This window comes from Glaciecola sp. MF2-115, from assembly GCF_047250385.1.
Lineage (GTDB): Bacteria > Pseudomonadota > Gammaproteobacteria > Enterobacterales > Alteromonadaceae > Glaciecola.
On record NZ_JBLBVM010000038.1, the window covers coordinates 1 to 57,671 of the forward strand.

General features: G+C 41.2%; 51 protein-coding genes (1 of these 51 running past the window's edge). 23 read left to right on the plus strand and 28 right to left on the minus strand.

Features of this window, described 5'->3' with window-relative positions; translation table 11 throughout:
• Positions 1-454: 454 nt before the first annotated feature.
• The 4 genes from ACKLNX_RS03005 to ACKLNX_RS03020 form a co-directional block, all read right to left on the minus strand.
• Positions 455-1,480 carry an MBL fold metallo-hydrolase gene (locus tag ACKLNX_RS03005; RefSeq protein ID WP_412971165.1) on the minus strand — a complete coding sequence of 342 codons (1,026 nt, stop codon included), beginning with the start codon at positions 1,478-1,480 and terminating at the stop codon, positions 455-457.
• A 154-nt stretch (positions 1,481-1,634) separates the two neighbouring features.
• Positions 1,635-2,177 (minus strand): hypothetical protein, encoded by a 543-nt coding sequence (locus ACKLNX_RS03010; protein WP_412971166.1) that lies wholly within the window; start codon positions 2,175-2,177, stop codon positions 1,635-1,637.
• Positions 2,155-3,750 (minus strand): Na/Pi cotransporter family protein, encoded by a 1,596-nt coding sequence (locus ACKLNX_RS03015; RefSeq protein WP_412971167.1) that lies wholly within the window; start codon positions 3,748-3,750, stop codon positions 2,155-2,157. The genes ACKLNX_RS03010 and ACKLNX_RS03015 overlap by 23 nt, the downstream gene beginning before the upstream one ends.
• A 281-nt stretch (positions 3,751-4,031) precedes the next feature.
• Positions 4,032-7,481 carry a PAS-domain containing protein gene (locus tag ACKLNX_RS03020; RefSeq protein ID WP_412971168.1) on the minus strand — a complete coding sequence of 1,150 codons (3,450 nt, stop codon included), beginning with the start codon at positions 7,479-7,481 and terminating at the stop codon, positions 4,032-4,034.
• Positions 7,482-7,736: 255 nt separating this feature from the next.
• On the opposite strand from ACKLNX_RS03020, the gene ACKLNX_RS03025 reads away from it, so the two are divergent.
• The 5 genes from ACKLNX_RS03025 to ACKLNX_RS03045 all read left to right on the plus strand — a co-directional run bounded on the left by ACKLNX_RS03025 (position 7,737) and on the right by ACKLNX_RS03045 (position 13,777).
• Positions 7,737-8,003: a DUF4212 domain-containing protein gene (locus tag ACKLNX_RS03025; RefSeq protein WP_411693224.1), complete on the plus strand. Its 267-nt coding sequence runs from the start codon at positions 7,737-7,739 to the stop codon at positions 8,001-8,003.
• A gap of 3 nt (positions 8,004-8,006) precedes the next feature.
• The gene (locus tag ACKLNX_RS03030) at positions 8,007-9,719 is read left to right on the plus strand and encodes a sodium:solute symporter family protein (RefSeq protein WP_411693223.1); all 1,713 of its coding nucleotides are present in this window, start codon (positions 8,007-8,009) and stop codon (positions 9,717-9,719) included.
• A gap of 253 nt (positions 9,720-9,972) precedes the next feature.
• A complete protein-coding gene (locus ACKLNX_RS03035) occupies positions 9,973-11,805 on the plus strand; it encodes a DUF294 nucleotidyltransferase-like domain-containing protein (RefSeq protein ID WP_412971169.1) in 1,833 nt (610 codons plus the stop codon).
• Positions 11,805-12,479 (plus strand): 3'-5' exonuclease, encoded by a 675-nt coding sequence (locus ACKLNX_RS03040; protein ID WP_412971170.1) that lies wholly within the window; start codon positions 11,805-11,807, stop codon positions 12,477-12,479. The genes ACKLNX_RS03035 and ACKLNX_RS03040 overlap by 1 nt, the downstream gene beginning before the upstream one ends.
• Positions 12,480-12,574: 95 nt before the next feature.
• Complete coding sequence (locus ACKLNX_RS03045) at positions 12,575-13,777, plus strand: tetratricopeptide repeat protein (RefSeq protein WP_412971171.1); 1,203 nt, start codon at positions 12,575-12,577, stop codon at positions 13,775-13,777.
• A 147-nt stretch (positions 13,778-13,924) separates the two neighbouring features.
• Here the strand turns inward: ACKLNX_RS03045 and ACKLNX_RS03050 are convergent, their stop codons facing one another.
• The 3 genes from ACKLNX_RS03050 to udk form a co-directional block, all read right to left on the minus strand.
• Positions 13,925-14,764, minus strand: coding sequence for a 2OG-Fe(II) oxygenase family protein (locus tag ACKLNX_RS03050; RefSeq protein WP_411693219.1), 840 nt, complete (start codon positions 14,762-14,764; stop codon positions 13,925-13,927).
• 27 nt (positions 14,765-14,791) lie between these two features.
• Positions 14,792-16,009: a NupC/NupG family nucleoside CNT transporter gene (locus ACKLNX_RS03055; RefSeq protein WP_412971172.1), complete on the minus strand. Its 1,218-nt coding sequence runs from the start codon at positions 16,007-16,009 to the stop codon at positions 14,792-14,794.
• Between the two features lie 169 nt (positions 16,010-16,178).
• Positions 16,179-16,811: a uridine kinase gene (udk, locus tag ACKLNX_RS03060; RefSeq protein ID WP_411693217.1), complete on the minus strand. Its 633-nt coding sequence runs from the start codon at positions 16,809-16,811 to the stop codon at positions 16,179-16,181.
• A gap of 309 nt (positions 16,812-17,120) precedes the next feature.
• Here udk and ACKLNX_RS03065 point away from each other — a divergent pair, with 309 nt between their 5' ends.
• Positions 17,121-20,291, plus strand: a complete 3,171-nt coding sequence (locus ACKLNX_RS03065; protein ID WP_412971173.1) for a carboxypeptidase regulatory-like domain-containing protein — start codon at positions 17,121-17,123, stop codon at positions 20,289-20,291.
• A gap of 179 nt (positions 20,292-20,470) precedes the next feature.
• Here ACKLNX_RS03065 and nspC read toward each other — a convergent pair whose 3' ends face one another.
• On the minus strand, positions 20,471-21,610 hold the full coding sequence (gene nspC / locus ACKLNX_RS03070; RefSeq protein WP_412971174.1) for a carboxynorspermidine decarboxylase: 1,140 nt from the start codon (positions 21,608-21,610) through the stop codon (positions 20,471-20,473).
• A gap of 105 nt (positions 21,611-21,715) precedes the next feature.
• On the opposite strand from nspC, the gene ACKLNX_RS03075 reads away from it, so the two are divergent.
• On the plus strand, positions 21,716-21,886 hold the full coding sequence (locus ACKLNX_RS03075) for a hypothetical protein (RefSeq protein WP_412971175.1): 171 nt from the start codon (positions 21,716-21,718) through the stop codon (positions 21,884-21,886).
• Between the two features lie 289 nt (positions 21,887-22,175).
• Here the strand turns inward: ACKLNX_RS03075 and ACKLNX_RS03080 are convergent, their stop codons facing one another.
• A complete protein-coding gene (locus tag ACKLNX_RS03080; RefSeq protein WP_412971176.1) occupies positions 22,176-23,378 on the minus strand; it encodes a saccharopine dehydrogenase family protein in 1,203 nt (400 codons plus the stop codon).
• Positions 23,379-23,501: 123 nt separating this feature from the next.
• A complete protein-coding gene (locus ACKLNX_RS03085) occupies positions 23,502-24,539 on the minus strand; it encodes a 1-aminocyclopropane-1-carboxylate deaminase/D-cysteine desulfhydrase (protein ID WP_412971177.1) in 1,038 nt (345 codons plus the stop codon).
• Positions 24,540-24,644: 105 nt separating this feature from the next.
• Between ACKLNX_RS03085 and ACKLNX_RS03090 the strand changes: the two genes are divergently transcribed.
• The 3 genes from ACKLNX_RS03090 to ACKLNX_RS03100 all read left to right on the plus strand — a co-directional run bounded on the left by ACKLNX_RS03090 (position 24,645) and on the right by ACKLNX_RS03100 (position 26,478).
• Positions 24,645-25,265 carry a chalcone isomerase family protein gene (locus tag ACKLNX_RS03090; protein ID WP_412971178.1) on the plus strand — a complete coding sequence of 207 codons (621 nt, stop codon included), beginning with the start codon at positions 24,645-24,647 and terminating at the stop codon, positions 25,263-25,265.
• Positions 25,266-25,340: 75 nt separating this feature from the next.
• The gene (locus ACKLNX_RS03095; protein ID WP_411693210.1) at positions 25,341-25,898 is read left to right on the plus strand and encodes a DUF3833 family protein; all 558 of its coding nucleotides are present in this window, start codon (positions 25,341-25,343) and stop codon (positions 25,896-25,898) included.
• Positions 25,899-26,091: 193 nt separating this feature from the next.
• Positions 26,092-26,478, plus strand: coding sequence for an MAPEG family protein (locus ACKLNX_RS03100; RefSeq protein ID WP_412971213.1), 387 nt, complete (start codon positions 26,092-26,094; stop codon positions 26,476-26,478).
• A gap of 11 nt (positions 26,479-26,489) precedes the next feature.
• On the opposite strand, the gene aceK is transcribed toward ACKLNX_RS03100, so the two are convergent.
• A complete protein-coding gene (gene aceK / locus ACKLNX_RS03105; RefSeq protein ID WP_412971179.1) occupies positions 26,490-28,232 on the minus strand; it encodes a bifunctional isocitrate dehydrogenase kinase/phosphatase in 1,743 nt (580 codons plus the stop codon).
• A gap of 291 nt (positions 28,233-28,523) precedes the next feature.
• Between aceK and ACKLNX_RS03110 the strand changes: the two genes are divergently transcribed.
• Together ACKLNX_RS03110 and ACKLNX_RS03115 are read left to right on the plus strand one after the other, a co-directional pair.
• Entirely contained in the window at positions 28,524-29,057 is a 534-nt protein-coding gene (locus ACKLNX_RS03110) for a DUF2937 family protein (protein WP_412971180.1), read from the plus strand.
• A gap of 252 nt (positions 29,058-29,309) precedes the next feature.
• Positions 29,310-30,572 carry a DEAD/DEAH box helicase gene (locus ACKLNX_RS03115; protein ID WP_412971181.1) on the plus strand — a complete coding sequence of 421 codons (1,263 nt, stop codon included), beginning with the start codon at positions 29,310-29,312 and terminating at the stop codon, positions 30,570-30,572.
• Between the two features lie 161 nt (positions 30,573-30,733).
• Here ACKLNX_RS03115 and ACKLNX_RS03120 read toward each other — a convergent pair whose 3' ends face one another.
• The gene (locus tag ACKLNX_RS03120; RefSeq protein ID WP_412971182.1) at positions 30,734-31,888 is read right to left on the minus strand and encodes a flavohemoglobin expression-modulating QEGLA motif protein; all 1,155 of its coding nucleotides are present in this window, start codon (positions 31,886-31,888) and stop codon (positions 30,734-30,736) included.
• Positions 31,889-32,146: 258 nt separating this feature from the next.
• Here ACKLNX_RS03120 and ACKLNX_RS03125 point away from each other — a divergent pair, with 258 nt between their 5' ends.
• From ACKLNX_RS03125 to ung, 5 genes are all read left to right on the plus strand, one after another.
• Positions 32,147-32,365 carry a hypothetical protein gene (locus tag ACKLNX_RS03125; protein ID WP_412971183.1) on the plus strand — a complete coding sequence of 73 codons (219 nt, stop codon included), beginning with the start codon at positions 32,147-32,149 and terminating at the stop codon, positions 32,363-32,365.
• Between the two features lie 91 nt (positions 32,366-32,456).
• Positions 32,457-34,922 (plus strand): bifunctional aspartate kinase/homoserine dehydrogenase I, encoded by a 2,466-nt coding sequence (gene thrA / locus ACKLNX_RS03130; RefSeq protein WP_412971184.1) that lies wholly within the window; start codon positions 32,457-32,459, stop codon positions 34,920-34,922.
• The gene (gene thrB / locus ACKLNX_RS03135) at positions 34,922-35,896 is read left to right on the plus strand and encodes a homoserine kinase (RefSeq protein WP_412971185.1); all 975 of its coding nucleotides are present in this window, start codon (positions 34,922-34,924) and stop codon (positions 35,894-35,896) included. Before thrA ends, thrB begins: the two co-directional genes overlap by 1 nt.
• A gap of 95 nt (positions 35,897-35,991) precedes the next feature.
• A complete protein-coding gene (gene thrC / locus ACKLNX_RS03140; protein ID WP_412971186.1) occupies positions 35,992-37,275 on the plus strand; it encodes a threonine synthase in 1,284 nt (427 codons plus the stop codon).
• Positions 37,276-37,347: 72 nt separating this feature from the next.
• Positions 37,348-38,085: a uracil-DNA glycosylase gene (gene ung / locus ACKLNX_RS03145; RefSeq protein ID WP_412971187.1), complete on the plus strand. Its 738-nt coding sequence runs from the start codon at positions 37,348-37,350 to the stop codon at positions 38,083-38,085.
• Between the two features lie 203 nt (positions 38,086-38,288).
• Here ung and ACKLNX_RS03150 read toward each other — a convergent pair whose 3' ends face one another.
• From ACKLNX_RS03150 to tal, 4 genes are all read right to left on the minus strand, one after another.
• Positions 38,289-39,281, minus strand: coding sequence for a fatty acid desaturase (locus ACKLNX_RS03150; RefSeq protein WP_412971188.1), 993 nt, complete (start codon positions 39,279-39,281; stop codon positions 38,289-38,291).
• A 248-nt stretch (positions 39,282-39,529) separates the two neighbouring features.
• Entirely contained in the window at positions 39,530-39,706 is a 177-nt protein-coding gene (locus ACKLNX_RS03155; RefSeq protein ID WP_411693169.1) for a DUF3545 family protein, read from the minus strand.
• Positions 39,707-39,890: 184 nt separating this feature from the next.
• Complete coding sequence (gene pgi, locus ACKLNX_RS03160) at positions 39,891-41,531, minus strand: glucose-6-phosphate isomerase (protein ID WP_412971189.1); 1,641 nt, start codon at positions 41,529-41,531, stop codon at positions 39,891-39,893.
• 48 nt (positions 41,532-41,579) lie between these two features.
• Complete coding sequence (gene tal, locus ACKLNX_RS03165) at positions 41,580-42,533, minus strand: transaldolase (protein ID WP_412971190.1); 954 nt, start codon at positions 42,531-42,533, stop codon at positions 41,580-41,582.
• A 155-nt stretch (positions 42,534-42,688) separates the two neighbouring features.
• Here tal and yaaA point away from each other — a divergent pair, with 155 nt between their 5' ends.
• Entirely contained in the window at positions 42,689-43,477 is a 789-nt protein-coding gene (gene yaaA, locus ACKLNX_RS03170; RefSeq protein ID WP_412971191.1) for a peroxide stress protein YaaA, read from the plus strand.
• 2 nt (positions 43,478-43,479) lie between these two features.
• On the opposite strand, the gene ACKLNX_RS03175 is transcribed toward yaaA, so the two are convergent.
• From ACKLNX_RS03175 to ACKLNX_RS03190, 4 genes are read right to left on the minus strand one after another with little or no spacing between them, the layout of a single operon-like run.
• Positions 43,480-43,941, minus strand: a complete 462-nt coding sequence (locus tag ACKLNX_RS03175) for a DUF4426 domain-containing protein (RefSeq protein WP_412971192.1) — start codon at positions 43,939-43,941, stop codon at positions 43,480-43,482.
• A 19-nt stretch (positions 43,942-43,960) separates the two neighbouring features.
• The gene (locus ACKLNX_RS03180; RefSeq protein WP_412971193.1) at positions 43,961-44,503 is read right to left on the minus strand and encodes a YggT family protein; all 543 of its coding nucleotides are present in this window, start codon (positions 44,501-44,503) and stop codon (positions 43,961-43,963) included.
• A gap of 17 nt (positions 44,504-44,520) precedes the next feature.
• Positions 44,521-45,342, minus strand: coding sequence for a pyrroline-5-carboxylate reductase (proC, locus tag ACKLNX_RS03185; RefSeq protein ID WP_412971194.1), 822 nt, complete (start codon positions 45,340-45,342; stop codon positions 44,521-44,523).
• Between the two features lie 36 nt (positions 45,343-45,378).
• Positions 45,379-46,068: a YggS family pyridoxal phosphate-dependent enzyme gene (locus ACKLNX_RS03190; RefSeq protein ID WP_412971195.1), complete on the minus strand. Its 690-nt coding sequence runs from the start codon at positions 46,066-46,068 to the stop codon at positions 45,379-45,381.
• 102 nt (positions 46,069-46,170) lie between these two features.
• On the opposite strand from ACKLNX_RS03190, the gene ACKLNX_RS03195 reads away from it, so the two are divergent.
• Positions 46,171-47,214 carry a type IV pilus twitching motility protein PilT gene (locus tag ACKLNX_RS03195; RefSeq protein WP_412971196.1) on the plus strand — a complete coding sequence of 348 codons (1,044 nt, stop codon included), beginning with the start codon at positions 46,171-46,173 and terminating at the stop codon, positions 47,212-47,214.
• 22 nt (positions 47,215-47,236) lie between these two features.
• On the plus strand, positions 47,237-48,349 hold the full coding sequence (locus ACKLNX_RS03200) for a PilT/PilU family type 4a pilus ATPase (RefSeq protein ID WP_411693413.1): 1,113 nt from the start codon (positions 47,237-47,239) through the stop codon (positions 48,347-48,349).
• 107 nt (positions 48,350-48,456) lie between these two features.
• Here the strand turns inward: ACKLNX_RS03200 and ACKLNX_RS03205 are convergent, their stop codons facing one another.
• The 5 genes from ACKLNX_RS03205 to ACKLNX_RS03225 form a co-directional block, all read right to left on the minus strand.
• Positions 48,457-49,359 carry a response regulator gene (locus ACKLNX_RS03205; protein WP_411693160.1) on the minus strand — a complete coding sequence of 301 codons (903 nt, stop codon included), beginning with the start codon at positions 49,357-49,359 and terminating at the stop codon, positions 48,457-48,459.
• Positions 49,360-49,612: 253 nt separating this feature from the next.
• The gene (ruvX, locus tag ACKLNX_RS03210; protein ID WP_411693159.1) at positions 49,613-50,032 is read right to left on the minus strand and encodes a Holliday junction resolvase RuvX; all 420 of its coding nucleotides are present in this window, start codon (positions 50,030-50,032) and stop codon (positions 49,613-49,615) included.
• Positions 50,033-50,599, minus strand: coding sequence for a YqgE/AlgH family protein (locus tag ACKLNX_RS03215; protein ID WP_411693158.1), 567 nt, complete (start codon positions 50,597-50,599; stop codon positions 50,033-50,035). It abuts the gene before it with no gap.
• Positions 50,600-50,616: 17 nt separating this feature from the next.
• The gene (gene gshB / locus ACKLNX_RS03220) at positions 50,617-51,564 is read right to left on the minus strand and encodes a glutathione synthase (protein WP_412971197.1); all 948 of its coding nucleotides are present in this window, start codon (positions 51,562-51,564) and stop codon (positions 50,617-50,619) included.
• Between the two features lie 59 nt (positions 51,565-51,623).
• Positions 51,624-52,352: a 16S rRNA (uracil(1498)-N(3))-methyltransferase gene (locus ACKLNX_RS03225; protein WP_412971198.1), complete on the minus strand. Its 729-nt coding sequence runs from the start codon at positions 52,350-52,352 to the stop codon at positions 51,624-51,626.
• A 226-nt stretch (positions 52,353-52,578) separates the two neighbouring features.
• Between ACKLNX_RS03225 and ACKLNX_RS03230 the strand changes: the two genes are divergently transcribed.
• Entirely contained in the window at positions 52,579-52,821 is a 243-nt protein-coding gene (locus ACKLNX_RS03230) for a hypothetical protein (protein ID WP_412971199.1), read from the plus strand.
• A gap of 135 nt (positions 52,822-52,956) precedes the next feature.
• Here the strand turns inward: ACKLNX_RS03230 and ACKLNX_RS03235 are convergent, their stop codons facing one another.
• Positions 52,957-53,148 (minus strand): hypothetical protein, encoded by a 192-nt coding sequence (locus ACKLNX_RS03235; RefSeq protein ID WP_412971200.1) that lies wholly within the window; start codon positions 53,146-53,148, stop codon positions 52,957-52,959.
• Between the two features lie 525 nt (positions 53,149-53,673).
• Between ACKLNX_RS03235 and ACKLNX_RS03240 the strand changes: the two genes are divergently transcribed.
• Complete coding sequence (locus ACKLNX_RS03240) at positions 53,674-54,495, plus strand: mechanosensitive ion channel family protein (RefSeq protein ID WP_412971201.1); 822 nt, start codon at positions 53,674-53,676, stop codon at positions 54,493-54,495.
• Positions 54,496-54,554: 59 nt separating this feature from the next.
• On the opposite strand, the gene ACKLNX_RS03245 is transcribed toward ACKLNX_RS03240, so the two are convergent.
• Positions 54,555-55,367 (minus strand): M48 family metallopeptidase, encoded by an 813-nt coding sequence (locus tag ACKLNX_RS03245; RefSeq protein WP_411693153.1) that lies wholly within the window; start codon positions 55,365-55,367, stop codon positions 54,555-54,557.
• Between the two features lie 87 nt (positions 55,368-55,454).
• Entirely contained in the window at positions 55,455-56,606 is a 1,152-nt protein-coding gene (gene metK / locus ACKLNX_RS03250; RefSeq protein WP_412971202.1) for a methionine adenosyltransferase, read from the minus strand.
• 538 nt (positions 56,607-57,144) lie between these two features.
• On the opposite strand from metK, the gene tkt reads away from it, so the two are divergent.
• On the plus strand, positions 57,145-57,671 hold the 5' portion of the coding sequence (tkt, locus tag ACKLNX_RS03255; RefSeq protein ID WP_412971203.1) for a transketolase. The gene runs 1,468 nt beyond the window's last position; the window shows 527 of its 1,995 coding nt (coding positions 1-527); its start codon is at positions 57,145-57,147; its stop codon lies beyond the right edge, outside the window.

The window sequence follows — 57,671 nt, forward strand, 5'->3', positions numbered from 1 at the left end:
TCGATAACAACAGATTTTATGTTATTGAAATAACTTCTTTTTTTGAATTATCTATGCTGTTTTGGGGGTTCCCACTTTCGTGGGAATGACGTGTTGGGTGTAACAAATTTCAGTGAGTGTAATCCGTCGGTTCTCTGCCTCATAGGTGCCGTTCAAAAGTGGAAGGTCTATTGACTCCTATTTCGTTCATGTAGCAGACCTACCAACTTTTGCACAAAACAGCACCATTACCAATTCCGCTCAATAGTTAATTCCAACCGTAGAATGCAAAAAGCCTTTTTTTGTTTTGACTTTTATATATTGTTTTATAGGCATCGTTTATCAAGATTACACAGTCATTTCCATTTTCTGGGAAATAGACGATGCTAATGGTCACTCTAGCTTTAACCTCATGTCTACAAGCATTGCAGGCTCTTGAATTAATTGGCTGCTTGTTTGTACGTCGTTAATGTAGTTAGATCCGTTGAAATATGAATTGCCCGTCAGCATTCACATGGCGTGAAAACTCACCCGAATAATACAGATAATTTAAGTGTGAAAACGCTTCAGCGATAGCGAAAAACATATTGTGAGGATTGAGTTTGCGTCTAAATAATATCGGCAAGCAGTCCTTAATCGTTTTTCCCTCCCGACAATATTCACGCAAATTATCGAGGTGGGCATGGTGATGCTTTATCAATTCATCTACGCGAGTGTGAAGACCAATGAACGGCTGTTTATGGGAGGGTAAGACCAATGTGTTTGCAGGCAAATCCAAAAACTGCGGCAGAGTACTCAAGTATTGTGCCAATGAGTTTGCGTTTGGTTCTGTACTATAAACACCAATATTTGGCGATATGATAGGTAGCACATGGTCACCTGATATCAGTATTTCTGTTTGTTTGTTAAATAAACAAACATGCTCAGGAGAGTGGCCTCGACCAATGATGACTTGCCATTTTTCATGCCCAATTGAGATAGAGTTTCCGGCTTCTAAGCGTTCATACTTTAATGGTATAGGGCGAATAAACTGCCCCATTCCTTTCCCTTCTTTGCGTGCTTGCTTGGCTTTCGCGACATATTCTGCTGACATCCCGCAACGAACAAGATATTCATCATCTTGCCAATCTGACGCTCCCTGACTGCCAGCCGATAGAGCACGACATACAAAGTATTCTGAGTGGCTCATGAAAAAAGGGGCTCTAAATCTATCTACTAAAAATCCTGCCATACCAATATGATCGGGATGCATATGGGTCACAATCACTTTGGTGATGGGTTTATTGAGCTTATTGAGAATCGTTTCCCATAATGCTTCAACTTTACTTGTACCAATGCCTGTATCGATAAGCGCGTAACCGTTTTCACCATCTTTGATGAGGTACAAATTAATATGATCTAAGTCGAATGGTAATGGCATGCGCAACCACAAGATGCCAGGCGCAACTTCTTGTACGTTGCCTGCGTCTGGTATAGGAACATCGATATATGAGATTGGCATTGCAGCTCCTTAGAATAAATTTTTTGTTGATACCATTAAAAACAATTATCGAAAGTAATACCAAGCATGATTATGAATTATTAAGTATTAGCGATTCGAATACGTAATTAACAGTTAGCAGTTTGCAAAAGCAGTGGAAGAGAGTCGAGATTTTTTATACAAGACCGTTATATAAACAGATCGCACCGGACGCAGCATCGACATCACCGACTAGCCATATTTGTTCAAAAGAGTGGTTTTCTGGAATGACTAGAGACTCATGCATTAGGGCCAATTGCGATGCTTGCCACCCAGGGTGAACGTTGCGAATGACTAACCATACTCGATTACTATCATACGTTTTATGGGATTTATTTTCTAAGATACGATTTAATGCTGCAATTAACCTATCTTGTGTAGATGAAGTCAGTCTTAGTTTAATGAGTTCGTCTCGAGTGTGTTGGTTTAATGATTTACCCAAGATAGACATCGCTTCCTGTTCCGTTCCATATAGGTGGGCAATCTCTAAATCCAATTCACTACCGTTTAATAAACATGACACGTCGGGTTTTGCTGGTAGGTTATGAGAGACGAAAGTGAAACTTGTGGAATATGCTTGCGAATACCAGGCTATAAAAACCTCGGTTGCTTGTTTCTCCCATAATAACTTTTCATCTAAAGGCGGTTCATTAATGTCATTTGTCGGTGGAATGTTCAATTTGACTCGCTAAGTTTGCAAAGTTGGTTAGTTTATCTTTCAGTCTTTGAGAGTATGTAACAAAATTAGTGAGTAAGCCAACATCCGTTCTTTTCCTATCTCTCATTAATTTTAGTAAAGTTTGGTTAGTGTAGTTCAAGCCGTGTTGCAGTTCTTTACCGCTTGCTTTTAAGATATCGTTATTGGCGTCTCTCTCTACATTAGATATCGCGTCAAAGTAGTCTAAGGTTTGGCTGGACAGCTTTCGGGTTAGCACCAATACATCACTTTTCAAGTCAATATATTGCTCTGTCATGACGAGTTTGCCGGTAAATATATCGCTAATTGAATCTTGAATTTGAAATAGGTAGTCGTACTGATTGAACAAATGAATAATTTGCTTTGATTCACTGTCCTTGGTAATAGATATCACCGCATTGGAAAAAAATTGTAGATACTCTTTTCGGATGAAGTTCGTATATTGAAGGCGTTTCTCTGCTGTGTCATACACTCCTTGGTAATTAGTTTCTAAGCTAAGCGTTACCGTATTATAGTTTTCTTGTAAAAACCTAAGCAGAGGTTCCTTTCCTTCTTGTAACTTCGTTTTTACGGTTTTAAAGTCATCATCTGCTTCAAAGACTGGTAAGGGTAAGCGCTCAAAATCCATATTTCCCTCACCCAGTAAATAGTCAACAAATCGGGTAAATGGATTGATCGCAGCAGTAAATATTAGGCTAGCAACAAGGTTGAAAACTAAATGGATATTGGCAAGAGCAATTGCTGGTTGAACGTTGAATGTGGCGAGCTTATGGCCAAAGAGCAGCAGGAATGGAGTGAAAATTATTACACCGCCAATGTTAAATAAGAAATGACTTAGAGCTGCCTTTTTCGCAGCAATGTCCATATTAAACACAGCAATAAATGCAGTCACTGTTGTGCCAATATTAGCTCCCATTATAAGTGGAACGGCATTCTCAAGACCAAGAAGGCCCTGTTGTGTAAATATAATGGCTAAACCAGTTGTTACAGAGCTTGATTGAACTATCGCAGTAAATAAACAGCCAATTAATATGGCGTAAAGTGGGTTTTGTGGTTTCGTTAAAAGTTCGATTAAGTATTCATTTTGTTGCAGCGGTTCAAGAGATGTGGAGATGAGATTGAGTGAGAAGAAAACAAAGCCAAAGTAGAATATTGCCTTTCCAAAAATAGATGCTCTGTTGTGCATGAAGCTTAAAAAGAAGCCGAAGATAATAAAAAATGGCGCAAAGTTAGTTAGCTTGAAAGCAACAAGTTGTGCGGTAATTGTAGTACCTATATTACTACCAAATATTATACCAACACTGTTTTTGAAAGATAAAACGCCAGCGTTTACTAGCCCAATAGTAATAACGGAGGTGGCTGAACTAGATTGAATAACCATAGTGACGACGGCGCCAATGATAACGCCCACAATTGGCAGTCGGGTGGCTTTGGCAAGAGATTTACGAAAGTACTCCCCAGATATGCGTTCGATTTCACGGGAGAAATTTTCTAAACCGAACACGAATAGAATGACGGCGGTAAGCCCTGCCATCAATATCTGTAGTATTTCCATATGCTTATTCACAAGAAGAACATGCGTGAAATAATACGGGCATTAGAAACTTAAATGAATGATGCAAATCAAGCTTTGTAGATAAAACGCTTAACAAAAACTTACACAACAAAAGGCTACTTAACAAAAAGCTGCTTAACAGAAAGCTGCGTAACAGAAAGCCACTTAACATAAGGCACGCATCAAAGGTCAGTGAATGAGAACCACACCAGGAACGCTACAATACGGACTAAGTATAAGTTAGAAAACAAAACTCTACAGCACGATACTTAAATAGAACCTTAGTCCGTCTTCACATTCGCAGCTCGAATAAACTTCGTCATACTTTGGATCAAGGTTCTTAGCTTAGCTGGCTTCAATGGTTTACTGAGATAGTTCACCCCTTGTTCTTTGCATGTCTTAATCAAATCATCACCTCGTTTTGCTGTTACTAAGCAGGCCGGTATCACCATATTTAATTCAGTTCTAATAGCTTCGATAATTTCTAAGCCATCAGGGCCTTTACCGAGTTGGTAGTCAACCAGGGCTATTTGAGGCTCAAACGATTGAGCTACAAGTAAGGCTTGCTCGTAGTCTTTTGCAGTCTCCACTTCGATGCCCCATTTATGCAAAAGGGTTTGCATCGCATCTAAATTTTCTTGCTGGTCATCAACGCATAGAATTCGCAAACCACTGAACACGGATCTTGCCTTTGAAACTACAACTCCAGCTGTCTCAGGCGCCTCATGCAAGTCAAACATAATAGAGAAACAACTGCCTTTACCTTCTTTCGAAACAACTTTTACAGAACATTGTAATTGTTGAGATAGACGTTTCACGACACCTAATCCCAAACCGATGCCTTGCTCGTTGCTGTTCTCAACCCTATAAAAATCACTGAAAATGGCCGCCTGTTGAAGAGCCGGAATGCCAATGCCTGTGTCACGCACTTCAATTAAGACTTTGCTTTTTTGCTTTCTAGCACTGAGCAGTACTTTTCCTGTCTGAGTATATTTAACCGCATTAGACACTAGATTCTGTACAATACGGTAAACATAAGTGCGGTCAGCGCTAATCCATAAATCCTGAATGCGATGATTAAAAACCAAGCCTTTTTCCTTAGCCTTCATACCCATTTCATTGATGATTGGTGTGAGTACCTCGACCACATTTAGCGTCTCGATGAAGGGTTTTAACTCACCTTGGTCAAGGCGTGAAATATCAAGGATCGTGCCGATTAATGCTTCACTGGACACCACGGAATCGTTTAGTTTATTGATAATTTTACTGGTTTCATCATCGAGTTTTGTTTCTTGCAGTGCTGAGAGGTAAAGCTTAGCGGCATTCAGCGGCTGCAGTACGTCATGACTCGCTAGGGCTAAAAAGCGTGACTTACTGGCATTCGCAGTTTCAGCCTCTTGACGAGCTCTAATTAGCTCCTTTTCAGCACCGTTACGGCGTTCAATTTCAAGCCTGAGTTCAGCATTAATTGAATGTACTTCTTCCGTCCTTTTGCGCACACGTTGCTCAAGCGATATATTGGTTTCTTCTAAAGCCTTCTGTATTTCGACATGACCGGTTATGTCATGAAAACTTGTTACAAAGCCGCCACCAGGCAGCGGGTTGCCAATGGTTTCAATCACTCGTCCATCATCTCTTTTACGCGTATATTTATGCGCTTGTCCCGACTTGAGATGATCAAGCCTTTTGCGAACTCGGGTCTCAATTTCGTTGGGAGGAACATTGCTGTGGGCTATGTTGTAACGAATCAGTTCTTCAATAGGCATACCAATAGAAACTAGGTCGGTAGGGAAGTTTAATAGATCAATATAACGTTTATTCCACGCCACTAAATTGAGGTTCTTATCAATGACGCTAATGCCTTGGTCAATGTTTTCAAGAGAAGTCATTAACGCGCTAATATTAAATTCAACCGCCTGCGCATTTTCATCAAAAAAGTTGACTACTTCTGAAATGTCGAGCTTTTTGCCTCGCACCAAGCTGTCAATTAAGGCCTTCGAGCTTGAGGAACCAACAACACCACCAAGCGCTCGCTCACAAAAAGATAAGAAGTCATCACTTACGGCATCATGCATCTTAATTTCAATATCGGCGCTTCTCGCATAGTCTTCAAAGAGTTGTTCACAGCGTTCGGTACCGCTAAATTTCGCAATCAAGGTGTGTAGATCTTCAACTGTGACAGTTAGGGTCTGAGTTGATGTGAAAGAATTATGGGCGTCTGCTGGAGAAACAAAGGCCTCTGCTTGAATACGGTCAATGAGTCGAGAACTTGTAATCATTGAAAATAGGACATATGCAACTATATTTGCAATCAGACTGACGATTGCTGCTTGGCTCAATAGCTCTGACTGTTGTGTACCTTCTCCTATCCCTAAACTCGTCGCATTGAAAATGGGCAGCATCAACCACATCGCCCACATGATAATGCCAGCAATTAAACCTGCATATACACCGTGAGCATGACCCCGCTTCCAATATAAGCCGCCGATAATTGAAGGTAATAAGTGAATCACTAAGGAAAATGCTACGAGACCAATAGAGGATAAACTAGCTTCATTTGTCATTTGCTGTTGATACAAAAAAGCGAGGATGAGGATCAGGAAAATAATTGTGCGTCGCAGCAGCTTAATTCTGCGTGTTCTATTGGTATTCACATTTGAAATACGCTCAAGCACTTTGGGCAATATTACGTCGTTCGTGATCATTGTACTCAAAGTTAATGTTGCCACGATAATCATCGCCGTGGCTGCAGACAAGCCGCCAACGAAAACAATGATTTGCAAAGCAATTGAATCGGACAAAAGTGCAAGACCAAGTACGTAATTGTCCGCCGTTATATCAGAGTCATGGAATATCGCATCACCAGCAGCGGCAATCACGGGAATGGTTAAGGCGATGATCAGTAAGTAGAGTGGAAATACCCAGCGAGCTTGCTTTAGGTGCTCAACATTTAGGTTATCAACGACGGCAACGTGGAATTGTCTGGGTAAGCAGATGACAGCGGCAGCGGCCATTAAGGTCTGCGCCCAAAAAGTGAAAGAGTAGAAGGTAGCAATAGCTTCGTCTGACTTGAACTCTATAAAAATGTCAGTGTTTGGATTTGATTCGTAATACTGGAAAGCAACAATTGCAACTAAAACGAGTGCAAGCAATTTTATGCAGGACTCAAAAGATATGGCGAGCATTAAGCCGCGACGATACTCAGTAACATCGGTCTTTTTAGTACCAAAATACATGGCAAAAATAGCAATAAACAAACTTGCAATAAAAACGACTAAACCCGAATTTTGTTGTTCAGAAATTGATGTGAATAAAGAACCGATGGCTTTAAGTTGCAAAGCGATATAAGGGATAGTTGCTAGTAAGGCAATGATAGTCACGAGCAATGCAACCACTTGGCGTTTACCATACCGAGCACTGATGAAATCAGCAATGGTGCTTATGTGTTGCTTCTTACTTACCAGAAGTAATTTACGAATAAAGCGATAAAACACAAGGTAAACAATAATGGGACCTAGCAAGATAGGCAAATACAACCAATTATCTCGACTAGCTTGACCCACAGCGCCAAAAAATGTCCATGCGGTACAATAAATGCCAAGTGCCAATGAATAGACGAGCGGGTTTGAGGTTATCCATCGCGACGTCGGGGTATTTCGGTCACCCCATTTAGCAATCCAAAATAGTAAGCAAAGATATATAAGTGCAAGTAGCAGCCATCCAAATGACATGTGTTTTCCTAACAATCGTTTAACATTTTGAACTGTATCACATTCTGAGACTGGTCTGCCCCCACTAAGACCATCGTCGCATTTTACCTTTTTTAGCTAACAGATACAGTATGTCCAACACTGTTAATGTAAGGTTTTGCGGTGGTTTCGCTCAAACTTCTATAAGAAATGATAGCGAAGACCACAGCCAGCAAAGGCTTACGTTAGCAAATTGTTAAACAAATACATCTTATTAACTTGCTGAGGAACGCAAAGATGGCTTTTAAAAATGAAGGGGATCAGAAGGCTTACTGGAAAGAGAACTTATCTCTCCTGTTTAAACTTCTCGCAGTTTGGTTCGTCGTCTCGTTTGGCGCCGGTATTATTTTCGTTGAAACCTTAAATCAGATTCAGTTTTTTGGATTTAAACTGGGGTTTTGGTTTGCACAACAGGGTTCAATTTACGTATTCGTAGCTATTATTTTCATCTACATGAAGAAAATGAATGCCTTGGATAAAAAATACGGCGTTGGGGAGGAATAACTGATGAGCGTACAAGTATTAACATTCTTAATTGTCGGAGCATCATTTTTGCTTTACATGGGCATTGCCGTATGGGCACGTGCCGGAAGTACCAACGACTTCTACGTTGCTGGCGGAGGTGTTCATCCCGTATTGAACGGTATGGCAACAGCAGCAGATTGGATGTCAGCTGCATCATTCATCTCAATGGCGGGTTTGGTTTCGTTCATGGGTTATGACGGTGCTGTTTACCTTATGGGTTGGACTGGTGGTTACGTTCTTCTCGCACTTTGTTTAGCACCTTACTTACGTAAGTTCGGTAAATTTACAGTTCCAGATTTTATTGGCGATCGTTATTACTCACAGACAGCAAGAACCGTTGCGGTAATTTGTGCAATTTTTGTATGCTTTACTTACGTTATCGGCCAAATGCGTGGTGTTGGTGTTGTGTTTAGTCGCTTCCTAGAAGTTGAACTTTGGTTAGGTGTTGTGATTGGTATGGGTGTGGTTTTCTTCTACACAGTACTAGGCGGTATGAAAGGCATTACTTACACTCAAGTTGCACAATTCTGCGTGCTTATTTTTGCATACCTCGTACCTGCGGTGTTTATTTCAATTATGTTGACAGGTCACGTGTTACCGCAAACTGGTTTCGGTGCAACTTTAGCCGATGGTTCCGGTATGTTCTTGCTTGAAAAGCTGGATATGTTATCCACCGATTTAGGCTTTAACGAGTACACCTCAAATACCAAATCGTATCTCGATATTTTCTGCATCACTTTCGCTCTAATGGTCGGTACTGCAGGTTTACCACACGTAATCGTTCGCTTCTTCACCGTACCTAAAGTGAGTGATGCGCGTCGCAGTGCAGGTTGGGCTTTGGCTTTTATTGCAATTCTTTATACAACAGCGCCTGCTCTTGCTGCGTTCGCTCGTGTAAATATGATTGAGACAATCAATGGTCCTGAAGGACAAGGTATGTCTTATGCAGAAGCGCCAAGCTGGATTAAAAACTGGGAAAAAACCAATCTAATCGCACATGATGATAAGAATGGTGATGGCCGTATGTTCTACGCTCAAAAAGACGATCCTCGCAGTGAGATGACAATTGACCGTGACATTATGGTATTAGCTAACCCAGAAATCGCAAACCTACCTGCATGGGTGATTGCATTGGTTGCTGCTGGTGGTGTTGCTGCTGCATTGTCAACATCGGCGGGCTTGCTATTGGTTATTTCGACATCGGTTTCCCATGACTTACTCAAACGAAACTTGATGCCCGATATATCCGACAAGAAGGAACTGTTATCTGCGCGAATTGCAGCGGGGGTAGCTATATTAATAGCAGGCTACTTTGGCATTAATCCGCCGGACTTTGTGGCCGCGATAGTCGCCTTCGCCTTCGGTCTTGCTGCATCTAGTTTCTTCCCAGTGATTATTATGGGTATATTCAGCAAACGTATGAATGACAAAGGTGCAATTTCGGGCATGATTACAGGTATTGTTTTCACTGCGGCTTACATTATTTACTTTAAATTTGTTAGTCCAGAAATGAACAAACCTGAAAATTGGTTCTTTGGTATTTCACCTGAAGGTATCGGTACTATTGGTATGGTAATTAACTTTATCGTTGCCTACGTGGTATTTAAATTTACAGAAGAAGCGCCACAAGAAATTCAAGAACTGGTAGAAAGCATTCGATTCCCTAAAGGGGCTGGTGCAGCGCAAGCTCACTAATCAGATGTTCAAAGCAAAAGCCCAGCACTGCTGGGCTTTTTTGTGAGAACAATGTTATTCACGCAGTCGTATCAATTTACTTAAAATAAAAAGCTTTTTTAAACGCGCTTATATCAATACTTTTATTGCAATGCTGGCTTCTCAATATTGCATTGATACTTATCAATGTTTCATATTGTGGTAAGCGCATAATCAAACTAAGAACGACAATAATATTGAGTCAATAGTAAGTGCTTAATAAACGGAGAAAGCTATGACAGCTGTACCCCAGCAGGTAACAGATTTTTTACGCCAATCAGGGCCTTTTGACTCGCTTGATAGCGAGCAAATTAATGATATTGCTAGGCATTCTCACATCATTTATTTGGCAGCAGAAAATCAAGATGAGATGCTTACTTCGCATAAGAATTCCTTATTTTTGATCCAAAGCGGGCAGTTTTCTGTCAAAGATTGTGATGGCGCGCTTAAGCATCTAAGTGATGGTGACTATTTTGGCTATGCCGCGTTGCTCGATAAGGTCACTTATAAGCTAGATGTTACCGTTGATAGCCCCGGCCTTGTATTATGTATGCCAAAGGAATGGTTCGATAAGGCTATGTCGCACCCTAAAATCAGCCAGTTTTTTAACGCAGCGAAAGATGACGTTTTGCAACATGACGCAGTGACAGATTCAAATTCTATGTGGCTACATAAACCACTTTACGAAGTGACGGATACCATGCCTATTACCGTAGCTCAGACAGATTCCATACAAAGTGCTGGCGCGCTAATGAGTGAAAAGCGAATATCGTCCGTTCTCATTATTGAAGAGAATGAGTTGATTGGCATTGTGACGGATCGTGACCTGCGTAATCGAGTTGTTGCAGTTGGTAAAGATATGCAATTGCCAGTTAATCAAATTATGACTAAAAAACCTGCGTATTTGACTAAGAATAAAACCTTGTTCGACGCCGTTAGTTTGATGAATGAGAAATCTATTAATCATTTGCCAGTGCTTGATGAAATCACGAATGCGCCGGTAGGCATGATTACAGCAACTGATATATTCAAGCAACAACGCAATAATGTGTTGTTTGTTATTAGTGATATTTCTAAAGCGAATAACTTGTATGAACTTACGCGTTGCTCATGGCAGCTTCCTCATTATTTTGCTTCCAGCGCCAAGCGTCCAGGTGATTTTGATATCGTTGGGAAAGTGCTGTCTCAAGCTACAGACGTCATGACGCGTAAGCTGATTACCTTCTTTCAGCAACAGCACGGGCAGGCACCAATGCCTTATTGTTGGTTGGTTTATGGCTCTCAAGCCAGAGAAGATCAAACAATGGGTTCTGATCAGGATAATGCTTTGTTGTTGGCTGAAGAGCCTAATAATGAGCAAGCTAGCTATTTCAAAGAGATGGCAGAATATGTGTGTTCAGGTTTAGGAAAATGCGGAATTAAATTGTGTGATGGCAATATTATGGCATCCAACCCAAAACTCAGGATGTCGCTAAACGCTGCAATAGAGCAGTCTAAGTCTTGGGTTCGTCAACCCACACCTGAGGCAATGTTGTCTTTTAACATTTTTTTGGATGCTCGTGCCGCGGCAGGTGATTCGACGCTTTTCGTGCGTTTACAGAATGAACGCAAAACTCTTTTTCAACAAAGCCTATTTTTAGCGGCATTAGCACGACAAGCAAATGAAGGCTCGGTCCCGCTTTCAATGTTCCAAAAATTCGTTTTTGCCAAAGATCAGAAAGTGAAAGACAGCATTGATTTAAAGCATACGGCAATTGCTATTATTAATAATTTAGTGCGCATTCATGCGCTGGCTAATGCGATTACAATACCTTCTACGGTAGGGCGCTTAAATGCCTTGCCGACTAATTGCGGGGTTTCAACTGAGGACATTAAGAACTTGAGAGACATATGGTTGTTCTTAAATCGCTTAAGATGGCGTCATCAACTCAACAATAAGGTACAAGATAATTTTATTCGAGTGAGTGATTTATCATCGATAGAAAAGCATCAATTAAAAGCCGCATTTCAGGCAATACATCGTGCGCAGCAGGCCGCAGTGCTCAAATACTCAGGTGGTATTGGCTAATGGCTTCACTCTTCTCTAAGCTTCTAAAGCGCTCAAGCCCACTCCCACAAAAGTGGAAAACAGTCGCGATCAAAGACACACCTATTTTGTCCATCGATTTGGAGCTAACCTGCTTAGACACCAAAGTCGCAAAAATAACCTCAATCGCCTGGGTGACAGGTCAAAGTCAAAGTATCGATTTGAGTTCAGCTTACTATTCGGTAATTCGAGCCGCAGGTGATTTACAACAAAGCCCTGTCATACATGGCTTGACAGCAAGAGACCTACTTGCAGGAGGGCATATTCGAGATGCAGTGGTTCAATTGCAGGCTTACGCAAGTTCACATGTTTGGCTTCTGCACAACGCAAGCTTGGATATGCAAGTATTGGACAGAGTAGCTAAGAATTTAGGTTTAGCCGCAATGCAAATTGCCACAATAGATACCATGCTTCTCGAATTGTACTTTCTGAATAAGTCACATACCGTGGTTAAGCAAGATGCAGTCACACTTGAGAATTGCCGCGCACGTTATGGCTTACCTGAAGCGCCCAATCACAATGCACTAGATGATGCGCTGGCTACACTAGGCTTAGGCTTTGCGCAGTGGTATAAATTCGACAAGCAATTCACCGCACCATTAGCTGACTTACTGCACACTAAAGCAGTAAAAATTTACACTATCGGCGGCGATTAGCTCCATTCTGTTTATGCTTCATGAATAAAAAATGCACTTCTATGCTCTTTTCTGGTCTAATATTAGCTTAAGAGAATTCATTAAAGGTTAGCTTTATGAGTGTTATCTTTCATTTCAAACGCATCTTCATTCTCACTTTAGCTATTGCTTTGTTTTGTACAGGTTGTGTTTCATCAAAACAAAATAGTGTCAATTTAGTACCAGCTAAACAGCTATTGAACGATGCCGCGTTTACTCAATTCGACAGTTATGCAATTGAGCGGCCCGCAGATATCTTTTTCTTAGATGAAGATGCGTTAGCTTTTATCGCTGAATCGACGACAGGCCTGCAATCAGACGAAGAGCGAATAGCAAGGTTGATCCATCGTATTTTTGCTCGCTCAGAGCTTGACTTAATTTATGAAGCCTCTGCAAATACTGTCGCAAGTGAAACCTTCAAGAATGCCTCAGCCAACTGTTTATCATTGTCTATAATGACCTATGCAATGGCGAAGCAAGCAGGCTTTAGAACTGATTTTCAAATTGTCGATATACCTGAATACTGGACCAGACGAGCAGGGTATTCGTTGCTAAATGGGCATATCAATTTACGAATTCAAGCTAAGATCCGCAATACAGTAAAAACCTTTTACGAAGATAGTTTTGTGGTTGATTTCGACCCACCCTCGCGATCCAACCGTCTCTCAACAAGCTACGTGAGCGAGCAAACTGTATTGGCAATGTTTTATAACAATAAAGGCGCTGACGCTTTGCTGAAGCAAAATGATGAACTGGCCTATGCTTATCTGCGCGAGGCTGTTTTAGCTGATGACAGTTATGCTGGCGCATGGGTGAACCTCGGTTTGCTTTATCGCAAGAAAGGGCTAACTGACTTGGCAATGAGATCATACAAAAGAGCCATCAACTTAGATGATGACTATAGTACGGCGTGGGAAAACTTAGCTGTTTTATATCAACAATTAGGCGATGTTAAAGCCGCTTCTGAGATCAATGCTAGGTTAGAAGCGAAGCGCAATAGCAATCCTTTTTATCACCAAATGTTAGCTGAAATAGACCGAGATGAAGGTCGTTTAGATAACAGTATTTTACATTACGAAAAAGCGATAAAGCTAAACGACAAACAACATCAATTGTACTATGGGCTAGCAGCTGTGTATTTTCAGAAAGGGGATCTAGCCTCTTCCCAACGTTTCTTAAAACTAGCAAAAAGAAAGGCCGGGAAAAGCAGAGCTGCTGATATTTATCTAGGCAAGTTAAGTGCACTTTCTAGTTATATTTCGTCAACAGAGCACAACTAACTGGTGGGAGAATGCTCTATTCAGTGAGGTTAGGCATTATAGCTTGGCGTCAGGCATTAGACCTTGGCATTGAACAAAAAAAATCAGCTATGAAGCTGATTTTTTTATTCGGACACCGCACTTATCATGCTTCGTTATCTACTGGTGCTAAATAACACCTAGTTCTTTTAAACGCTCGGTCAGATAACTACCAGCAGTGTGACGTTCTGATAACTTCACATCTGGACGTGGGTGCAAAAACAGCGGTAAGGAAATACGAGATTTCGTTACGTCAGTGCCTTCTGGATTAATCACGCGATGCGTTGTAGACGGGAAGTGATGCCCAGAGGCTTCCTGCAACATATCACCTATATTGACAATAAGATTTCCAAAATCACAAGGTACATCTAACCAAGTGCCATCTTTTGCTTTTACTTGTAAACCAGGCTCATTCGCCGCTGGTAATATCGTAATCAAGTTAATGTCTTCATGAGCTGCAGCACGAATTGCGTCTACTTCTTCGTCACCTGCTAATGGCGGGTAATGCAGAACCCTCAAAAGTGTTTGATCACTGCCATCTATCATGTCACACAATGGCATACTGTAATGTTTGCTAATTTCTTCTGGCGATTCCTGCTCGATCCAATCCAACAGCTCAGCAGCAAGGGCTGACGTATTCTTGTAATACTCACTTAGCTCGTCTTTAAGTTCAGCCGGGCATTGGCCCCATGGATAATAGTGAAAGTACTCTTTGATATCTTTCTTCTTAAATCCTTTCGCTACTTCAGAAACGCTTTGTGGAAAGAAACCGTCTTGCTTATTTTTATTGTATAAAAACGAATGCTTCTCTTCGCTGTCGAAGAACGTTTGCCAGTTCGCATAAATGCTCGCAACACTTGACTGCTGAATAGGGTGATTCTTTAAAACACCAAAGCCTGTTTGGCGTAATGATTCAACAAACTTTTGCTTCGCATCGGGTGCTGTAAAATCAACTGCTTCTAATTTCATATCTTTGTAAACCTTTGTATGTCTGTACTACAAACTGAGTGAGATAAATATGCCAGCTAATGCGGCGCTCATTAAGTTTGCTAATGTTGCTGCAAAAACAGCTTTTAAACCTAGTTGTGCAATTTCTTTTCTTCTTGTTGGCGCAAGTGCACCGATGCCACCCATCAAAATTGCAATGGAAGAAAGGTTGGCAAAACCACATAGAGCAAAAGTGACTATCGCTTGCGTGATAGGCGATAACTCAGCGCTATATTTTATAAAATCTAAATAGGCCACGAATTCGTTCACAACCACTTTTTGGCCAATGAAGCTGCCCGCTAGGTTCGCTTCATTCCAAGGAACACCAACCAACCATGCTATGGGTTGAAACACATAACCCAAAATCAGCTGAATGGATAATTCTTCGGCACCAAAAACAGCACCGATGCCACCTAACATACCGTTCAATAATGCAATAAGTGCAATAAACGCTAGCAACATTGCACCGACGTTAACTGCTAGCTTTAAACCTGCAGTCGCGCCGCTTGCAGCAGCATCCAATACGTTGGCATACTCTTCATTATCTTCTTTCACTTCAGTTAAGGTGTCATGCGGTTTATTGGTTTCAGGCTCTAGCATTTTGGCCATGAGCAAACCACCTGGTGCAGCCATAAAGCTTGCCGCTAACAAGTACTTTAGCTCAACTCCCAAACCTGCATAGCCTGCCATGATAGAGCCAGCAATCGAAGCTAAACCACCTACCATAACTGCAAATAATTCCGAGCGCGTCATGGTTGGTAAAAAGGGTTTTATAATCAGTGGTGCTTCAGTTTGGCCAACAAATATATTCGCTGCAGCGGACATTGATTCTGGTCTACTCGTACCCAGCAGTTTTTGTAGCGTGCCCCCAATTATTCTTATTACATATGACATGATGCCAAGGTGATAAAGCACTGCAATTAAGGCAGAAAAGAAAATGATCACTGGCAAAACGTTTATCGCAAAAATAAAACCAAGTGACTCGTTGCCGAGCAAACCACCAAATAGGAATCGAATTCCGTCTTCACTATAAGAGATGATATTGGCTACGTACAAGGTCAGATTATTAAGAAATCTAATCCCCCATTCTGAGTACAAAATGAACCCACCCAGCAAAGCCTGAATTGCAAAAGCGCCACCAACTGTGCGCCAATTAATGCTTTTCCTTGCCGAAGAGAACAAAAAAGCGGTGCCTAAAAGAAAGGCGATCCCTAATAATCCTGTCATTTGATTTTCACTTATTTTATATTTTTATAATTATTTTTTTAAGTATTAAACAAAGCGTCTCTATTGGGCATTGTTTGATGTCAATTTTTAGAGTGCTACATTCGATTGCTTGATGACAATGCTAAATAAGTACTTAGAATACTAGCAAACAGCGTATTTTGCTCTTTTTTTACAAACTTGTCGATTTTCCTTCCAACAAATACGAACAAACTACATCTACCGCCAAGTGGTTTTCACCACCATGAGGCACAATTAAGTCTGCAAATGTCTTACTCGGCTCAATAAACTTATGATACATCGGTTTAACAGTTTCTTCATATTGTTTGGCAACTGAACTGATGGAACGACCGCGTTCTTGTGTGTCACGCAACATTCTGCGCATTAAACATACATCAAGCGGAGTGTCGACAAAGACTTTAATATCGAACTGGTCAAACAATTGAATCTGCGTCAATAACATAATCCCTTCAAGGATGATGATTGGGGCAGGGTGAGTGACTTCAAATTCGGGAAGTCGTGTGTGAGTTACGTAACAGTAGCTCGGATATTCGACACTTTTGCCTGCATTTAAGTCTTGTAATTGCTGATTGAGCAAATCGTGTTCAAATGCATCGGGGTGATCATAATTAGTGTTGACACGTTCTTCCATTTCAATATGGTCTTGTGCTTTGTAGTAATGATCTTCTTGAAGTACTAACACTTCACGTTGATGCTGGCGTAACTTAAGGGCCAAGTTTTGCGTGAAAAGTGATTTACCAGAACCTGAAGCGCCTGATATAGCAAGGATGATTGGTTTTTGCATGAATCTTGTTCGAGCCAGTGATGATAGTCCCTATACAATACCCTTTCAGCGCATCGCAATCAATTTAAGCTTACATAATTGACCGTTTTTCATGAAGTTGTTAAGTAAATGCAACTAACTGTCATAAAAATGGCGAAATTTTGTAGAAATGGTTTATAATACGCGCGCAAATAAAAATTTTTGGCTTAAGTGGGTGGTTTTTTAGTGAAAATGCGTCAAAGAACGCAGTGTTTCATAAAACTGAAACACAACACGACGACAATCGCTACGCACAAAAATACTCAACTAAACTAACATAGGGATTAAAATATGTTTGCTAAGATGAAATTGAATCGCATTGCAATGGCAGTTGCGATTTCAGTTGGCTTATCGACAGCTGCAATGGCACAAGAAACTTCTTCAGCGATACGTGGAACCGTAGCGACTGAAGCTGGTGAAATTGTATCAGGTGCAGTAGTTACATTAATTGATACACGTACTGGTTCAGCAAGACAGCTTGAAACAAGCGCTAACGGTAGCTTCACTGCTCGTGGTTTGCGTGTTGGTGGTCCATACACTCTAATCGTTGAAGACGCTCAAGGTTCAAGAACTATTGAAGACGTTTACATTAATTTGGGTGAAGCTGCTAACTTAACGATTAGCTTAGTACCTGCATCTGCAGTGGAAAGAATCGTTGTAACTGGTTCAGCGAGTGGCATGCTAACTGAAACAGTAGGCCCATCTTCAAACTATGGTTTTGATGATCTACAAACGCAACCGTCTGTAGACCGTGATATCAAAGATATCATCCAAAACGATCCAAGAATCACTATTGATTCTACAAACTCAAACGCAATTCAGTGTGCTGGTGGTAATAACCGCGGTAACAGCATCACAGTAGACGGTGTTCAACAAAACGATAACTTCGGTTTGAACGGTAACGGCTACCCAACTGAGCGTTTACCATTCCCATTCGACGCAATTGATCAAGTAGACGTTCAATTAGCGCCATACGATGTAACATACGGTGGTTTCACTGGTTGTAACATCAACGCAGTATTGCGTTCAGGTACTAACGACATTTATGGTTCTGTTTTCTTAGATTACACTAACGAAGATATGCAGGGCGATTCAATTGAAGGCGAAGAATTTGAAGTAGCTCCATTTGATGAGATGCGTTACGGCTTTACAGTTGGCGCACCAATCATCAAAGATACCTTGTTTATCTTTGCTGCATTCGAAAAACACGAACCAACAAGACTGTTCAACAACGGTCCTGAAGGTGCTGGTTTTGCGTCTCCAATCAGTGGTTTGACACTTGCCAACCTTGAAGAAGTTCGTCAAATCTCAAGAGATGTTTACGGTTACGAAGTTGGTCAAGTATTAACTTCTGCTGATGAAGCGGAAGAGAAAGTACTAATCAAGTTAGATTGGGAAATAAACGATGATCACCGTGCAGCTTTGACTTACCAGAACACTGATGGTAACTCAATTAGTTCAACTGGTGCAGGTTCAAGTAGCTATGCATTCAATGACCGTTACTATGAAAGAGCAAATGAACTTACAACACTAGTTGGTTCAATTTATTCATACTGGTCGAACGATTTCACCACTGAAATTCGTTTAGCAAAATCTGAAGTTAAAAACGGCCAAAAGCCATTCACTTCAAATGCAAGCTTCGGCGACGTTAGAATTCAAGATGCTTTTGGTGGTACTGACATTTACTTAGGTGCTGACCAATTCCGTCAAGCTAACGTACTAAATTACGAAACAACTAACGCTAAGTTTGCTGGTACATATGTACTTGACGATCACGAAATTACAGCTGGTTTTGAATGGCAAGCAACTGACGTGTTCAACTTGTTTGTTCCAGGCAGCCAAGGTGTTTTCCTTTTCGATGGTTTAGAAAATTTCAGAAACCAACTAGCTGAAGAAATTGAATATAAAATTCCTGGTTCTTTAGATCCAAATGACGGTGCTGCGGCGTTTACATTTAAAAATACTACTTTGTATGTTCAAGACCGTTACAATATGACCGATGACCTTACGGTAACTTTCGGTCTGCGTTGGGATACGTGGACTTCAGGCAATACGCCAGTAGCTAACCCTAACTTTGAAGAGCGTTATGGCTTTACAAATGCGGTTGCTCCGGATATGAACTTGCTTCAGCCACGTTTAGGTTTCAACTATAACCTAGACTCAGATACATTTGTTTATGGTGGTGCTGGCTTGTTTGCTGGTGGTAACCCTAACGTTTGGTTGTCTAACAACTACTCAAACAATGGTGTATCAATTCTTGCTTCATCTATCGAACGTGATGGTGCTAATGCAGAAGAGCTTGCTGCTCTTGACGGTTCAAACACAGCTAACTTTATTACTGAAGTACCAGCATTAAGTGTTGCGAATCTTTCTGGTGGTGACGGTGCGGTTAACGCATTAGACAAGGACTTCGATGTTCCTGCTATCTGGAAATATAACTTAGGTACTCAGCATACATTGGATAACGGCGTTCTTCTTGGTTTAGATATCATCTACTCTAAGTATAAAGACAGCGCTAAAACAATTGCCTTGAACGCTGTTAGTGCTGGAACGGCTCCAGACGGTCGTCCCATCTATACAGACTTCGATAAGTTAGACGCTGATTGTGCAACTGGTGGTAATATTAATCGTTGTGGACGTTCAACAACAGATTACTTCCTAACTAATGCTGACGAGCACGGTGATGCGACTGTTATCTCTACCTTCGCTACTAAGCGTTGGGACATGGGTATCAAAGCAACAGTTTCTTATGCTTTCCAAAACATCAACGACGGTAGCCCAATGAACAGCTCAACAGCTAGTTCTAACTACGGTAACTTGTCAGTTGTTGATTTGGCTGAACCAGGTATTGCTACAAGTAACTACGAAACTAAGCACAGATTCACATTGAACTTGGGCTACACTACGCAGATATTTGACGGTTTAGATACTCGTTTCAACATCTTTGCACAGCGTCAGAAAGGTAGAGCTTACAGCTATACTTTTGATGGTGACCCAGGTTTTGGTGATGAAAGATTCTTTGAAGACCGTAACTTGTTGTATGTACCTTTAGAAAACGATCCAATCGTTAACTATTCAAGCCCTGAAGTACAAGCTGAAATCAATAACTTCATTGAAGAAGCTGGCTTAGAAGGCGCTCGTGGTACAATCCTTGACCGTAACTCTGAAAACAGTGATTGGTGGTCTCGCGTTGATTTACGTGTATCTCAAGAATTACCTGGCTTTATGGATGGTCACACAGGTGAAGTTTACTTCGCACTACGTAACCTTGGTAACTTCTTGAATGATGATTGGGGCGTATTACGTCAGGTTTCTTTCGAGTATAACCAGCCAGTAATCGATGCTCGTATTAACGACGACGGTACATATACGTACACTAACTTTGATGGCGTTCGTGATCAGTCGATCTTTACGAACTCTTCAACTTGGTCTATGCGTGTAGGTTTCAAATACAAGTTCTAATATGAACCTTGTTTAGCAGTGTTTCGAAAGTTGCACTGCTGTCTCTTTAAGAGGCAATTGAAACAAATAAAAAACCCTAGAGATGAAAGTCTTCTAGGGTTTTTTGTATCTGCTGCTTTTTGTTTCTCATGCGTTTTGGCCGGACGTTAGTCACGCGCTTTGCACGTGACTCAGTTGGCTTATGACAAGCGTGCTTTAAACTCATCGTAAGTAAACTCTTTGATTAAATCAAAGTGTCCATCTTTGCGTAAAATACCAATAGCAGGGTGCTCAACGCCATTGAAGAAGGTAGTTTTTACCATTGTGTAATGCAGCATGTCTTCGAATACGAGTCGTTCACCGGGCTTCACTTCATGATCGAAGCTGTATTCTTCAATAACATCTCCTGCTAAACAGGAATTACCACCAATTCTATAGGTAAAGGCTTTTTCGTTTGGCATACCGGCATCTGTAATTTTTGGACGATAAGGCATTTCCAATACGTCAGGCATGTGCGCAGTTGCGCTTATATCGAGTATTAGGATCTTCTGCTCGTTCTCGACAATATCAACAACTTCTGCAACTAGTGGACCTGCTTGCCAAGCAACCGCTGAGCCGGGTTCCATTATAATGCGAAGATTCGGATATTTTGCTTTGAAGGTTTTAAGTGCACTGATTAAATGCTCTACATCGTAACCTTCTTTGGTCATTAGGTGACCACCACCTAAATTTAACCAATTTAGCTTGGGTAGGTACTCAGAAAACTTTTCGTCTATTGCATGCAATGTGCGCTCGGTCGCAAAGGAATCACATTCGCATAAGTTGTGAACGTGAAAACCGTCGATACCAGTCAAATCTTGACCTTCTAATTGCGAAGCCAAAATACCAAGGCGTGATCCTGGAGCACATGGGTCATAAAGTGGCGTGTCGGCTTCTTGATTCTCTGGATTAACGCGCAAGCCAGCAGAAACTGAGCTTTGCATTACCTGCTCTTTAAATTGATTCCACTGGTTCATGCTATTAAAAGATAAGTGGTGCACCAAGCCTAGGAGTTGGTCCATATCTTTCTGTTTATACGCTGGTGAATAGCAATGCACCTCACCACCCATTTCGTAGTTTGCTAATTTAGCTTCCCATACAGCACTTGCAGTAGCGCCTTTCAAATACTGTTTAACTAAGGGAAACGTTGACCACATTGAAAACCCTTTAAGGGCCAAAATAATATCAACACCGGCTTCTTCTTGAACACGCTGCATTAACTGCAAGTTCTGTTCAAGTTTGGCTTCGTCGCAAACATAACAAGGTGAAGGTATATCGTCTCTTAAAAACTTATTAGCCATTGTGGTGGTATCCTCGGTTTGGCTTTAGAGGGGGCGCAGTGGTTGGTGGTGGAGGTTTTCCTCCCCAGATAAAGACAGCTGTGACGCTGGCGCGTCAGGCCATCCATGGCCCGCTTACAACCGCCATCCTTGGCGGTTGAAGTCTTTATCTGGGGAGGAAAGCCTCTACCACCAACCACTGCACATCAGCGCCCAGAGGTGTTTTCACGCTTTGGGCGGAATAACTTCGCTTTAATATACGATAGCTTAAAACTAGAAATTCGAATAAACAAATAAAATCTTGGCAACGAATCAAGAATCAAGAATAAACCTCAATTCAGATCACGAAACTAGACTCCAACAATCAATCAAGGAGCAGAGAGACAGAGCCCGCCTTGTCTTAGACTTCATTCGCCAAGGATGGCGCATGTAAGCGGGCCATGGATGGCCTGACGCGCCAGCGTCACAGCGGTCTAAGACTAGGCGGGCTCTGTCTCTCTGCTCCGAACCCAAAGAGCGAAACAAGTTCCCGAGTTCGGAGCTCGAAGAGCTCAAAAGGACTCTTCGAAACGGAGCTACAAGAATGTTACTTAGCGAAAGGGCTGCTGTCGCATTCGATAACGTGCCATGGAAGGCCGTGCTCGTTTAGCATCGCCATAAATGGGTCTGGATCGAATTGCTCCATGTTCCAAACGCCTGGTTTCTTCCATGTGTTGTTAAGCATTAATGCTGCGCCGATCATTGCTGGTACACCTGTGGTGTAAGAAACAGCTTGAGCGCCTACTTCGTCATAACAAACTGCATGATCACAGTTGTTGTAGATAAAGATGGTTTTTTCTTTGCCGTCTTTAATGCCCGTAATGTATGTACCAATGCAGGTTTTACCTGTATATCCTTCAGCTAAAGAGCCAGGGTTTGGCAATACTGCTTTTAGGAATTCCAATGGCACGATTTGTTGGCCTTGGAAATCGATTGGAGCAATGCTGGTCATGCCGATGCCTTCCAATACTTTCAAGTGAGTTAGGTAAGCGTCACCGAAGGTCATCCAAAAACGAGCGCGTTTAAGCGTTGGGAAGTGTTTAACTAGAGATTCCAATTCTTCATGGAACATCAGGTAAGAAGCTCTAACACCAATGTTCTGATAGTCTAAATCTTCACGCACTGACAAAGGCTCAGTTTCTTTCCATTCGCCATTTTCCCAGAAACGACCGCGTTGAGTGATTTCACGGATATTAATTTCGGGGTTAAAGTTGGTTGCGAAAGCTTGGCCATGATCACCACCATTACAGTCAACAATATCTAAGTAATGAATTTCATCAAAATAATGCTTTGCTGCATAAGCGGTGTAAACGTTGGTTACGCCTGGATCAAACCCGCTACCTAACAATGCCATGATGCCGGCATCTTGGAACTTCTGTTGATAAGCCCACTGCCAAGAGTATTCAAATTTAGCTTCGTCTTTAGGCTCGTAGTTAGCGGTATCAAGATAGTCGGTTTTGGTTGCTAAACAAGCGTCCATGATTGGCAGATCTTGATATGGTAAAGCTAGGTTAACTACCAAGTCGGGTTTTACTTTGTTGATAAGCTCTGCAACAGCATCAGCGCTGTCTGCATCAACAGTGAATACACCTTTTAAGCGGTCTGCGCCAACTTCTTTTTGAAGCGTTTCACATTTTGATAATGTACGGCTTGCCAAATATATTTCATCAAACATTTCAGGCAATCGAGCACATTTTTTAACTGTAACGGAAGAGACGCCGCCAGCACCGATAATTAACACACGAGACATAAGAATTCCTTACTGAATTATTTGGCTGCATCGTAACAGCAATTTTTGAATTGGCAAGTTTAATAGAAAAGCGTTTACAGCGATAGGATCTGTGTGAAATATCACAAATAAAGTACAAGATTTCTAGCTTCGTAAACCTTGGAGACCACCTGTGTGGATTATCAATATTTTACTATTGGGTGGGAAGTGGCCATGTTTGATAAGTGATGCGGCAGCATAAAAGCATTTACCTGAGTAGACAGGTTCGATGAAAATAGGTGTGTCCTTATTTAGGAGCGATTTTTGATGGTGGTTAAATTTTTTGCAGAAGCTTTCTAGCTCGGGAGTGGATTTCGCGTAGCCGCCAAAATGGAAGTTGTGATTGATATGCCATGGCAATATAGGTGTGTCTTTATTTAGGCTGCCTTCGGCTTTGTTTAGGAATTGGCTTACTAGGGATTCTAGGTAGTTTTCACCTTGCAGTGAGGCTATGCCGATGACTTCTTTGGCAATGTCGCTTTGGCAGTATTCAACGATCCCTGCCATGCTAGCACCGCTGCCAACTGGGATTAGAATTGCGTCAAATGGTTTGTCTTGCGCAGCAATTCTGATTTCTTCCAACATGTCTTGCATGCCATAAATGGCATCTTGTTGAGAGCCTCCTTCTGGAATGATGACGTCGACATCGAGTTCTTTTTGCAATGCTGCTAAATAGTCAGATTCTGTTCTTCTCTGATAGCTAGCTTTATCGACGAATACTAAGTTGCATTGCCAATCACGTAAGTCCTGCAATGTTGGGTTCAGTTTTTGCTTTTCTAAATAGGCGCCACGAATCACGGCGGTAAACTTTATATTTAATTGATGACAACAATAAGCTAAGGCATGCAAATGGTTTGAATAAGGCCCACCAAAACTGAGTATGTGTTTGGGACGTTCATGCATGAAATCTTGCAAGGGTTTGGCTAGTTTTCGCCATTTGTTGCCAGATATAACCGGATGTAGAAGATCATCACGTTTGCACCACACTTCCATTTGTTTGAATGCATCTTTAGTGCTGCCTGTTTCACAAATGCCATCAAAACTGAGTAAATCAGACCAATCTGCATTTACCTTTTGCAAAGGAGAAGGAGTCACTATACAAAACTCCTTTTCTAAAGCATCATTTGCTGCATCGCTTAACACCGTATTACCCTTTTATTTGATCTATAAGGCTAGCTTACGACGTTATAACTTATATATCATCTGCAATATCGCAGACATTACACATTTTATTTTGAAGAGCCCAATATGAATGCAAGTCATCATCTCATTTTATTTTTGTCTCTTGTACTCACGCTTTCAGCTAACGCATCAAACTCTATGCCCAAAATGCAAACGCCTGCAGCAATTGATGCAAAAAGCAATGAAAGCAGTATGAGTACATCAGATTTGAAAAACACGCCTTTAACATTCGAACAAATAAGCAAGCACTACATCAAGAATCCAATGATGGTCGGTGAAGCAAGGCTAAAAGTACTTTTCTGGAAGATCTATGACGCCAAACTTGCCGCCCCTGATGGAAGCTGGAAAAAGGACACACCTTTTGCCCTTTCTCTAAGCTACTTGCGAGATTTCGAAGGCGAGGAAATTGCCCGCCGCTCGGTAGGTGAAATGCGTGAAATTGGTTATGACGATGAGGCGTTGCTTTCGAAGTGGTATGAACAGATGCGCGAGATTTTTCCAAACGTGAAAGAAGGTGAGAACATCACCGGTGTGTTTGATAAAAATCAACATTCTCACTTTTTCTATCAAGGAAAATTGATAGGCACGATTGAAGATAAAGTATTTGGCCAGTCGTTCTTTGGCATCTGGCTTCATGAAAAAACGTCAGAGCCAGATATGCGAAAGCAATTACTCGGGCTGAAATAGCTGAACCATCTGCTAACTAAACATTATGCGCTTCCCAAGTACTCAACATTTAATACAGAATTGAAAGGAATACGAATGAACTTCACCGAATTAAAAATAAAACTCATCAAGCTCACAACAGTGGTAACACTTAGCTTGTTCTTAGGCGCTTGCTCGGTTTCCTTGGATGCTCAGAAGTACGAACAAATGAACCCTAAATTTGATATTGAATCCTTTTTCGATGGAAAAGTGAAAGCTTGGGGGATAGTGCAAAACAGAGATGGCGATATTGTGCAGCGTTTCATCGTAGATATTGATGGATATAAAAAAGATGGCCAATTGATTCTTGATGAGAGCTTTGTATATGGCTTTGGCGATGGACCTAAAAAACGAGTTTGGACCTTAACGAAGAATGCAGATGGTTCTTTCACTGGGAACGCCGGCGATATTGCAGGGCCAGCATTGGGAGTTCCGCATGGTAACGCCTTCAACTTTAGCTATGAGATGGATTTAGCTGTGGGCGATAGCACGTATCGCGTAAACTTCGACGATTGGTTTTTTGCTTTCGATGACAAGACCATGATGAACCGCTCTTACATTAAGAAATTTGGCATCGTGATGGCAGAAGTTTCTATTTTTATGCAAAAGCAATAGCAATAGCTTACAGAAACCATTAACTGATACAGTTCTCAAATCATAAATCTCAAATTATATATCTAAAATTATAAATAGTTTGTGAATATGTAATCAAGGCGATAATCGTTTAGTATCAGTCAAACCCGATTTTACGGGTAAAATGATTGAAAGAAACAATGAAAAAAGAAAGCCATTAAACAAGGAAAGCAAGATGATAATAGTAGTAATTTGCATGGCCATAGTGGTCTTTATGCCGATTCTGGCCAAGGTTCCGTTGGCAATTATGATGAACAGGCAGGGTGGGTATGACAACCGCAATCCGCGTGATCAGCAAAAAGCCCTGGAAGGATTAGGCGCTAGAGCGAAAGCCGCACACGAAAACTGCTTCGAAGCGACTACATTTTTTGCACCTACTGTCTTGTTAGTTGTAGCCGTCAATGCAGTGAGTCATACGACAGCTTACTTGTGTATTGCCTTTGTCGTATGCCGCATCGTTTACATTGCATGTTACCTGGCTGATTGGCATTTTCTCAGAAGTTTATTTTGGGGAATAGGAATGCTCACCATCGGCGCGCATTATTATTTCTTGCTGAGCTAAGTAGCTTCTGATTACCGCACAAATCGATATTTCTCAGGGTAGGGCGTAAAGTTTTGAATAACACCTTGAGCCGTTAGTTTCTGGGTTTCTAACCAATATTCGACGGTCATGATATCGCCGTGCAGTTCTTTCAGGATGTCCTTGAATTCTTTTTTGCCAACAATGAAGTGTTCAAACTGTTCCGGAAACACATCAGTCGGGCCAACAGATAAGGTGTCAATTGCATAAGGGTCGTCATTTTTGGGTAAGCTACGAAATTGGCGTTCAGACATGTAACATATTTCATCGTAGTCATAAAATATAACTCGGCCCGTTTTAGTCACACCAAAGTTCTTATGCAGCATGTCGCCAGGAAAGACATTGGCGAGTGCAATCTGTTTTATACAAAGTCCGAGTTCATCAAGCACGTTCCTAATCTTTTCAGGATCTGTTTCTTGTTTTAAATATAAGTTTAGCGGCGTCATTTTTCGTTCTATATACAAGTGTGAAATAACGAGCTCATTCTCAGTCAGAGTTACACTGCTTTTGCATGTTTCAAGTAAGTAATCTAACAGTTCTTGGTCTATTCGCTCCAATGGGAATCGAAAATTAACATATTCATGAGTATCGGCCATTCGGCCTACACGATCCGTGGTTTTCACTAAGCGATAACGGTCCTTCACGTATTCTCTGGTGATTTTCTTACTTTCAGCAAACTCATCTTTAATCACTTTAAACACCACACCGTATGAAGGTAGGTGGAATACTGTCATAACTAAGCCCTTAATACCGGGAGCGAGTTCAAATTTATCTAGCTCGCTGTTACCCGCAGTGTTTTCTATATGTTGCAGGTAGTTTCGATAGAAAACCGTTTTACCATGCTTGTAAAAACCCAAAGACATGTACAACTCGAAATGCTTTTTATGTGGTAATAATTCCTGTAAGAAGGCGACGACCTCTGCGGGATATTGAGTATCGGCCATAAAATAAGAGCGTGCGAAGCTAAATATTACGCTTAGATGATGGCGCTGTGTGAGCAAGGCATCTACCATCAATTTACCGCCATCCGTCATTTGCATGGCAATTACAAATGGTAGCGTTTCGTTGGGCATACAAATGCGGCCGACCAAGTATGCAGCTTTCCCTCTATAGAAGACTGGCTTGAGCATTTCTACTGTATGCACACTTGCTAACTGCTCACGATCTAAGCGTGCCCTTAAAGCTTTGTCCATGTTCTCCAAATCGAGTTGCAAATTATCAAAAGGCGTTTTAAAACGGTAGCGATCGAATATAGCTTCGTGCATGGCTCGCACTGTGCTTGAAGTGTCAAAACTATGAATGACCTTGTGGCGATCTTGCCCTGATAGATAACATCGACTTGGCAATACAAACATCATGCTATCGTCTATCTTACTGTGTTTGAAAATACGGCCAATAACTGAGTTATAGAATGTTTCGGCTAGCTCAAATTGCGGGTGGTCCTTAAGCAGCTTTGAGTATTGTGTTTTTGCCGCTCTCCAAAAGCTCGGATTTTGTTGTTTGGGATGCACTTGTTGATACAAGTCAATCACGATATCAGTCAGGCTTTGCTCATATATGGCGATGCGTTCTTTGATGGCTAATTGAGACTCAGCCCATTGCTCGTTTTCAAAGCGCTGTTTAGCATCGGCGCTAATATGGGTATGCCAACGATAGGATTTGTCAAAACCGGTGATAATTTGATAGGCAAATTGGCGAGCAATTTTATCTAAGCTTTCTTGAGTGACTTCGCTCATATAATTAATGTCCTTTTTGAAAGCCGATTATTTTTGCTTGCAGTATCATTTTGTTTCATTGTGAACTCGCCAACTTATGTCTTGGGTGAATTTAGGAAGGCCTAAAACTCCAGCAATAATCACTCACCTGTTAAAATGAAATATAACTGTAAAATAACAAGAAGTCGCATTACCACAAACTATATTTACTATTCTTAAAAGAACACATTGAATCTCTGCGAACAAAGTTAATAGCTTGTAGTCAAATGATAGTCTATGCTTTCGTCGCGAAGGTTAAACGAGGAATGTACATTGATTTTTAGGACACTCGACAAACTATTTTTTGGTATCACATTAGTGATAGCGCTGCAGGTGCCGCAACTAGCTGATCATTATCAGCAGTTTTTGGCTGGAATGCATGAGTCTAGTCAATGGCAGATCAATGGTTATCAGGAAACTGCAAATAGATACAATTACGCATCTGTCAGTGCCATGATTGAACATCACTTGCAAAATGACGTCGCAAGCGTGCGCGATGATGCAATTCAGAAACAGCAAACTATCGCTACACACCAAGTTCTAAGCGAAGGTTTAGCCACTTTTCAAAACGGTAATCTACTGCAAAAACTTATGTTTATGCTGTCACCCAGTGGCTGGCAGTATGTAGATAATACTTTGGAGAACTTCTCATTTGGTCTGCCAATAACAACTGAAGGTATTTTATTTGGCGTAGTATTTGGCTTGTTTTTAAATATGCTGGTAAGTACGCCTGCTTCTATAATTGCTAAAAGACGCCGTTCTAAGAAATTAATCAGCAAAAGTAAGCAAGCCGAAGCTAAAACTTAGATATGCTCTGGCATTTAACTTTGGCTTCAGGAAATGAATAAATTCAAATCGCTAACTTATTGTTATTGGGCATTTAAATAATAGATAAACTGCCTTAAAATCAAGGTCGTGCAGAAAAACATCATTTAGTCCAACTAAATCGGATAAAATACTGTATATTCCGCACTCATTTTTTGACTGTAGCCAGTATTTATTGGTCTTTCATGCCATTAAACGACTACATTACAGAAAACTGCTCCAAAGGACCCCCACATGAAATTTTCAACTTTAGATCTACATCCACTACTAACTCAAGCTGTTGAAGCTTGTGGTTTCAGCGAAATGACCCCTGTGCAAGAGTTATCAATGCCCAAAGCTCGTCGTGGCAAGGACTTACTTGTACATGCACAAACCGGCACTGGCAAAACAGCAGCCTTCGGTTTTCCCATTTTGCAGCAAATGTTGGATACGCCTAAAGAGACTATTTCAGGTAGCCCAAGAGCGCTAATTCTGACTCCAACGAGAGAGCTGGCTGAACAGCTAGCAAACGCGATTGGTAGTTACGCCCAATTTACCGAACTTAAAGTGACCGCGGTTTATGGTGGCGTAAAGTTGGGCGGGCAAGCGAGTAAGCTCAAGCAAGGCATTGATATATTAATTGCAACGCCTGGTCGTTTGCTTGAGCACATGGCATTAAACAACCTAACTTTAGCGAATGCAGAATTTGTTGTACTTGATGAAGCGGATCGCATGCTGGACATGGGTTTCATCGCTGACGTGACTGATATCATGCAGCACACAGCGAACAAACGTCAAACACTGTTGTATTCGGCAACAAGCTCACCGGCAGTGAACGAGTTATGCCATAAGATTTTAAATAATCATGCTGAAATACGAGTGAGTAAAGCGAACGCTACTGCGGATACCGTTAACCATGTTATGTACCCCGTTGAAGAGTCACGCAAAATCGATTTATTTAAAGCCTTGCTGAAACAATACAATTGGTTCCAAGTATTGGTGTTTACTAGTACTAAAGAGCAAGCTGACAAGTTAATGGCAGCCCTGAAGCAAAGTAAAATAGAAGCTGCAGTTTGTCATGGTGATAAGAGCCAAGGTTCACGCCGCCGTGCGCTTGCCGATTTTAAATCAGCGAAGCTTCAGGTTTTAATTTCAACCGAAGTGGCCGCAAGAGGACTTGATATCCAAGGCTTGGATTTTGTGGTTAATTACAACCTTCCATACCTACCAGAAGACTATGTTCACAGAATCGGTCGAACTGGTCGCGCAGGAAACTCAGGCAACGCAATATCATTTGTAAGCCGAGAGGAAGAACGCACGGTTAGCCGCATCGAAGCACTGATTGGCACAAAAATTAAACGTGTTGTTAAAAAAGGCTTCGAAGTGAGTGATCGTCAAAGCTTATTGAAAAGCATCTCAAGAAATGGTCGTCCGAGTAAATCGAATAAGGCCAGTAAAACACAGATTACCGGCGATAAAATGAAAGCGAAGAAGCGCAGCACTGCCAAACGTAAGTAACAAGCTCACAAGTAAAATTCCCGTCGTCCTTGCGTTGGCAAGGACCTCCTAAAAACACTTCCATTTTGCCTACGAAGGAATAACGAGTTTAGCGGTAGGAGATTCCTTCCTTCGAAGGAATGACGAGTTTGGTAGTGTCAGGCAAGGACCTTCCAAACCACCTATTTGATCGCATGCGCAATATATTGCTTTATGTCACTTAAAGCGCTTGGATTTTGAAAAACATCTGAAACATATGTCGGTTTTTGGATAATCCCTTTATCAATTAATCGACTTATCTGTGGTAAATAATCCAATGATGTTTTACCTGCAAATAGGAAGTTGAAGTTAGGTTCATGTTCATAGGCATTCAGCATTTTATGGAAGCCTTGTAAGTACAAATAATCCTTCACAAAACCACCGCCTCTATAAATTCTGGAACAAACTGAAAAGGCAATATCATTGCTCGCACCATATTCCTCTTTCAGCAGCAAAAAACTTTTGCGAAAACTTTTTTCTTTTATCATTGATTGCACAGCAACCACACGTAAGGCTAGAATTTTTAAGCGCTTAATCGTTAAATTATCCGAAAGATACTCACTCAATATAGCAAGTCCCTCTTGAGTCATGGTGTTTAAAGGGTTTCCAATTTCTAATATTCGAATGTCCTGTTTTCGAGCATTAAGGGTTGTGACTAAATGCACGCCTATTTCATGTTGTGCTAAGGCCCTCGTATCGCTCCCGGATAGCTTAGCTTTCTTGTTCAACTTGATAGTGGTACCAGACACCAATGCATTCGCGAGCATGTTTTCTTCTATTTTGAAGCTGTGAGGCAATTCATTCTGTTCAGCAAAATCAATCAAGATTTGCTTTATTTGATCAAAGCTCAATAACTCCTCATTCTCTTCATTTAGATTACCAGGCAAATGTAGTATAAATTTGGCATTACTCACGTCTTTTTGTGTTGGTTCACCGAAGTAACGAAGCGAGTCATAAATGAATTCATTGCTGCCGATGGAATTGAATTGGTCTACTTTATCCAAGTAACTGTTGATCGTGTCGAAATAGATTTCTTCCAAATCCTCATCAAACACAGTTTCTAGCGGCAAATTGAGCAGCTTTCTTTTCGTCGCAAATACGTCGACTTTATTACCAACATATGTAAATTCAGGTTCAATTGAATAGTGACTCTCTAAAAAAGTATTTTTTTGTTGCTCAAAGTTAGTTGGGTTAACCGCGCTAAGAATATTGATAGTTTTCGTGATGTCGTAAAATGCAGAATCAAATTCGATAAGTTCTTGAGAAATGTGTGCCTTACCTTGATTAGTTTCAGTCACTAGTTGTCCTTGGTTGTTGTGGTAGCGTATGCTCAAACTAGACTGTCACATATAGTCGACTTTCACGCAATCCTAAACTTAAGTTGATTTAGGTCGCTAATTTGATGATAGATTTTCGCTAAAACTATAGAAATTGAAATTATATCCTATTTCTCCTGAAAACGTGGTTGACATATAGACGTCTATACGGCAAATTGAACTCATAAAATAAGAATAAAATTAACGACAAAAAATTAAACTGAGGAGCTTGTCCTAGTGATGATGAATATTGCACGAATCAACGTCAGTAAAACGTCCTACACTTGTGATAATACAGCTCGCGCAAAACTTGTTTCTGCGTGTCAGTTTGTGAGCATTTTGAAGAAAACCACTAGTATATGCTTAGTGGATAAAAGCGTTGCTAAAACAACGATAACAAAAATGATGCAAACAATGACCAGTATGATGATTATTATGCCTTCAATGGGCGGTCGTTAGCTTTTGCAAATTATGCAGTTAACGAAAGCCCGCTAAAAGCGGGTTTTTTTGTATGTGGGAATATAAGCGTAATTAAGCACAGGAGAGATACATGAAGGTTTTAAAGTTTGGTGGTTCGAGTCTCGCAGACGCAACTAGATATATGCGCGTGCTTGAGATTAGTACCGACACACACCAAACAGAGGGTGCTGCCGTTGTGTTATCTGCACCTAAAGGGGTTACTAACGCGCTGTCCTTATTATGTGAGCAAGCTCAATCGGGCGCTGACTATGGTGAATTATTTGCTAAATTGAATATGACATTGCATGGTATTGCGGATGACTTAAACGCAAGCCTAGATAATTTTTCTTACCAGCCATTGAGTGAATTTATCAGTGAGAAGTTAGCAACCTTAGAGCAGCAGCTACAAGGTATCGCTCTATTAAAAGTATGCCCAGTTCAAGTTACCGCAGGCATTCTAAGCATAGGCGAATATGTCAGCGTTCGCATCTTCAGTGAAATATTAAAAGCCAAGGGTGTTAAGAATAACATTATTGATCCTGTAGATTATGTTGTAGCTCATGGTGACTACCTCGATAGCATCGCCGATTTAAGCGCAAGTAAAGCTCGTTTTTCAAGCGTGGATACGAGCGGTCAGTCCTTAATCATCATGCCTGGCTTTGTCGCGGTTAACGAGCTGGGCGAAAAGGTGACCTTAGGCCGAAATGGTTCTGATTATTCAGCTGCGATATTAGCGGCTTGTATAGATGCGAGTTGCTGTGAAATTTGGACTGATGTTGATGGCGTATACAACGCGGATCCGAATCAAGTCGATGGTGCGGTATTACTCGATAAACTCACCTATCAAGAAGCCATGGAGCTTTCATATTTTGGTGCTAAAGTGTTGCACCCGAAGACCATCGGTCCTATTGCTCAATATAGTATTCCGTGCTTAATTCGCAATACACTTAACCCTGTCGCACCGGGCACTTTAATCAGCCATGAAGCAAGTGAAAAGTGGACGAGTGTTAAAGGTATTTCGCACTTAGAAGACGTGGTGATGTTCAACATTGCTGGTCCGGGTATGAAAGGCATGGTAGGGATGGCGAGTCGAATTTTTGATGTCATCTCAATGGGTAATATCTCAATCAGCTTAATTACACAAAGCTCATCAGAATATAGCATCAGTTTTTGTATCCAGAATAAAGATGCAGACCGTGCTCTAGACTTGCTAGAAGATAGTTTTACCTTAGAACTTAGCAATCAACTACTTGAGCCCATTGAAGTGCGACGTGATTTAGCGATCGTTACCCTAGTGGGTGATGGTATGCGTCAGTCTAAAGGCATGGCAGCTAAATTCTTCAGTGCATTAGCTCAGGCAAGAGTGAATAACGTTGCTATTGCGCAGGGCTCGTCTGAACGTTCCATCAGCACTGTTATTGAGAATGCAAAAGCGAAGAAGGCGGTGAAAGTCATCCACCAAAATTTCTTCACGAAAAAACATACTATCGATGCCTTTTTGGTTGGCTGTGGCACTGTCGGTGCTGAATTATTGCGTCAGATCGCTCAGCAACAAGCCGCGTTGATGGCCAGAGATATTCGCTTAGAAGTGTTTGGTGTAGCCAATAGCCGCAAGCTTTTATTAAACAGCAAAGGCATCGATTTACATGCTGATTGGAAAGCGGAATTAAATAAGGCGGAAGAGTCCTTCTCCGTCGCCAGAATTCATAAGTTTGCTAACGACAACAGTTTGGTAAATCCTGTCATTATTGATTGCACGAGCAACGAAGCGATAGCCGATTTATATGTGGAGATGATGAACTCTGGTTGTCATGTAGTCACACCAAACAAAAAAGCCAACACCGCGACTATGGCGCAATACAAACTTTTACAGCGGACAATGCAGCAAACCAACCGTCAGTACTTGTATGAAACAACCGTTGGCGCCGGTTTACCGGTTATCGATAACTTACAAAAACTCGTTGCCGCTGGTGATGAGTTAGAAAGTTTTGAGGGTATTTTGTCGGGTTCATTGTCTTATGTGTTTGGCAAATTAGAAGAAGGCATTAGCCTGTCTGAAGCCACACTTATTGCCAAGGAAAATGGCTTTACTGAGCCAGATCCAAGAGATGATTTATCTGGCATGGATGTCGCTCGAAAGTTGCTGATCATGGCGAGAGAGTCAGGTTTGGAGCTGGAGCTAAGCGACATTGAAATTGAGTCTGTTCTTCCTTCAGATTTTGATGCAAGTGGCAATGTGGAAGCATTCCTCTCCAATTTACCGAAGCTTGATGAAAGTGTTAAGGAACGTGTAGATAAGGCGAAAGAAGCTGGAAAAGTGTTGCGCTACGTAGGTTCAATCAAACAAAATAAATGCAAAGTGGCAATACAAGAAGTGCCCTTAAAGCATCCACTTGCAGCTGTTAAAGATGGTGAAAACGCCTTGGCGATTCATAGTAAATATTATCAGCCAATTCCTTTTGTTATTCGTGGTTATGGCGCGGGTGCAACGGTGACTGCCGCTGGTGTATTTGCTGACGTGCTGCGGACAATGCCTTGGACACAGGATTTTGCATAATGATAGCGACTAATGACAAAGCGAAACGCCCCAAAACTACTAAAGCCTTTGCTCCTGCTTCCATAGGTAATGTGTCCCTCGGTTTCGATCTTTTAGGCGCTGCATTGCAGCCAATCGACGGTACGCAGTTAGGTGATTGGGTGTCAGTCACAGATGCAGATACATTTTCACTCACTGTTGATGGTCCCTTTGCCGAAAGATTACCTGCAGGAACAGAAAATAATATTGTCACCAAGTGCTATGAGTTCTTTCAGGAGCAGTTGAAGTCAAATGGTCAGCAGCAACTTAAAGTTAATCTGCACTTGCACAAAGCACTTCCCATCGGCAGTGGTCTAGGTTCAAGTGCTAGCTCAATTGTTGCCGCGTTTTATGCTCTGAATGCACATACGGGCAAGCCTTTCGATGAAGACCAACTATTGATGATGATGGGTGAGCTAGAAGGCCAAATTAGCGGCAGTGTACATTATGACAATGTTGCTCCAAGTTACATTGGCGGTTTGGTATTGATGACAGGCGAAACCTCACCCATAGCGGCAAAGCTACCTTGTTTCGATAATTGGTATTGGCTTGTATGTTATTCTGGTATTTCGGTATCAACTTCAGAAGCTCGTCGTTTGCTCCCCAAAGAATATGCATTATCTGACACGCTGAAATTTGGTCGTCAGCTTAGTGTATTCGTACATAGTTTATATACAAATAATGAAGCACTGGCTGCGAAGATGATGACGGATGTTATTGCTGAAAGGCATCGTAAAGTGCTACTACCAAGATTTGACGACGCCCGCGAAGCTTGCATGCAGAATAATGCCTTGGCTTTTGGCATTTCGGGATCAGGACCCACGGTTTTTGCAGTAGCGAAAACATTGAGCGAAGCGCAAGCGATGCAAGCTTGGTTAGACAAAGAATATATTCAAAATAGCGACGGCTTTAGCCATATTTGTCAGTTAGGTGAAAAAGGTACTACGCTTTTCTAAGTGCTACACTTTAAACGTACGCACTTTAAACGTAAACACCTCAGAAGCAGTCGAAGACAAGCGCCCGTTGCAACACAAAATATAAAGGTTTAGAAGTGAAACTAGTTAATTTAAAAGATGCAAGTGATACAGTCAGCTTCGCTGAAGCGGTAAAAAAAGGCTTAGGAAAAAACCAAGGATTATATTTTCCTGACGTGATTACGCCTTTTGAGAATATTGATGAAGTCTTGGCCTTGCCCTTTGTAGAGCGAAGTATACGTATATTAAAGCAACTTATTGGTGATGATTTATCTCAAGAATTACTCACTAAAATAGTAACTACTGCGTTTCAGTTTCCGGCCCCTTTGGTTAAAGTTACCGACAATATCCATTGCCTAGAACTTTTCCATGGTCCCACGCTGGCGTTTAAAGACTTTGGCGGGCGATTCATGGCGCAGTGTCTAGCTAATATCAGCGAAGGTAAACCTATCACAATTTTGACGGCAACGTCGGGTGATACGGGGGCGGCCGTTGCACATGCTTTTCATGGTATCGACAACATTCAAGTGGTGATCTTGTATCCAAAAGGCAAAATCAGTGCTTTACAAGAAAAGCTTTTTACTACCTTAGGCGGAAATATTCATACCGTTGCTATAGAGAGTGACTTCGACGCTTGTCAGCACTTGGTTAAAGCGGCGTTTGATGATCCAGAAGTGCGTGATGGTTTGCACTTAAATTCAGCGAACTCTATTAATATTAGCCGCTTGTTTGCGCAAGTATGTTACTACTTCGAAGCTATCGCTCAGTTACCAAAAGAGCAGCAAAGCAAGGCGGTGTTCTCTGTACCAAGTGGAAACTTTGGCAACCTAACAGCGGGTATGATTGCAAAGTCACTAGGACTTCCCATTAAGCGCTTTATTGCTGCAACTAACTCAAACGATACGGTGCCACGTTATTTACACACAGGTGAATGGGATCCGAAATCGACTATTGCCACAATGTCCAACGCAATGGATGTGAGTCAGCCGAATAACTGGCCTCGTATAGAAGCATTGATGGAGCAGGGCTATATTGAAAAGGATAGCCTAATAGGCGAGGGCATTGACGAGGAGTACACTCAGGTCGCCATGCGTCAATTGGCAAGCTTAGGTTACGTCTCAGAGCCTCATGCAGCAATTAGTTACCGCTCTTTATCACGTTCATTAGCTGAAGATGAAGTAGGAGTGTTTTTAGGCACAGCTCATCCTGCCAAGTTCAGAGAAACCGTAGAAAATGTTTTGGGACAACCTATTAGTCTGCCGCAAGAGCTTGCTGATTGTGCTGGCAAACCAGATTTTTCAATCGAAATTGAAAATAGCTATGCTGCACTTAAGTCTCATTTATTTTCTATTTTAAAGTAGGAGAATTGAAGTGAGTCCAAGTGAATTAAGAGTGAATTGGGAGATAACCAGAGAGAGCTGGGAGTGACGTGTATGCATACTTGGGAGTCGCTCTTTGGCCTTGACGAGCAAAGTAAACTCAATAGCTTCAGTTTTCAAAGCGAAATTGCGCATGAAGGAGAGCAAGCTAGTGCTAACTCTCCCTTACGCAAAGGATTAACAAGTGCGCTCAAACATGTTGCTGAACAGCGTACCATGGGTAAAGTTGTTTATCCGCCGGACGCAGATATATTCAACGCTTTCAAATTGACTTCACCCGATAATCTGAAAGTTGTGATTATTGGCCAAGACCCTTATCACGGTGAAAACCAAGCACATGGTTTGTGTTTTTCTGTGCTCAAAGGGAATAAAATCCCACCATCTCTACGCAACATATACAAAGAACTTACGGCAGACATCCCTGACTTTGAAGCGCCAGCACACGGCGATTTAAGCTACTGGGCTGAACAAGGTGTGTTACTACTAAATACCGTGTTAACGGTAGAGCATGCTCAAGCGCATTCGCATAAAAAAGTTGGCTGGGAGATGTTTACGGACAGTGTCATTTCAACGATTAATACAGAATTTGAAAATGTGATATTTCTTCTTTGGGGGGCACCTGCACAAAAGAAGGCTAAACTAATTGATGGACAGCGTCACTTTATCTTAGAAGCCGTTCACCCTTCACCACTATCAGCTCACAGAGGCTTCTTTGGCTGCAAACACTTTAGCAAAACCAATGAAATTTTAACGAGTATTGGTAAAGAAGAGATTGATTGGCAACCTAAGTAACATCACTCTTTTTATTTAGCTTAGGTAAATCTTCTTTGCATCAGTGATAGTTTGTATCATTACGGCTTCGCAAAAGCACTCATTCGTATACGCGCTGCTTCATATAAGTGCAGTTTTTTAGTACTGCTTTAAACAAGCGTTACTTCATACAAGCGTCACTTCATGCAAGAGTCACTTCATACAAGAGTCACTTCATACAAATGCTATTTCGTATAAACATTAGCGTTCTTTAAACTCTCAAAATCATTAAACCGAACGCCGTGTTTCTTCATCACTTCATTAATCTTCGCGCTTATTAATTGCCTAATATAGAAAGGCTGATTTGGCGCATAATGATGAATAGTGTGGGTTTTTCCAAAGTTAAAGCAAAACAAGTGGAATGGCATAAATAGACGACTCGTAATTACGTGTGTCTGCTCAAAGACATTATTCACTCCACCATAATAATGCATTGATGAAGTTACGAAATTTAGAGAGCTTGAGCGAATGATGTTCGGCAGAATCAACACAACCATCAAGAACTCAAATACATGCAAAACTGATGTAGCCCAATTAGGCATATATGCAGCTAATGGATAGAAAAAGTTAACAAGATGGTAGATAACGACGCTATATAACACGATAAAATAAGATTTGGTGATAGGGAAGCCAGCGTTGAAAACACGTGAAAAACTAAAACCCTTGATCTCTTTCTTGAATCGAGAAGTGTTAATGATTAAACCAAGCAATCCGTCAACAATAACCAATGCCCGCAAAAATGGGTTTTTAATGCCATTCCCGACAAGTCTTTCCTCTAAGTCTTGCGGCGTGCCTGAGGACTTATGATGATGCAAATGTATTTTACGTCTGTACCATGGATTGATTGTATTAGGTCGCATCAGCCACACAACTAACATCATAAAATTATGTACGAGTGGTTTGTTACTGAAGTATTGTTTATGAATTAAGTCGTGTTCTATTTCATGAGAAATTGAAGTAACAATGGCCGCTAGAATGATGCACAACCAAGCAGGGATGAGTGCTAAATAATATAAACTTCCAAGCCCGATTAGTGACGCAAAGGATAATAGGGTAATAGAAAGGCCCAAGACATTTTGATATGAGAGAAAAGCATACTTGCTTCTAAGGAGTTTTTCTTCTGCTTTTATTGCTTTGACAATAGTCTTGATGGCATCTTTTGCGTTTTGGTTTGTCATACTTAGATATAGTTACTTCCACATTGCGGGCGACTATACCTGATTTCAGAGGAAACTCGAAGCACCATACGGCTATATTAAGGTATGTTTGGTAAGCAACACGTACAAAGTCATAACAGCATTGCGTCAAGCGCAATACTTTAAGAACGTTTGCTTAGCACTAATACTAGTAATATCAGTTTTTTTAAAACACAAAAATTTAAAACACAAAAAAAATGCCACTTCGTGTGAAGTGGCATTATGTGCTTTTATCGCATCATTTCATTTAATTCGTATTCTAAGTTCATATCCATGTCGTACAACTCTCTCTCAAGCTTGTACTGGTCTTGGATAGCTTCTATTTCCCGCCATTTGCGCTTCTTACTTTTCGTTTTAACTGGGCGAGACTCTTTATCGATGATTGACATTATTTCAGATCTTTCCACGGGCATCTCCTTATCGAAACCGCTTGCTACATAAGTGATGAACTGTATGAAAAGCATAAAGTTTCATCACCCACACCTAGTTTGTACCATAGGTGCTACAAAAATAAAACACATTAATTAACTTTATATTAACGCTTCGTTTCATTTTTTTTTACGTTTTTAGCCGTTTCTGTATAAGAGTTTGCTAGCCAGCGTGGTTAAATTGTTTAATTAACGCAGCTGTCGAGGCATCTAAATTCTCGTCACTTTTGTTTCCTTGAATCACATCTAAAACATCGTTTCCTAAAACCTTTCCAAGCTCGACACCCCATTGATCGAAGGAGTTAACATCCCAGATAGCGCCTTGAATCAATACCTTGTGTTCGTATAGTGCGACCAAGGCTCCCAATGTTTTCGGGTCAACTTGGTCAAATAACAGGGTATTACTAGGCTTGTTGCCTGGCATGGTTTTATGAGCGGCTAACTTTGTGTGTTCTTCATCAGACAAACCTTGTCCCGCTAAATCCTGGAAACATTCTTCGAAAGTTTTGCCTTGCATTAAGGCTTGCGTTTGGCCAAAACAATTTGAAGCTAACATAGCGTGATGCGTGTCATCTTGATTGGATACTTTGATTGGAAGCATAAAATCAGCAGGAATAACTAGGTTACTTTGGTGAATTAATTGATGAAATGAATGTTGTCCATTGGTGCCTTCACTTCCCCAAATAATAGGACCAGTTCCGTAATCAACGGTCATCCCATTCAAGGTCGTTGATTTACCATTACTTTCCATATCTAGTTGCTGAACGTAAGCTGGAAATCCGCGCAAATAGTGATAGTACGGCAATAAAACATGTGATTGTGCACCCATGAAGTTGCGATACCAAACGCCCAGTAGTGCCAAAATAAGCGGCAAATTAGTTTCTGCTGGCGCAGTCCTAACATGCTCGTCCATCTCAAAGGCACCTTGAAGTACTTGTCTAAAGTTATCGTATCCAATGGCCAGACAGATAGGTAAACCAATAGCAGACCAAAGCGAGTATCTGCCACCAACCCAATCAGCCATCGGGAACACGTTTTCGGCCGCCATGCCAAACTCTGTGGCAGCCTTCACGTTGGAAGACACGGCAACAAAGTGCTTTGCAATGTCTGCTTCACTTGCACCTTGTTCTAAAAACCATGCTTTTGCCGTAAGCGTATTTTGCAGAGTTTCTTGCGTTGAAAATGATTTAGATGACATGACAAATAATGTTTCTTCAAAATTACACTCAGCAAGTACATCTTGAATATGACAGCCGTCAACGTTTGCAACGAAGCGTACGTCTAAGGCTTTATTTTGGTATGGCTTTAGCGCTTCAGTAACAATTTTAGGGCCAAGGAAGGAGCCACCAATACCAATACAAACAGCTTTCTTAATGGCTTTGCCAGTGCAACCCTTGTGTTCACCAGATTGAATGCTATGTGTGAACGCTTTCATCTTATCTAAAGTGGCTAAGACACCCGGCATAACGTCTTCGCCATCAACCATCACTGGTTTTCCAGAGAAGTTTCGCAATGCCGTGTGCAATACCGCCCTTTGTTCGGTTGTATTGATTATCTCACCGTCGAACATCGCATTGATTTTTTTACTGACTTGACGTTCTTCTGCTAATTTAAACAAGGCCGTAAGAACCTCGTCAGTGATCAAATTCTTGCTGTAATCAAGCGCAATACCGCAGGCTTTAGTCGTGTATTTACTAGCGCGTTTAGTATCTGTAGCGAACCAATCTCGCATGTGTTGACGCTTAACAGTGTTGGCTAGTGCTTCAAGTGATGACCATGCCTGAGTATGACGAATGCGTTCCACGGTGAATCCTCCGAGTTTATTTAGATAAGTTAGTAGTCGCTAAGGGATTTACAGCATCTCACTAAGCAAAGTTTCTAGTTTTACTTGGTCGGCTGCGAAGTTACGAATGCCTTCAGCTAACTTCTCGGTTGCCATTGCGTTTTCATTCATATCCCAACGATACTCTGCTTCCGATATTCTTTCACCGGCACTTTGTGTTTTGCCATTATCAATTAAGTAAGGTTTTACTTCGCCTGGCGCATTCGACAATTCTTCTAGCAGCTGAGGGCTAATTGTTAAGCGATCACAGCCAGCTAAACATAGTATTTCATCTACATTGCGGAAGCTTGCACCCATCACAACGGTTTTGTAGCCGAAAGATTTATAGTAGTTGTATATTTCCGTAACAGAAATAACACCCGGATCTTCAGAACCTGCATAAGCTGTTTTGCCAGTACTCGCTTTATACCAATCTAGTATGCGACCTACAAAAGGAGAAATGAGGTAAACACCAGCTTCAGCACACGCTCTTGCTTGAGCGAATCCAAAAAGTAGCGTGAGATTGCAGTTTATGCCTTCTTTTTCCAGAATTTCAGCTGCCTTGATGCCTTCCCAAGTTGAGGCAATCTTTATTAAGATACGTGACTTGTCAATTCCCGCTTCAGCATACAAACCAATTAATTTGTGAGCCTTTTCTACCGTTGCAGCCGTATCAAAACTCATTCTTGCATCAACTTCGGTTGAAATGCGACCAGGGATGACATCGACAATTTCTTTACCAATAGCGACGGCAAGTTTGTCACCCGCGTCTATGATTTGCTGCTTTTCATCATTTGATTGCGCCTTTGCCCACGCAACTGACTCTTTGATGAGTTCAGCATATTGCGGAAGGGATGCGGCTTTAAGAAGTAATGATGGATTCGTTGTTGCATCAACGGGTTGGTATTTTTTGATCGCATCAATGTCACCGGTGTCAGCTACTACAGTGGTGATTTTGCGCAATGATTCAAGTTGTGTTGTCATTTTTGTGCCTATACATGAAATAATGTGTCTAGATTACCGATTGTCGCGCCAACTGGCTATAACAGTTTGTTTGTTTTTATACGATGTCTATATAGATATATTTTAAATTGTCCCCATCTTCATTGAGAATACAAAAAATAGGAAAAAAAGTTATTATGTTATTAGTTGTTTCTCCAGCAAAAAATCTTGATTTTGAGTCTCCTTTACCCATCGATGAGTTCACACAACCTGAGATGCTGAACGACGCTAAAAAACTGGTAAAAACATGCAAGAAATTAGCGCCTAGTGATTTGGCTAGCCTAATGCATATTAGTGACAAACTTTCTATTTTAAACGCGGAACGATTTTCGAGCTTTACCACGCCATTTACACCTGAAAATGCTCGACAGTCTATTTTTGCTTTCAACGGTGATGTTTACGCTGGGCTTGATGCAAAGTCATTGAGCGAGGACGATGTTCAGTTCGCGCAAAAACATTTACGCATACTTTCTGGTTTGTATGGTTTATTGAGGCCATTGGACTTGATGCAACCATATCGTCTTGAAATGGGCACTAAGCTTGAGAATGCCAGAGGGAATTCGCTGTATGACTTTTGGGGTAATTCTATTACCAAAGAGTTGAATAAAGCATCGAAAGCAGCGATAGAAGAATCGTCACATGATTCTGATGAAATACTAATTAATTTAGCAAGTAATGAATATTTCAGTTCAGTGAAAAAGAAGTTACTTAAGGCCACTATTATCACGCCTCATTTCAAGGATGAGAAAAATGGTAAGTATAAAATCATTAGCTTTTACGCGAAAAAAGCAAGAGGCTTAATGGCCAGATACATCATTGAAAATAAAATAACCAGCGCTTCTGAGCTTAAAAGCTTTGATAGCGCTGGTTATGTATTTAGTGAAGCTGAAAGTACTGCAACGGACTTAGTGTTCAAACGAGCTTAAAGCTAATCAACATACATAATCTGTTTCAACTGCAAAGTTTCAACAGTATCGCCTTGTTGAATAGTGATGTCGAAACGGAAGTTCTCTTTGTGGGCATGTGAGAATACCGCTAAATAGTAAATGGCATCACCGTCCCTCACTGTCTTAAACTCGAGTTGCTTGCTGTTACCTAGCAAGTTTCTCGCAGTCCCTGTCATGGACACATTTTGCGCTGTCTTACTAGTACTATCCAAGACCGAAATATTGACCATTGAGTTGTACTTGCTACGAACAATCCCGTTTGCTTTTGCAATCTCAGCTGTCAGAAAAGTGGTAGGCAGCACAATGTGATGTACCTCCCAATCACCTAATTCGGTCTTCTCTTCAGCTGATCCCGTCGCGGGCATTAAAATGACTGCAACGAACATTAGCATTGCAGCCAATGTCGTTGACTTAATGCTCAGCTTTTCTCGAATCTTTGCCATTGTTATCGTCTCCTCCTGTTTACAATATATACGGTAGATATTGACCAATTAGATCTAAGGCAAACTGAATCGCCAATATCAAGATCAATGGAGAAAAGTCTAAACCACCCAAAGTGGGCAGAAAACGACGAATTGGCGCTAGTAATGGGTCAGTGAGCTGATGTAAAACATATCTAACTGACGCCCCAACATGCGGTGCGAAACTCAAAATCATATTCGCGATAAGAATAATGAAAAGTAACCAAAATGCACTTTTGAGCAAACCAAATAAAACTAGAATTAAAGTGGAAAGAACCGGCAGCATTGCGCCACCAATAACGAAAAACACAATAAATTTAGCGAGCATCACTAAAAACGCCAATACAAATGTGGCTGTATCGAAAGCGCCCACAGAAGGAATAAAGCGACGCAGCGGTGCAACTAATGGCTGAGTCGCTTTTACAACAAACTGACTTAGCGGGTTGTAGAAGTCAGCGCGAGCCCATTGTAACCATAGTCTTGCCAAAACAATCATGACATATGTATCGAATAAAAACGTAAGTAAATTGTTGAACGCTAACATCTTGGTTTCCGTATTAGTTAAAAGTCAGATGACATTTCTATGGCTCTTGCTACAGCTGCCTGCATGGCTTTGCTAACAATTGCTTCTAGTTTGTTGTCTTGGAAAGTACGAATCGCTTCATGGGTTGTACCGCCCTTGGATGTAACTTGGGCTCTCAATTCACTTAATTCAAGGTCTGGATTGTGACAAATCATTTCAGCACTACCTAAAATAGCCTGTTGAACAAGGAGGCGAGCATCATCTTTGCTTAAGCCCATTTTAATTGCCTCGTCTTGCATGGCCTGCGCAAATAAAAATACATATGCCGGGCTACTTCCTGCTGCAGCGATGACCGTATTAATCTGACTGTCTTCATCGACCCACAGTGTTTTTCCTACATGTGCCATCACGTGTCCAACAAAATCGCGGTCAAGCTGATTGACAGACTCTGGTGCATACAGACCAGTCATGCCTTTACTTAGCGATGATGGTGTATTTGGCATTGTGCGTACGACTTGATCGTAATTACCTAACATCTCAATTAGCCGCTCAGTAGTGATACCCGCCGCAATTGACACCATGATTTTACCTTGCAACGAAGTTTGCTGAATGAGATCGGCACAAGTGGCAGCCATGATCTGCGGCTTAACTGATAAAATAACGACGTCACCAGCCTCACATGCGCTTATATTCGATTGTGTAGTATTGATACCAAAATCACTTTCTAAAGCGTCTAGCTTCGGTGTAGATGGGTTAGATGCCGTGATGAGTTTGGGGTCATAACCACCATTGACTAGGCCACTAATAATACTTCTCGGCATATTGCCTGCGCCAATAAAACTTAACTTACGTGCTTGCATGTGTCTCCTTCAAATTTCTTTTATATACTGTGATAACTAATCTCGAGCACCAAATATGGCAGTACCAACTCGAACCATTGTGGAACCGCATTCGATGGCTGCAGGGATGTCACCACTCATACCAATCGATAGAGTATCAAATTGTGGGTACTTTTGCTGACAAGTGGCGAACAAAGCCTGAACTTTTTTGAATGCATTCAATTGTTCTGATTTCACTTGGCTTGGTTTGGGTATGGCCATTAATCCTCGAACACATATTTTTTCTAGTGCTTCACACTCTGACAATAGCGGCATGAGTTCATCAGGCAACACACCCGCTTTACTTTCTTCTTCATCAATATTGATTTGAATGCAAACGTTAAGCGGTTTCGCGTATGCAGGACGTTGATCACTTAAGCGCTTTGCAATTTTGTAGCGATCGACGGAATGCATCCAATTAAAATTTTCTGCCACTAAACGACTCTTGTTTGACTGCAAGGGGCCGATAAAATGCCAAGAGATATCAGTTAAGTACTTAAGTTCAGCTATTTTGTCTACGCCTTCTTGGACATAATTTTCACCAAAGGAACGGTGTCCAGCTTCATACGCAAGAACAATATCCGATACGGGTTTGGTTTTACTTACGGCTAACAATTCAATATTGTTCGGATCACGATCAGATTGCAACGCGCATTGTTTTATTTGAGCACGAACAGACTGAAGATTATCGGCAATATGGTTTGTCATAATTGGTTTCTCAAATTTGTAATTAACATAAGATTATTTTATTCAGCATGACTATTTATTTTAGTTCTAGCTACCACAACAACTTTTTTGGAGTGACCCATAGTGGACATTAACGAACTTCTCGCTTTCAGTGTAAATAATAAAGCCTCAGATTTGCATTTATCTGCCGGTTTACCCCCCATCATTCGTGTCGATGGCGAAATGCGACGACTTAATGTAGATCCGCTTGACCACAAACAAGTGCACACATTGATTTTCAGTATTATGAATGACAATCAACGTAAAGAATACGAAGAAAACTTAGAATGCGATTTTTCTTTTGAGATTAAAGACCTTTCTCGCTTCAGGGTTAACGCTTTTATACAAAACCGCGGTGCCGCGGCTGTGTTGCGTACCATCCCAAGTGACATTCTTACACTAGACCAACTAGGCGCTCCAGAAATCTTTAAACAGATTATTAACCAACCAACAGGCATCGTCTTGGTTACGGGAGCTACAGGTTCAGGTAAAAGTACCACGCTAGCGGCAATGGTTGATCATATTAATACGCACAAGCGAGAGCATATTTTAACAATCGAAGATCCAATTGAATTCGTTCATAAGAACAAAATGTGCGTGATGAACCAGCGTGAAGTACATCGTGATACTCACAGCTTTAATAATGCATTACGCTCTGCCTTGCGTGAAGATCCTGATGTTATTCTAGTGGGCGAGCTACGTGACTTAGAAACCATTCGTCTAGCGATATCTGCCGCTGAAACCGGGCATTTGGTATTTGGTACCTTGCACACAAACTCCGCACCAAAAACGATTGACCGTATTATTGATGTATTCCCAGCAGAGGAAAAATCAATGGTTCGTTCAATGCTGTCGGAATCATTACGCGCCGTTATTTCACAAACCCTATTGAAGAAAGTGGGTGGTGGTCGAGTGGCTGCGCATGAAATTATGGTTGGCATTCCAGCTATCCGAAACCTTATTCGAGAAGATAAAGTGCCGCAGATGTACTCAGTAATTCAAACGGGGCAACAGCACGGTATGCAAACCATGGATCAATGTCTACAGAGATTGGTAGCAATGGGTGTAATTTCAGCAAACGATGCAGCTTCTAAATCAATAGATAAAGCACCGTCAATAGGCATGTAAGAAACGCAGGAGACTAGTTATGTTGGGTTTACACCAGTATTTACAAGATATGGTTGTGCATGACGCTTCCGATTTGTTCGTTACCGTTGGTATGCCTGTTAGTGCAAAAATTAACGGTCGAATGACTCCGTTGACGTCAATGAATTTGACTGAACCGGAGGCACTCGAGCTCGTTCATGATGCGATGACAGATAAACAAAAAGTGGCATTCGCTGAAGAAAAAGAATGTAACTTTGCTATATCCATCGATGGTATCGGTCGATTCCGTTGCAGCGCTTTTTGGCAACGTGATCAAGCTGGTATGGTTGTTCGACGTATCGTGACAACAATTCCTAATGCAGATGATTTGGGATTACCAACTGTATTGAAAGACATCATCATGTCGAAGAAAGGGTTAGTCTTATTCGTAGGTGGTACAGGTACGGGTAAATCGACTTCTCTTGCTGCCCTTATTGGACATAGAAATCAACATTCACATGGCCATATTCTCACAATCGAGGATCCCATTGAATTTGTTCATCAACACAATAACTGCGTTGTAACGCAGCGCGAAGTGGGAATTGATACACATAGTTTTGATGATGCCCTGAAGAGCTCATTACGACAGGCTCCTGATGTTATATTAATCGGTGAGATCCGTTCTATGGAAACAATGGAATATGCAATGTCATTTGCTGATACTGGCCATTTATGTGTGGCGACACTGCATGCGAACAACGCAAACCAAGCCATCGAACGTATCATGCATTTGGCACCTCAAAACATGCATCAAAAGTTACGCTTCGATTTAAGTCAAAACATCAGAGCGATTGTTGCTCAGCAACTTGTACCAACAATTGATGGTAAAGGGCGTGTTGCTGCAATTGAAATTCTTTTAAACACTCCTTTAGTCTCAGACCTTATTCAACGTAATGAAATTGGCATGTTGAAAGAAGCCATGATGAAAGGGAAAGAGCAGGGCATGCAAAGCTTTGATATGGCATTGTATGAGTTGTTTAAGGAAAATCGTATTACTGAAGAGCAGGCAATGCATAATGCCGAGTCACCAAACGATTTACGATTGATGATTAAGCTTGATAGTCAAGAGGGATCGGGAATGGGCAGCTTGAGTAATGTTTCGATTGATATGGGCTAGATTTTAGTTAAGAACTTAAAATCAAAAAAGAGAAAGGACTTGTTAAAACAAGTCCTTTTTTTATTTCTGGTCGGGTCATTAAAAACTTTCTATTTACTGGTAAGTTCTTATTTGTTAACCAGCACTGTATCTTGCTTAGCACTTAACGTTGTTCTTGTTAACGCTGATTTCGCATCTTCATATAAGGCGATAAACTCATTTGCACTCTTTGGTGTTATTGCAGATGCACCAATGGTAATTGTAATGGGGTCTTGGCTTTCATGGTCAAAGCAAAGTCTATCTTTCTTCAAGGTAAAATTAATTCTATTGGCAACAAGCAGGGTTCCCTCAAAATCAGCTTCTGGGAGGATAACAGCAAATTCGTTCTCACTGACTCGAGCACACTGATCATAAGGGCGGGCAGCGGCTTTGCTTATCATATTTGTCATTTCGATGAGAACGGTGGTCATCTCTTCAGCTTCATAGTCGGCAAGTTTGTAAGCGAAGTCGTCAATTGAGAAAAGAAGTAGACCGAGTGAGCCATTAGCGCGTCTGGCCCTAGCGCACTCAAAACTCAATTGCTGGTGAAATTTTTGATTATTCTCAATCAGAACTGCTTCGTCAAATTGAATTTGTTTGCGGTAATTTGTTAATTTTTCATGTGTTTGGCAATGAGCACGAATTCTCGCTTTAAGTATTTCACCAATGAAGGGTTTAGTAATATAGTCAACTGCGCCCACTGCAAATCCTTTTTCCTGAAAATCTGCTATGGCAAAAGCGGAGAGAAATATCACAGGGATGTGTTTTGTTTTCGGGTTTTGTTTCAGCTCAGTACATACTGAAAATCCATCCATTCCTGGCATTTTCACATCCATGAGAATAAGGTCCGGTGCGAATTCTTGTATTTCTTCAATTCCCTGAGGAGCTAAATGATGTGTCTTGACAGTAAATTCTGCTTTTAGGATTTGCGAAACGATTTCTAGATTTGTAATGTCATCATCAATGACTAAAACTTTGCTTTTATTATTCACGATCCGTCCTATGTAACATTATTATTTTTATTTTAAATTACATCGACAAACCACGTAATTTCTAAGAACTACCAATGGCGTATGTATTTACATACAAACTTAGTCAATTTAATACCTTTAAAATGATAGTCACATCTCGGGGTAAAGTCTATTTTTTTCTTTCGCGGGCCCAACTATTTCAGTGGATTAGGTTTTTAATTAGAGACGGTTTTCAGTAGGGAATGTGCTTGATAACCCCAGTTATTTCAGTGGTTTAATACTGTTCTATAATCCAGCTTTCATAAATGAGACACGCTGAAACGCTATCGACTTTTTCTTTCGTCAGTTTTTTAAATCCACCTAACTCAAATAGTCGAGCTTTTGCATCCACTGTGCTAAGGCGTTCATCGTAAGTATATATTGGGAGACCAAATCGACCATGTAATCGATTAGCAAATTTTCGTGCTCGTTGGGTGATTTCTTGTTCAGTACCATCCATGTTCAGCGGTAAACCAATAAGAAGGTTTTGAGGCTGCCACTCTTCAAATACTTTACCGATTTGATCCCAGTCAGGTATGCCGTCATTTGCTTTTAAGGCCGACAATGGCGACGCGGTGCCTGTAATCGTTTGGCCAACTGCAACGCCAATACTTTTTACACCATAGTCGAATGCAATGGTGGTAGTGTTCTTCATCTAGGCGTGGCCAACGTCATGGGTGAGTTGCCAAACATCAACGCCTAGTTTATTCACAGCTGCCTGCCATTTAGCGTGCACTGGTGTGTTGAATAATATCTCGTCATCGGCTTCTACCGTTAACCAAGCATTGTCATGTAACTCCTGCTCTAACTGACCGGCATCCCAACCAGCATGACCAAGTGCAATGAGCGATTTTTCGGGACCGAGATCGTTGCCCAATACTGTTAGAATATCTTTGGAAGTCGTAATCATGATGTCTGGAGTTACAGAAACGCTGGAGCTCCAACCTTCTTGAGATTCATGTAAAATAAAACCGCGGTCTTGATGCACGGGGCCACCACAAAGCACGATTTGCTCACTTTTTTCATCTTCAACAATCGCATGCTCATCTGCTTGTGAGATGAGCTCTCTAAAGGTCATTGTGGAGGGCAAGTTAATGACGATCCCCATTGCACCTTCACTTGTATGTTCGCAAATATAAATAACAGAGCGCTCGAAGAATCCGTCCTCTAATGAAGGCATCGCAACTAACAAGTGATTTTCTAAACTACTTAAGCTTTTCATGTATCTTAGATCTTTCCTTAATTGAGTCTTTTTTCTATAGCGTCAAATAAGATGCCACTAATGTTGATGTCGTATTCAGCTTCTATCTCTTTTACGCAAGTTGGGCTGGTGATATTGATTTCAGTCACTTTATTACCAATAACATCTAGTCCTACAAATAGTAGACCTTGGGAAGATAGGTTTTCAGCAATTTTATTTGCAATCGCAAAGTCAGACTCAGTTAGGGCTTGAGCTCGTCCTGTGCCGCCAGCCGCCAAATTACCACGAGTTTCATTTTTCGCCGGTAGCCTAGCTAATGCATATGGAATAACTTGCCCATCAACGATTAGAATACGTTTGTCACCATCTTTAATTTCAGGCAAGTATTCTTGGAACATAGCGTATCGTGTTCCGAGTTCAGTAAGCGTTTCGATGATAACGCCTAAATTATTACCGTCTTCTTTAACTCTAAAAATGGACGTGCCACCCATGCCATCTAGAGGCTTACATATAATATCTTTATGTTTGGCATGAAACGCACGGATTAACTTATTATTGCTCGTCACCAATGTGTCGGGAATAAGTTCAGGAAACCAAGAGGTGAAAAGTTTTTCGTTAAAGTCTCGCAATGCCGACGCTTTATTAACAACCAAGCAACCTAGATTCTCTGCTAACTCAAATATTTGAGTTGCATACAAAAACTCACTGTCGAAAGGAGGATCCTTGCGCATTAACAGAGTATCCAAATCACCTAAACAAATATCTTGCTCAGATTCAAAGTGATACCAGCTGTTAGAATCTTGCTTTACTTTGAGTATTTTTGCAGTCGCACGTGGCTCGCCATTGAGTATATATAGATCCCCCATTTCAATGTAATACAATTCATAGCCACGTTTTTGCGCTTCGGTAAGCATAGCGAAACTCGTGTCTTTTTTTATATTGATGGCAGAAATTGGGTCCATCACGATGCCAAGTTTGATTGTCATAAGCTTATAATTCTCTTTTCTATTACATAAATATTGTTACTAGAATGCTATTTTTCAAGCTACAGATCACCAAATAAAGCCTGTAATATTGAAATACTGGCCAAAGCGGCAGTTTCTGTGCGCAAAATACGCGGCCCTAGGTTGACTGATTCGAAGCCAGTTTGCTCACAAGTATAGATTTCTTGATCAGAAAGCCCACCTTCGGGCCCTATTAATAGTCTAAAACCTTGCACAGGCCTAGCCAAACTCGACATATACTTAGTGCTTCCTGGCGTCAACATTACCTTCGTCTGCTCAGTTGACTGTCCTAACCACTTGTTCAAAGCAACAGCTTGGTTCAGCGTTGGCAATACATTTCTACCCGATTGCTCACAAGCCGAAATGATGATTTTTTGCCATTGCTCATGCTTTTTTTGCCAGCGTTCTGTAGACAATTTGACTGCACACCTTTCCGTAATCACCGGCGTGATTTCAGTTACCCCTAACTCAACGGATTTTTGCAAAGCAAAATCCATTCTGTCACCCTTAGAAACACCTTGTGCTAAATGAATATGCAAGGGCGACTCACTGCGCATTGCAAGCTGAGAACTCACAATCGCAATAACTTGCTTTTTACTAATGCTAAGCACTTCAGCACAATATTCATTGCCATCACCATTAAATAGCACAATCGGATCAGCCTGCTTCAAGCGCAAGACATTATTGATGTAGTGACTTAGTTGCGAATCGAGCTCAACTTCATCATCAACTTTCAAAGGTAAGGGGGTATAAAATCGGGAAATTCGCATTTTGAATAAACTAACAAATTAATAATACTGCGATCCTATCACAACATGTTTGCTAGCGATTCATTCATCGATGAATTTCTAAATGATGCCTTCTTAAAAATGTAACTCAAACAAAGCAACTCAGCCAAAGCAGCTCAAACAAAGCAACTCAAACAAAGCACACCCTCGTACTAGCATTGAATAGCCCTTCCCCCACAGGAAAAAGTGTCATTCGGCAGGACGCCGAATGCCAAGCGCCACATGGATGTGCTCGCAGCGACTTTTTCCTGTGGGGGAATGGCTATTCAATGCGGCCTACAACCAACGTGCCGAATGCCAAGCGCACATGGATATGCTCGCAGCGACTTTTCCTGTGGGGGGTTGGGCTATTCAATGCGGCCCACAACCAACGTGCCGAATGCCAAACGCCACATGGATGTGCTCACAGCGACTTTTTCCTGAGGGAGATGGGTTATTCAATGCGGCCTAAGACCAACGTGCCGAATGCCAAGCCCACAGCGCTGACTTTTCATATATATCGGACATGATCAACTGCAAGCTATGAAAACGACCAATACTACAATGCAATGCTTCACTCATTTAGCAAGGTCGTTCAAGGTTTATTTCAGTGGTTTAGATGCGCCGTAGACAAGTCGTTTGCGTTTTGATGCGAAAGAGTTGGTTTTTCAATGATGTGTTCGACATTATTTGGTTTACCGCGCGCACTTGCACAATTATTTTCTTTAGATTCGCTGAATGCGAATACAAGAAGTCCAATGATGATCGAAGTGATTACTACAAAAAAGTATATCGCCATGTTCTGCTCCTAGCTGCTTCCCTGGTGCGCTTTCAAAAAGAAATAATATTCTAAGAAAGCGCTCTATTGATTACGTCCATGTTTTCAATAACGTTTTTTCTACTACCTACATTTTTACGATGTGAGGTTGACAACATTAAACAATTTCCACATCGCAGAAATCGCGAATCCTAAAGCAAAATGGACTTTTGCTGGGCACTTTTACTGCGCTTAGGAATCGTATATTCTTTATACAGGTGATTGAATTCGTAAGTGTAGTCAAAAAGCTGAAAATATCAACAATTAATATATTAAGTTTTTATTTCTTTAAATCGATAAAGTAATTACGTAAATTTCATTATGACTATTCCTCACAAAAGCTTCCCACAAAAGCCCTTCACAAACTCACTGTTTCCAATGACTTACTTCACGATAGTTGAGTACTTTATTTTGTTTTACCTAGGATAAGTGTTATTTTAGCAAACAGTTTGTTAAGTATTATTACAAACCATTTTAAAAGTATAAAAATTATATAGGATTTGAACCATGGATTTTTCAGAAATAGATATATCTAAATATCTAAACGAATATATTATTCCATTTGCGATAGACCTCGCGATGGCTATCGTCATTTATGTTATTGGTAAATTGGTTGTCAAACTTCTAGTTTCAGCATTCTCCAAGGTGATGAAGAAGTCACATTATGATGAGATGCTGATTAACTTCCTCAGTTCAATTCTCAATGCTGTCTTGATGATTATCGTTATCATTGCTGCGCTTAACGAGTTAGGGGTTGATACAACGTCTCTGGCTGCCATTTTGGCTGCTGCTGGTTTAGCAATTGGTTTATCTTTGCAAGGTTCTTTGCAAAACTTCGCTGCAGGCGTGATGTTACTTGTGTTCCGTCCGTTTAAGAAGGGCGACTTCATTGATGCTGGTGGAGTTGCTGGTACGGTTAAGAGTATCGGTGTTTTCTCTACAATAATGACGACACCAGACAATAAAGAAATTATCGTGCCTAATGGCAATATATACGGTGAAAATATTACTAACTTTTCAGCGAAAGACACACGCCGTGTTGATATGAAATTTGGTATCGGCTATGGAGATGATCTATTAAAAGCTAAAAGAGTGCTTGAAGAAATGATAGCAGCTGATGAGCGAGTACTTGCTGATCCTGCACCTAAAATAGCTGTGTCTGAACTGGGTGATAGCAGTGTCAACTTTGTCGTTCGTCCATGGGTAAATTCGGCAGACTATTGGCCACTTATGTTCGACTTCACAGAAGCCGTTAAATTACGCTTTGATGCTGAAGGTATTTCAATTCCATTTCCACAAATGGACGTGCATATGCACAAACCAGACTAAAAGTCTTTAGTCACAATAAAAAAGGCCCTCAGGGCCTTTTTTATTGTTTAAAATTTAGCTTACTTTCGACAGTTAGGTCGATTTGTTGTTGCGTTGTACGCCGCTAGAGCCGGCTTCATTTTTGCTTGTAAATCATCAATTCTAGTTGCTGGTGATGGGTGAGTTGAGAAAAACTCTGGCTGCGAATTGCCACCGCTCGCTTCAGCCATGTTTTTCCATAATTCAACTGACTCTTGAGGATTAAAGCCAGCTTTCGCCATCAAGCTAAGACCAATTTCATCAGCTTCACTTTCGTGTTTGCGCCCAAAAGGCATTGCCACGCCATATTGGAAACCTAATCCAAGCCCACCCATAATCAATTGACTATTGGCTACTTCGTTAGCTTGCAAAGCCGCATTTACTACTTCCTGACCCACGCCAATTAGTGCGTTAGTAGAGACGCGCTCATTACCATGACGCGCTATTACATGACCAACTTCGTGACCCATTACAGCTGCTACTTGGTGTTGGTTAACGGCGACTTCAAGCAAACCTGTATAAACACCTATTTTGCCTCCCGGCAGGGCGAATGCATTCACTTGAGGATCATCAAAAACAACTACTTCCCAAACACCATCAAAAACTTCTTTTGGAACGTGAACGATGATGCTGTCAGCTATACATTGCACATACTCATTTTGCACAGGAACATTAGACACTTTAATGTTCTCTTTCATGCTGGCAAATGCTTGTACGCCCATTTCGCTCAGTTGTGATTCAGGAAACAACAATACTTGATTACGGCCTGTTGGCGAAGTGGCACATGATGCAATTGTCAGCGTTGTAGCAACAACCATCGATGCCAGTGCAATACGGTTTAAAGTAAATTTCATGAGCTTCCTTTTTAAAATGTCTAAGTAAAAAAATACCCCCAAAATTGGAGGTATTCTTTAAATTAATGTCGACTACCTTTCTTAATACTATAACCCAGCAGCGTGCTTGAGGTCATCGGCTTTGTCAGTTTTTTCCCAAGGGAATTCTTCGCGGCCAAAGTGACCATAAGCTGCGGTCGCTTTGTAGATTGGTCGCTCTAAATCTAACATGGTGATTAATCCGTAGGGGCGCAAATCAAAATGTTCTCTTACTAACGCAGTTAGCAACTCATCAGCGACTTTTCCTGTACCAAAAGTCTCAACGTTTATGGAGGTTGGCTCTGCAACACCAATCGCATAAGAAACTTGGATTTCGCAACGTTCTGCTAGACCTGCTGCAACAATATTTTTAGCGACATATCTGCCCGCATATGCTGCTGAACGATCCACTTTAGACGGATCTTTACCAGAGAATGCACCACCGCCATGGCGTGCCATGCCACCATAGGTATCTACGATAATTTTTCGTCCTGTGAGGCCGCAATCGCCCATCGGACCACCAATTACAAAGCGTCCGGTAGGGTTGATATGAAATTTTGTTCTGTTAGACAACCATTCTGCCGGCAATACAGGCTTGATGATTTCTTCCATTACCGCTTCATGTAGCTCTTTATTTGAAACAGAATCACAATGCTGAGTTGACAGGACAACCGCATCAATACCTACAGGCTTATTGTTTTCGTAAACAAAAGTAACTTGGCTTTTCGCATCAGGGCGCAACCAGTTTAGTTTGCCAGTTTTACGCATTTCTGCTTGCTTGTGAACAAGACGATGTGCAAAAGTGATTGGGGCCGGCATAAGTACTTCAGTTTCGTTACTCGCGTAACCAAACATCAAGCCTTGGTCACCAGCGCCTTGTTCTTCGGGTGATGCACGATCAACTCCCTGATTAATGTCATTGGATTGCTTGCCTATTGCATTCAATACGGCACAAGAATCGGCATCAAAGCCCATATCAGAGTGCGTATAACCGATTTCTTTGACGGTCTTGCGCGTGAGTTCTTCAATATCGACCCAAGCTTTGGTATTTATCTCGCCACCGACAAGCACCATTCCTGTCTTAACAAAGGTTTCGCAAGCAACACGTGCATGCGGGTCAATCTCTAATATTGCATCAAGAACGGCATCTGAAATTTGGTCGGCAATTTTGTCCGGATGACCTTCTGAGACTGATTCTGATGTAAATAAATGACTTGCCATGAATTATCCTATAATTTTTTGCAAAGAAGGCACTGTCGAGCCTACTTCTTTCATTCTAATTAAGTGAAAACGAACGCCAAATGAGTTACTTAGGTTTTCTTAATTGTTAATAATAGATATCGCTTCAGGCTGATATCGGCAATAAAGAAAATGTCAGTACTCATTATTTTGAGTCGGTGATTTATTGTTTGTACAATGCACATATCGACTTTTTTAACGGGGATCGTGTCCCTAAAATCAACGTTCGAAACTTTATGTGCACATTGTAAAGTAATTTTAGTAATTTACCAAGATTTACTTCTAGACGTCTAAAAGTCCGTAAACTTAATTCGTGTTTACGCACTCAATCGTCAATTGGATTAAATAAATGCCAGGTGCGTCTTAAAACACGAATATAAAGCCCGAATAATGATTGAACAAAGTGAGCGACTATAAGAGAATACCTGCTTTATTTGGGGATACGCCTCAATTTGAGAACTGCTTCTCTTTATGAGGCACTTCTCAATCGCAAAAGTTATTGAAGTTTCAAGGAGAGCTCATGCCATCACGTCGTCATCTAGCCAACGCCATCCGTGCGTTAAGTATGGACGCTGTTCAACAAGCGAAATCAGGTCACCCTGGTGCACCAATGGGAATGGCAGATATTGCTCAGGTCTTATGGACTGACTTTATGTCGCATAACCCAGAAAATCCAAATTGGGCAAACAGAGACCGTTTTATCTTGTCGAATGGTCATGGTTCAATGTTGCTTTATTCACTATTGCATCTTACTGGCTACCAGCTTCCTATTGAAGAACTGAAACAATTCCGCCAATTACATTCAAAAACACCAGGTCATCCTGAGTATGGTTATGCACCAGGTGTTGAAACGACTACCGGTCCATTAGGCCAAGGTATCACCAATGCTGTGGGCATGGCTATTGCAGAAAAAGTTTTAGGAGCACAGTTCAACCGTGACAAATTTAACGTTGTTGATCACCACACTTACACTTTCTTAGGTGATGGCTGCTTAATGGAAGGTATTTCCCATGAGGCATGTTCACTAGCCGGTACTTTAGGCTTAGG

Coding starts and splice junctions, on each gene's coding strand:
- ACKLNX_RS03005 (WP_412971165.1), bottom strand. CDS start 1,480: ATGCCAATCTCATATATCGATGTTCCTATACCAGACGCAGGCAACGTA.
- ACKLNX_RS03015 (WP_412971167.1), bottom strand. CDS start 3,750: ATGGAAATACTACAGATATTGATGGCAGGGCTTACCGCCGTCATTCTA.
- ACKLNX_RS03020 (WP_412971168.1), bottom strand. CDS start 7,481: ATGTCATTTGGATGGCTGCTACTTGCACTTATATATCTTTGCTTACTA.
- ACKLNX_RS03025 (WP_411693224.1), top strand. CDS start 7,737: ATGGCTTTTAAAAATGAAGGGGATCAGAAGGCTTACTGGAAAGAGAAC.
- ACKLNX_RS03030 (WP_411693223.1), top strand. CDS start 8,007: ATGAGCGTACAAGTATTAACATTCTTAATTGTCGGAGCATCATTTTTG.
- ACKLNX_RS03035 (WP_412971169.1), top strand. CDS start 9,973: ATGACAGCTGTACCCCAGCAGGTAACAGATTTTTTACGCCAATCAGGG.
- ACKLNX_RS03040 (WP_412971170.1), top strand. CDS start 11,805: ATGGCTTCACTCTTCTCTAAGCTTCTAAAGCGCTCAAGCCCACTCCCA.
- ACKLNX_RS03045 (WP_412971171.1), top strand. CDS start 12,575: ATGAGTGTTATCTTTCATTTCAAACGCATCTTCATTCTCACTTTAGCT.
- ACKLNX_RS03050 (WP_411693219.1), bottom strand. CDS start 14,764: ATGAAATTAGAAGCAGTTGATTTTACAGCACCCGATGCGAAGCAAAAG.
- ACKLNX_RS03055 (WP_412971172.1), bottom strand. CDS start 16,009: ATGACAGGATTATTAGGGATCGCCTTTCTTTTAGGCACCGCTTTTTTG.
- udk (WP_411693217.1), bottom strand. CDS start 16,811: ATGCAAAAACCAATCATCCTTGCTATATCAGGCGCTTCAGGTTCTGGT.
- ACKLNX_RS03065 (WP_412971173.1), top strand. CDS start 17,121: ATGTTTGCTAAGATGAAATTGAATCGCATTGCAATGGCAGTTGCGATT.
- nspC (WP_412971174.1), bottom strand. CDS start 21,610: ATGGCTAATAAGTTTTTAAGAGACGATATACCTTCACCTTGTTATGTT.
- ACKLNX_RS03075 (WP_412971175.1), top strand. CDS start 21,716: ATGGCCCGCTTACAACCGCCATCCTTGGCGGTTGAAGTCTTTATCTGG.
- ACKLNX_RS03080 (WP_412971176.1), bottom strand. CDS start 23,378: ATGTCTCGTGTGTTAATTATCGGTGCTGGCGGCGTCTCTTCCGTTACA.
- ACKLNX_RS03090 (WP_412971178.1), top strand. CDS start 24,645: ATGAATGCAAGTCATCATCTCATTTTATTTTTGTCTCTTGTACTCACG.
- ACKLNX_RS03095 (WP_411693210.1), top strand. CDS start 25,341: ATGAACTTCACCGAATTAAAAATAAAACTCATCAAGCTCACAACAGTG.
- ACKLNX_RS03100 (WP_412971213.1), top strand. CDS start 26,092: ATGATAATAGTAGTAATTTGCATGGCCATAGTGGTCTTTATGCCGATT.
- aceK (WP_412971179.1), bottom strand. CDS start 28,232: ATGAGCGAAGTCACTCAAGAAAGCTTAGATAAAATTGCTCGCCAATTT.
- ACKLNX_RS03115 (WP_412971181.1), top strand. CDS start 29,310: ATGAAATTTTCAACTTTAGATCTACATCCACTACTAACTCAAGCTGTT.
- ACKLNX_RS03125 (WP_412971183.1), top strand. CDS start 32,147: ATGATGAATATTGCACGAATCAACGTCAGTAAAACGTCCTACACTTGT.
- thrA (WP_412971184.1), top strand. CDS start 32,457: ATGAAGGTTTTAAAGTTTGGTGGTTCGAGTCTCGCAGACGCAACTAGA.
- thrB (WP_412971185.1), top strand. CDS start 34,922: ATGATAGCGACTAATGACAAAGCGAAACGCCCCAAAACTACTAAAGCC.
- ung (WP_412971187.1), top strand. CDS start 37,348: ATGCATACTTGGGAGTCGCTCTTTGGCCTTGACGAGCAAAGTAAACTC.
- ACKLNX_RS03150 (WP_412971188.1), bottom strand. CDS start 39,281: ATGACAAACCAAAACGCAAAAGATGCCATCAAGACTATTGTCAAAGCA.
- tal (WP_412971190.1), bottom strand. CDS start 42,533: ATGACAACACAACTTGAATCATTGCGCAAAATCACCACTGTAGTAGCT.
- yaaA (WP_412971191.1), top strand. CDS start 42,689: ATGTTATTAGTTGTTTCTCCAGCAAAAAATCTTGATTTTGAGTCTCCT.
- ACKLNX_RS03175 (WP_412971192.1), bottom strand. CDS start 43,941: ATGGCAAAGATTCGAGAAAAGCTGAGCATTAAGTCAACGACATTGGCT.
- ACKLNX_RS03180 (WP_412971193.1), bottom strand. CDS start 44,503: ATGTTAGCGTTCAACAATTTACTTACGTTTTTATTCGATACATATGTC.
- proC (WP_412971194.1), bottom strand. CDS start 45,342: ATGCAAGCACGTAAGTTAAGTTTTATTGGCGCAGGCAATATGCCGAGA.
- ACKLNX_RS03190 (WP_412971195.1), bottom strand. CDS start 46,068: ATGACAAACCATATTGCCGATAATCTTCAGTCTGTTCGTGCTCAAATA.
- ruvX (WP_411693159.1), bottom strand. CDS start 50,032: ATGAAGAACACTACCACCATTGCATTCGACTATGGTGTAAAAAGTATT.
- ACKLNX_RS03215 (WP_411693158.1), bottom strand. CDS start 50,599: ATGAAAAGCTTAAGTAGTTTAGAAAATCACTTGTTAGTTGCGATGCCT.
- gshB (WP_412971197.1), bottom strand. CDS start 51,564: ATGACAATCAAACTTGGCATCGTGATGGACCCAATTTCTGCCATCAAT.
- ACKLNX_RS03225 (WP_412971198.1), bottom strand. CDS start 52,352: ATGCGAATTTCCCGATTTTATACCCCCTTACCTTTGAAAGTTGATGAT.
- ACKLNX_RS03230 (WP_412971199.1), top strand. CDS start 52,579: ATGCCAAGCGCCACATGGATGTGCTCGCAGCGACTTTTTCCTGTGGGG.
- ACKLNX_RS03235 (WP_412971200.1), bottom strand. CDS start 53,148: ATGGCGATATACTTTTTTGTAGTAATCACTTCGATCATCATTGGACTT.
- ACKLNX_RS03240 (WP_412971201.1), top strand. CDS start 53,674: ATGGATTTTTCAGAAATAGATATATCTAAATATCTAAACGAATATATT.
- ACKLNX_RS03245 (WP_411693153.1), bottom strand. CDS start 55,367: ATGAAATTTACTTTAAACCGTATTGCACTGGCATCGATGGTTGTTGCT.
- metK (WP_412971202.1), bottom strand. CDS start 56,606: ATGGCAAGTCATTTATTTACATCAGAATCAGTCTCAGAAGGTCATCCG.